This window comes from Kribbella sp. NPDC059898, assembly GCF_042730855.1.
Classification (GTDB): Bacteria; Actinomycetota; Actinomycetes; order Propionibacteriales; family Kribbellaceae; genus Kribbella.
In genome coordinates, this window is sequence record NZ_JBHWKR010000002.1 from 527,972 (window position 1) to 582,885 (window position 54,914).

Annotated in this window: 55 protein-coding genes (2 of these 55 running past the window's edge); 13 read left to right on the forward strand and 42 right to left on the reverse strand. The window is 69.3% G+C overall.

The annotated features are described in order from the left end of the window. The 3 genes in view from ACFV9C_RS08100 to ACFV9C_RS08110 are tightly spaced (at most 16 nt apart) and all read right to left on the reverse strand, a layout consistent with a single transcriptional unit that may run on beyond the window. Positions 1–600, reverse strand: partial view of a pentapeptide repeat-containing protein gene (locus ACFV9C_RS08100; protein WP_380191608.1) — the 5' portion only. 153 nt of this gene lie to the left of the window's left edge; only the first 600 of its 753 coding nucleotides appear in the window; its start codon is at positions 598–600; its stop codon lies beyond the left edge, outside the window. Then, positions 584–1,705: a peptide chain release factor 2 gene (gene prfB, locus ACFV9C_RS08105; RefSeq protein WP_380191610.1), complete on the reverse strand. Its 1,122-nt coding sequence runs from the start codon at positions 1,703–1,705 to the stop codon at positions 584–586. The genes ACFV9C_RS08100 and prfB overlap by 17 nt, the downstream gene beginning before the upstream one ends. 16 nt (positions 1,706–1,721) lie before the next feature. Next, on the reverse strand, positions 1,722–2,333 hold the full coding sequence (locus ACFV9C_RS08110; protein ID WP_380191611.1) for a TetR/AcrR family transcriptional regulator: 612 nt from the start codon (positions 2,331–2,333) through the stop codon (positions 1,722–1,724). A 70-nt stretch (positions 2,334–2,403) separates the two neighbouring features. Here ACFV9C_RS08110 and ACFV9C_RS08115 point away from each other — a divergent pair, with 70 nt between their 5' ends. After that, entirely contained in the window at positions 2,404–3,207 is an 804-nt protein-coding gene (locus ACFV9C_RS08115; RefSeq protein WP_380191613.1) for a hypothetical protein, read from the forward strand. On the opposite strand, the gene ACFV9C_RS08120 is transcribed toward ACFV9C_RS08115, so the two are convergent. The 8 genes from ACFV9C_RS08120 to ACFV9C_RS08155 are packed head-to-tail and all read right to left on the reverse strand — an operon-like array spanning position 3,197 to position 7,740. Next, entirely contained in the window at positions 3,197–3,628 is a 432-nt protein-coding gene (locus ACFV9C_RS08120; RefSeq protein ID WP_380191615.1) for a pilus assembly protein TadG-related protein, read from the reverse strand. The two genes, ACFV9C_RS08115 and ACFV9C_RS08120, sit on opposite strands and share 11 nt — an antisense overlap. After that, a complete protein-coding gene (locus ACFV9C_RS08125; protein WP_380191617.1) occupies positions 3,625–4,074 on the reverse strand; it encodes a TadE/TadG family type IV pilus assembly protein in 450 nt (149 codons plus the stop codon). The genes ACFV9C_RS08120 and ACFV9C_RS08125 overlap by 4 nt, the downstream gene beginning before the upstream one ends. Continuing rightward, positions 4,071–4,457 (reverse strand): TadE/TadG family type IV pilus assembly protein, encoded by a 387-nt coding sequence (locus ACFV9C_RS08130; RefSeq protein ID WP_380191619.1) that lies wholly within the window; start codon positions 4,455–4,457, stop codon positions 4,071–4,073. The genes ACFV9C_RS08125 and ACFV9C_RS08130 overlap by 4 nt, the downstream gene beginning before the upstream one ends. Beyond that, a complete protein-coding gene (locus ACFV9C_RS08135) occupies positions 4,457–4,654 on the reverse strand; it encodes a hypothetical protein (protein WP_380191621.1) in 198 nt (65 codons plus the stop codon). The genes ACFV9C_RS08130 and ACFV9C_RS08135 overlap by 1 nt, the downstream gene beginning before the upstream one ends. A gap of 14 nt (positions 4,655–4,668) precedes the next feature. After that, the gene (locus ACFV9C_RS08140; RefSeq protein ID WP_380191623.1) at positions 4,669–5,607 is read right to left on the reverse strand and encodes a type II secretion system F family protein; all 939 of its coding nucleotides are present in this window, start codon (positions 5,605–5,607) and stop codon (positions 4,669–4,671) included. Continuing rightward, on the reverse strand, positions 5,604–6,287 hold the full coding sequence (locus tag ACFV9C_RS08145; protein ID WP_380191625.1) for a type II secretion system F family protein: 684 nt from the start codon (positions 6,285–6,287) through the stop codon (positions 5,604–5,606). The genes ACFV9C_RS08140 and ACFV9C_RS08145 overlap by 4 nt, the downstream gene beginning before the upstream one ends. Before the next feature lie 26 nt (positions 6,288–6,313). Next, positions 6,314–6,463, reverse strand: coding sequence for a hypothetical protein (locus ACFV9C_RS08150; RefSeq protein WP_380191627.1), 150 nt, complete (start codon positions 6,461–6,463; stop codon positions 6,314–6,316). Next, positions 6,463–7,740: a CpaF family protein gene (locus ACFV9C_RS08155; RefSeq protein ID WP_380191629.1), complete on the reverse strand. Its 1,278-nt coding sequence runs from the start codon at positions 7,738–7,740 to the stop codon at positions 6,463–6,465. Before ACFV9C_RS08155 ends, ACFV9C_RS08150 begins: the two co-directional genes overlap by 1 nt. Before the next feature lie 249 nt (positions 7,741–7,989). On the opposite strand from ACFV9C_RS08155, the gene ACFV9C_RS08160 reads away from it, so the two are divergent. Together ACFV9C_RS08160 and ACFV9C_RS08165 are read left to right on the forward strand one after the other, a co-directional pair. Beyond that, positions 7,990–8,499: a SigE family RNA polymerase sigma factor gene (locus ACFV9C_RS08160; RefSeq protein WP_380191631.1), complete on the forward strand. Its 510-nt coding sequence runs from the start codon at positions 7,990–7,992 to the stop codon at positions 8,497–8,499. Next, positions 8,496–9,242, forward strand: a complete 747-nt coding sequence (locus ACFV9C_RS08165; RefSeq protein ID WP_380191633.1) for a hypothetical protein — start codon at positions 8,496–8,498, stop codon at positions 9,240–9,242. Before ACFV9C_RS08160 ends, ACFV9C_RS08165 begins: the two co-directional genes overlap by 4 nt. A 1-nt stretch (position 9,243) precedes the next feature. Here ACFV9C_RS08165 and ACFV9C_RS08170 read toward each other — a convergent pair whose 3' ends face one another. After that, on the reverse strand, positions 9,244–9,987 hold the full coding sequence (locus ACFV9C_RS08170) for a GntR family transcriptional regulator (protein WP_380191635.1): 744 nt from the start codon (positions 9,985–9,987) through the stop codon (positions 9,244–9,246). Positions 9,988–10,234: 247 nt separating this feature from the next. Between ACFV9C_RS08170 and ACFV9C_RS08175 the strand changes: the two genes are divergently transcribed. Further along, positions 10,235–11,236 carry a Gfo/Idh/MocA family protein gene (locus tag ACFV9C_RS08175; protein ID WP_380191637.1) on the forward strand — a complete coding sequence of 334 codons (1,002 nt, stop codon included), beginning with the start codon at positions 10,235–10,237 and terminating at the stop codon, positions 11,234–11,236. On the opposite strand, the gene ACFV9C_RS08180 is transcribed toward ACFV9C_RS08175, so the two are convergent. Continuing rightward, the gene (locus ACFV9C_RS08180) at positions 11,191–11,925 is read right to left on the reverse strand and encodes a hypothetical protein (RefSeq protein WP_380191639.1); all 735 of its coding nucleotides are present in this window, start codon (positions 11,923–11,925) and stop codon (positions 11,191–11,193) included. The two genes, ACFV9C_RS08175 and ACFV9C_RS08180, sit on opposite strands and share 46 nt — an antisense overlap. A 76-nt stretch (positions 11,926–12,001) precedes the next feature. Here ACFV9C_RS08180 and ACFV9C_RS08185 point away from each other — a divergent pair, with 76 nt between their 5' ends. Further along, the gene (locus ACFV9C_RS08185) at positions 12,002–12,874 is read left to right on the forward strand and encodes a LysR family transcriptional regulator (protein ID WP_380191640.1); all 873 of its coding nucleotides are present in this window, start codon (positions 12,002–12,004) and stop codon (positions 12,872–12,874) included. On the opposite strand, the gene ACFV9C_RS08190 is transcribed toward ACFV9C_RS08185, so the two are convergent. The 13 genes from ACFV9C_RS08190 to ACFV9C_RS08250 all read right to left on the reverse strand — a co-directional run bounded on the left by ACFV9C_RS08190 (position 12,863) and on the right by ACFV9C_RS08250 (position 30,005). After that, the gene (locus ACFV9C_RS08190; RefSeq protein ID WP_380191642.1) at positions 12,863–14,008 is read right to left on the reverse strand and encodes a hypothetical protein; all 1,146 of its coding nucleotides are present in this window, start codon (positions 14,006–14,008) and stop codon (positions 12,863–12,865) included. The genes ACFV9C_RS08185 and ACFV9C_RS08190 overlap by 12 nt on opposite strands. 155 nt (positions 14,009–14,163) lie before the next feature. Next, positions 14,164–15,666 carry a CoA-acylating methylmalonate-semialdehyde dehydrogenase gene (locus tag ACFV9C_RS08195; protein ID WP_380191644.1) on the reverse strand — a complete coding sequence of 501 codons (1,503 nt, stop codon included), beginning with the start codon at positions 15,664–15,666 and terminating at the stop codon, positions 14,164–14,166. 23 nt (positions 15,667–15,689) lie between these two features. Further along, positions 15,690–16,763, reverse strand: a complete 1,074-nt coding sequence (locus ACFV9C_RS08200) for a Gfo/Idh/MocA family protein (RefSeq protein ID WP_380191645.1) — start codon at positions 16,761–16,763, stop codon at positions 15,690–15,692. Continuing rightward, positions 16,756–17,613 (reverse strand): ATP-binding cassette domain-containing protein, encoded by an 858-nt coding sequence (locus ACFV9C_RS08205; protein ID WP_380191647.1) that lies wholly within the window; start codon positions 17,611–17,613, stop codon positions 16,756–16,758. Before ACFV9C_RS08205 ends, ACFV9C_RS08200 begins: the two co-directional genes overlap by 8 nt. Then, positions 17,610–18,656, reverse strand: coding sequence for an ABC transporter permease (locus ACFV9C_RS08210; protein WP_380191649.1), 1,047 nt, complete (start codon positions 18,654–18,656; stop codon positions 17,610–17,612). Before ACFV9C_RS08210 ends, ACFV9C_RS08205 begins: the two co-directional genes overlap by 4 nt. A 9-nt stretch (positions 18,657–18,665) precedes the next feature. Beyond that, entirely contained in the window at positions 18,666–19,661 is a 996-nt protein-coding gene (locus ACFV9C_RS08215; protein WP_380191651.1) for a sugar ABC transporter substrate-binding protein, read from the reverse strand. A gap of 70 nt (positions 19,662–19,731) precedes the next feature. Continuing rightward, complete coding sequence (locus tag ACFV9C_RS08220; protein ID WP_380191653.1) at positions 19,732–20,619, reverse strand: TIM barrel protein; 888 nt, start codon at positions 20,617–20,619, stop codon at positions 19,732–19,734. After that, on the reverse strand, positions 20,619–22,526 hold the full coding sequence (gene iolD / locus ACFV9C_RS08225) for a 3D-(3,5/4)-trihydroxycyclohexane-1,2-dione acylhydrolase (decyclizing) (protein ID WP_380191654.1): 1,908 nt from the start codon (positions 22,524–22,526) through the stop codon (positions 20,619–20,621). Before iolD ends, ACFV9C_RS08220 begins: the two co-directional genes overlap by 1 nt. Next, positions 22,523–23,416, reverse strand: coding sequence for a 5-deoxy-glucuronate isomerase (iolB, locus tag ACFV9C_RS08230; RefSeq protein WP_380191655.1), 894 nt, complete (start codon positions 23,414–23,416; stop codon positions 22,523–22,525). Before iolB ends, iolD begins: the two co-directional genes overlap by 4 nt. A gap of 43 nt (positions 23,417–23,459) precedes the next feature. Next, positions 23,460–24,338: a deoxyribose-phosphate aldolase gene (locus tag ACFV9C_RS08235; protein ID WP_380191657.1), complete on the reverse strand. Its 879-nt coding sequence runs from the start codon at positions 24,336–24,338 to the stop codon at positions 23,460–23,462. Positions 24,339–27,115: 2,777 nt separating this feature from the next. Continuing rightward, positions 27,116–28,069 carry a 5-dehydro-2-deoxygluconokinase gene (iolC, locus tag ACFV9C_RS08240; RefSeq protein WP_380192305.1) on the reverse strand — a complete coding sequence of 318 codons (954 nt, stop codon included), beginning with the start codon at positions 28,067–28,069 and terminating at the stop codon, positions 27,116–27,118. Positions 28,070–28,127: 58 nt separating this feature from the next. Then, positions 28,128–29,006 carry a sugar phosphate isomerase/epimerase family protein gene (locus tag ACFV9C_RS08245; RefSeq protein ID WP_380191658.1) on the reverse strand — a complete coding sequence of 293 codons (879 nt, stop codon included), beginning with the start codon at positions 29,004–29,006 and terminating at the stop codon, positions 28,128–28,130. A gap of 12 nt (positions 29,007–29,018) precedes the next feature. Further along, positions 29,019–30,005: a Gfo/Idh/MocA family oxidoreductase gene (locus tag ACFV9C_RS08250; RefSeq protein WP_380191660.1), complete on the reverse strand. Its 987-nt coding sequence runs from the start codon at positions 30,003–30,005 to the stop codon at positions 29,019–29,021. A gap of 132 nt (positions 30,006–30,137) precedes the next feature. Here ACFV9C_RS08250 and ACFV9C_RS08255 point away from each other — a divergent pair, with 132 nt between their 5' ends. After that, on the forward strand, positions 30,138–30,875 hold the full coding sequence (locus tag ACFV9C_RS08255) for a GntR family transcriptional regulator (RefSeq protein WP_380191662.1): 738 nt from the start codon (positions 30,138–30,140) through the stop codon (positions 30,873–30,875). Here ACFV9C_RS08255 and ACFV9C_RS08260 read toward each other — a convergent pair. From ACFV9C_RS08260 to ACFV9C_RS08280, 5 genes are all read right to left on the reverse strand, one after another. After that, entirely contained in the window at positions 30,872–35,734 is a 4,863-nt protein-coding gene (locus ACFV9C_RS08260) for an NAD-glutamate dehydrogenase (protein WP_380191663.1), read from the reverse strand. The two genes, ACFV9C_RS08255 and ACFV9C_RS08260, sit on opposite strands and share 4 nt — an antisense overlap. Positions 35,735–35,850: 116 nt before the next feature. Then, positions 35,851–36,048 carry a ferredoxin gene (locus ACFV9C_RS08265; RefSeq protein ID WP_380191665.1) on the reverse strand — a complete coding sequence of 66 codons (198 nt, stop codon included), beginning with the start codon at positions 36,046–36,048 and terminating at the stop codon, positions 35,851–35,853. Beyond that, positions 36,045–37,244 carry an NADH-ubiquinone oxidoreductase-F iron-sulfur binding region domain-containing protein gene (locus ACFV9C_RS08270; RefSeq protein ID WP_380191667.1) on the reverse strand — a complete coding sequence of 400 codons (1,200 nt, stop codon included), beginning with the start codon at positions 37,242–37,244 and terminating at the stop codon, positions 36,045–36,047. Before ACFV9C_RS08270 ends, ACFV9C_RS08265 begins: the two co-directional genes overlap by 4 nt. After that, positions 37,241–37,786: a hypothetical protein gene (locus ACFV9C_RS08275; protein WP_380191669.1), complete on the reverse strand. Its 546-nt coding sequence runs from the start codon at positions 37,784–37,786 to the stop codon at positions 37,241–37,243. Before ACFV9C_RS08275 ends, ACFV9C_RS08270 begins: the two co-directional genes overlap by 4 nt. Further along, positions 37,786–38,694, reverse strand: a complete 909-nt coding sequence (locus tag ACFV9C_RS08280; protein WP_380191670.1) for an FAD:protein FMN transferase — start codon at positions 38,692–38,694, stop codon at positions 37,786–37,788. Before ACFV9C_RS08280 ends, ACFV9C_RS08275 begins: the two co-directional genes overlap by 1 nt. A gap of 30 nt (positions 38,695–38,724) precedes the next feature. Here ACFV9C_RS08280 and ACFV9C_RS08285 point away from each other — a divergent pair, with 30 nt between their 5' ends. Then, positions 38,725–39,054, forward strand: coding sequence for a hypothetical protein (locus tag ACFV9C_RS08285; RefSeq protein ID WP_380191672.1), 330 nt, complete (start codon positions 38,725–38,727; stop codon positions 39,052–39,054). 9 nt (positions 39,055–39,063) lie between these two features. On the opposite strand, the gene ACFV9C_RS08290 is transcribed toward ACFV9C_RS08285, so the two are convergent. Next, positions 39,064–39,543 carry a MarR family winged helix-turn-helix transcriptional regulator gene (locus ACFV9C_RS08290; RefSeq protein WP_380191673.1) on the reverse strand — a complete coding sequence of 160 codons (480 nt, stop codon included), beginning with the start codon at positions 39,541–39,543 and terminating at the stop codon, positions 39,064–39,066. 88 nt (positions 39,544–39,631) lie between these two features. On the opposite strand from ACFV9C_RS08290, the gene ACFV9C_RS08295 reads away from it, so the two are divergent. After that, on the forward strand, positions 39,632–40,600 hold the full coding sequence (locus ACFV9C_RS08295; RefSeq protein WP_380191674.1) for an NmrA/HSCARG family protein: 969 nt from the start codon (positions 39,632–39,634) through the stop codon (positions 40,598–40,600). 2 nt (positions 40,601–40,602) lie between these two features. Here ACFV9C_RS08295 and ACFV9C_RS08300 read toward each other — a convergent pair whose 3' ends face one another. The 4 genes from ACFV9C_RS08300 to ACFV9C_RS08315 all read right to left on the reverse strand — a co-directional run bounded on the left by ACFV9C_RS08300 (position 40,603) and on the right by ACFV9C_RS08315 (position 43,948). Continuing rightward, positions 40,603–42,189 carry an amidase gene (locus tag ACFV9C_RS08300; RefSeq protein ID WP_380191676.1) on the reverse strand — a complete coding sequence of 529 codons (1,587 nt, stop codon included), beginning with the start codon at positions 42,187–42,189 and terminating at the stop codon, positions 40,603–40,605. Continuing rightward, positions 42,186–42,428, reverse strand: coding sequence for a hypothetical protein (locus ACFV9C_RS08305; protein ID WP_380191678.1), 243 nt, complete (start codon positions 42,426–42,428; stop codon positions 42,186–42,188). Before ACFV9C_RS08305 ends, ACFV9C_RS08300 begins: the two co-directional genes overlap by 4 nt. Before the next feature lie 152 nt (positions 42,429–42,580). Next, the gene (locus tag ACFV9C_RS08310; protein ID WP_380191680.1) at positions 42,581–43,201 is read right to left on the reverse strand and encodes an NADPH-dependent F420 reductase; all 621 of its coding nucleotides are present in this window, start codon (positions 43,199–43,201) and stop codon (positions 42,581–42,583) included. A 12-nt stretch (positions 43,202–43,213) separates the two neighbouring features. After that, entirely contained in the window at positions 43,214–43,948 is a 735-nt protein-coding gene (locus ACFV9C_RS08315) for an SDR family NAD(P)-dependent oxidoreductase (RefSeq protein WP_380191682.1), read from the reverse strand. Positions 43,949–44,075: 127 nt separating this feature from the next. On the opposite strand from ACFV9C_RS08315, the gene ACFV9C_RS08320 reads away from it, so the two are divergent. After that, a complete protein-coding gene (locus ACFV9C_RS08320; RefSeq protein WP_380192306.1) occupies positions 44,076–44,678 on the forward strand; it encodes a TetR/AcrR family transcriptional regulator in 603 nt (200 codons plus the stop codon). Here ACFV9C_RS08320 and ACFV9C_RS08325 read toward each other — a convergent pair. Together ACFV9C_RS08325 and ACFV9C_RS08330 are read right to left on the reverse strand one after the other, a co-directional pair. Further along, positions 44,664–44,990, reverse strand: a complete 327-nt coding sequence (locus tag ACFV9C_RS08325) for an NIPSNAP family protein (protein ID WP_380191684.1) — start codon at positions 44,988–44,990, stop codon at positions 44,664–44,666. The genes ACFV9C_RS08320 and ACFV9C_RS08325 overlap by 15 nt on opposite strands. Positions 44,991–45,015: 25 nt before the next feature. Next, the gene (locus tag ACFV9C_RS08330) at positions 45,016–45,366 is read right to left on the reverse strand and encodes a GNAT family N-acetyltransferase (RefSeq protein WP_380191686.1); all 351 of its coding nucleotides are present in this window, start codon (positions 45,364–45,366) and stop codon (positions 45,016–45,018) included. Here ACFV9C_RS08330 and ACFV9C_RS08335 point away from each other — a divergent pair. Then, positions 45,365–46,039: a class I SAM-dependent methyltransferase gene (locus ACFV9C_RS08335; protein WP_380191688.1), complete on the forward strand. Its 675-nt coding sequence runs from the start codon at positions 45,365–45,367 to the stop codon at positions 46,037–46,039. The two genes, ACFV9C_RS08330 and ACFV9C_RS08335, sit on opposite strands and share 2 nt — an antisense overlap. Positions 46,040–46,051: 12 nt before the next feature. Here the strand turns inward: ACFV9C_RS08335 and ACFV9C_RS08340 are convergent, their stop codons facing one another. Continuing rightward, on the reverse strand, positions 46,052–46,609 hold the full coding sequence (locus tag ACFV9C_RS08340) for a dihydrofolate reductase family protein (protein ID WP_380191690.1): 558 nt from the start codon (positions 46,607–46,609) through the stop codon (positions 46,052–46,054). 108 nt (positions 46,610–46,717) lie between these two features. Between ACFV9C_RS08340 and ACFV9C_RS08345 the strand changes: the two genes are divergently transcribed. Then, a complete protein-coding gene (locus ACFV9C_RS08345; protein ID WP_380191691.1) occupies positions 46,718–47,338 on the forward strand; it encodes a TetR/AcrR family transcriptional regulator in 621 nt (206 codons plus the stop codon). Positions 47,339–47,340: 2 nt separating this feature from the next. Here the strand turns inward: ACFV9C_RS08345 and ACFV9C_RS08350 are convergent, their stop codons facing one another. Both ACFV9C_RS08350 and ACFV9C_RS08355 read right to left on the reverse strand, forming a co-directional pair. Then, entirely contained in the window at positions 47,341–50,589 is a 3,249-nt protein-coding gene (locus tag ACFV9C_RS08350) for a discoidin domain-containing protein (protein ID WP_380191693.1), read from the reverse strand. A 97-nt stretch (positions 50,590–50,686) separates the two neighbouring features. After that, positions 50,687–51,607: an NADP-dependent oxidoreductase gene (locus ACFV9C_RS08355; RefSeq protein ID WP_380191695.1), complete on the reverse strand. Its 921-nt coding sequence runs from the start codon at positions 51,605–51,607 to the stop codon at positions 50,687–50,689. A gap of 94 nt (positions 51,608–51,701) precedes the next feature. Here ACFV9C_RS08355 and ACFV9C_RS08360 point away from each other — a divergent pair, with 94 nt between their 5' ends. Further along, positions 51,702–52,085 (forward strand): winged helix-turn-helix transcriptional regulator, encoded by a 384-nt coding sequence (locus ACFV9C_RS08360; RefSeq protein WP_380191697.1) that lies wholly within the window; start codon positions 51,702–51,704, stop codon positions 52,083–52,085. Positions 52,086–52,123: 38 nt separating this feature from the next. Here the strand turns inward: ACFV9C_RS08360 and ACFV9C_RS08365 are convergent, their stop codons facing one another. Continuing rightward, entirely contained in the window at positions 52,124–54,238 is a 2,115-nt protein-coding gene (locus ACFV9C_RS08365) for a hypothetical protein (protein ID WP_380191699.1), read from the reverse strand. 224 nt (positions 54,239–54,462) lie between these two features. Between ACFV9C_RS08365 and ACFV9C_RS08370 the strand changes: the two genes are divergently transcribed. Beyond that, a protein-coding gene (locus ACFV9C_RS08370) for a DUF222 domain-containing protein (RefSeq protein WP_380191701.1) crosses the window boundary here: on the forward strand, positions 54,463–54,914 show its start. Its footprint extends 1,471 nt past the window's final position; 452 of the gene's 1,923 nt are visible here — the first part of the coding sequence; it begins with the start codon at positions 54,463–54,465; its stop codon lies off the right edge, out of view.

The window sequence follows — 54,914 nt, forward strand, 5'->3', positions numbered from 1 at the left end:
GCCGATCAGGTCCGCCCGCCGGAGGTCGGCCTGGCGGAGGTCGGCACCGATCAGGTAGGCGCCGCGGAGGTTCGCCTTCGACAGGTCGGCCCCGCGCAGCCGCGCACCGATCAGATCGGCGCCGCGGCGTTCCTTCTTCTTCGGCTGCCTGCCGCGGACGGTCCGGCTGGTCTCCAGCAGGATCTCGTTGACCGCGGCCCGCTCGGCGACCACGTCGACGTCCGCGAGGTTCGGCGTACGGCTGACGCGTTCTACTCGGTCGATCGCCGGTTGCGCGTCGGCGTTGTGTTCAAGGGCTTCCGTCAGGTACCAGAGCAGCTCGTGCAGCTGGCGCAGGATCGGGAGCGCGGCGAACATCTCCGGCCCGCGCTTCGAGAGCTCCTGGCCGGCGCCGAAGCAGTCGTACACCGTGCAGCCCGGGAAGCCCTTCGTTCGTAGCCGGCTGTGGATCGTGCAGCGGTGGTCGTCGCTCAGGTTCGGGCAGGGCTCACCCGCGGGTTTGTCGATCGCGAAATCCGCCGACTTCGCGAACGTCAGGACGACGCAGCAGAGGCCGACGCACCTGCTGCAGTCGGCCTGCAGGTCAGTTCTGGTCGGCAACCGTCTGGCCGGTCCGGCGCCAGCGGACGCCGGCCTCGATGAACTCGTCGATCTCGCCGTCGAAGACCCCGGAGGTGTTACCGGACTCGAACTGCGTCCGCAGGTCCTTCACCATCTGGTACGGGTGCAGGACGTACGAGCGCATCTGGTCGCCCCACGAACCGGCCACGTCACCGCGCAGCGCGTCCAGCTGGGCCCGCTCCTCGGCCTTCTTCAGCGCGAGCAGCTTCGCCTTCAGGATGACCATCGCGCTGGCCTTGTTCTGCAGCTGGGACTTCTCGTTCTGGCAGGAGACCACGGTGCCGGTCGGGAGATGCGTGATCCGGACCGCGGAGTCGGTGGTGTTGACGCTCTGCCCACCCGGACCCGACGACCGGTACACGTCGATCCGCAGCTCTTCTTCCGGTACGTCGATCTCGTCGGTCTGCTCGAGCACCGGGACCACCTCGACGGCGGCGAACGACGTCTGCCGGCGGCCCTGGTTGTCGAACGGCGAGATCCGCACCAGCCGGTGCGTCCCGGACTCGACACTCAGCGTGCCGTACGCGTACGGCGCCTTGACCCCGAACGTGGTCGACTTGAGCCCGGCCTCTTCGGCGTAGGACGTGTCGTAGACCTCCGTCGGGTACCCGTGCCGCTCGGCCCAGCGCAGGTACATCCGCTGCAGCATCTCGGCGAAGTCCGCGGCGTCCACACCGCCCGCGCCGGAGCGGATCGTGACCAGCGCCTCGCGCTCGTCGTACTCGCCGGACAGCAGCGTGCGGACCTCCAGCGACTGGATCGCCTTGGCCACCGGGCCGAGATCCTTCTCCGCCTCGGCGAGGGTGTCGGCGTCGTTCGCCTCGCGGCCGAGCTCGACCAGCGCACCGAGGTCGTCAAGCCGGCCGCGCAGCGCGGTCACCCGCTCCACGTCCGACTGCAGGCTGGACAGTCGCGACGTCACCTTCTGCGCGTTCGCCTGGTCGTCCCAGAGGTCGGGCGCGGCGACCTGCTCGCCGAGCTCGTCGATCTCCTTGCGCAGCGCAGGGAGATCGAGCACTTTCTCGATCGAGGTCATCGTCACGTCGAGCTGCTTCAGCTCCGCGTCAAAATCCAGTCCAGCCACAACCAAGCAGCTTAGCTCAGCCGAGACCGCGACGAAGAACGGCGAAGACCTCGGCGACGGCCTGCTCCAGCTCCCGTTGGGCCTGGTCGAGCTCCGCGGGTGACGCATCGTCGGGCAGGACCGTCATCAAACGCTCCTCGAGCACCTTCTGCGCGGCGGCGTACAGCGCTGCTGTCAGCCGGTTCTTGAGCGGATCCGGGGATCGCTCGTCGAGCGCCTCGGTGAGCGACCGCTCCAGTTCCTCGGCGGTGCGGCGACGCCTCGCCAGCAGTGCGGGACTGCCCTCGATCGTGCGGACGAACTGCTTCCAGGTCGCCAGATGCCCGACCTCCAGCCGGTCCCGCGTCTCCTGCAGGTACTGCGTTTCCAGGACGCTGACCGGGTCCGCGTCCGCCGGTGCCGCGCGGATCGCCCGCGCCGGCCCGGTCCACCAGCCCTTCTCGTCGAAGAACAGGTCCTCCTTGGCCGGGAAGTGGTTGAACACCGTCTGTACGGCCACGTCCGCGGCCCGCGCCACCTCCGCCACCGTCACCGCGTCGAAGCCGCGCTCGAGGAACAGACCGGTGGCCACGTCCGAGATGGCCTGCCTGGTCTGCTGCTTCTTGCGTTCCCGCCGCCCCAGCTCCATTGCGCTCACTGTAGTGGATCTGTTTTACTGAATCCATTGTTGTAGTCACTACATCTTTGGAGCACATCCAATGACGATTCTCGTCACCGGCGGCCGCGGCGCGATCGCCCGCGCCGTCACCGCCTCGCTGACCGAGGCCGGCCAGGACGTCCGCGTCGCCAGCCGCGAACCGGACGCCGTACCCTCAGCCGTCGCGTACGACGCCGCCGACCCGGCACCCGCCCTCGACGGCATCACCCAGGTCTTCCTGTACTCCGACCCGTCGACAGCGCCCGCCTTCGTGGCCGCGGCCGAGGCGGCCGGGGTCAAACAGGTCGTGCTGCTCTCGTCGCTGTCGTCGCTCGGCGGCCCCGAGGACCCGCACGCGAAGACCGAGCAAGTGATCGCCTCCGGTTCGTACGCGACCACCCGGCTGCAGCCCGGCGCGTTCATGAGCAACGCGAAGTACTGGGCGCACCAGGTCCGCGCGACTGGCCAGATCCGGCTGCCGTACCTGGACGCAGAGGAGGCCCCGATCCACGGGCGCGACATCGCCGACGCCGCGGTCCGGGTGCTGCTCGACGGTCCGGGCACCGCGCACGACGGCCGCGGGTACCCGATGACCGGCCCGGAGTCGATGACCCGCCGGCACCAGATCGAGCTCGTCACGGCCGTGACCGGCGTACCGATCGAGGCCGTCGACCTTACCCCGGACGAGGCCCGCGCCGAGATGGGCATGCGCGACGAGGGCCAACGTGAAACCCTGCTCGCCTACTGGGCGTCCCGCGTCGGCACCCCGGCCACGATCGAGCCCGGCGTCGAACTCCTCACCGGCCACACCGCCCGGCCCTTCACCACCTGGCTCACCGACAACCCGGGCCTGTTCAACGGATAGGGACGATCGCGGCCGACTCCGAGGAGACGTCGGCCGAGCCGGGAAAGCCCGGCGGGCGGAACGGGAGCTCCGTGGTGGAGGTGAGCCGGACCGTCACCGTCGTACCCTCGACGTCCACCGACCAGTCGAGGTTGCCGAACCTGTTGCTTGCGGCAACATCGTCGAGGTAGTCCGCGGTCAGCCGGCGGGCCTGGTCCGGGTCGATCGCGGCGTTCCCGCCCGCACCCGGCTGCGCGTAGACCGCGGCCAGCCCGTTCGCGGCGGCGAGGACGGCGCCGTCGGCGGTGGCGTCCAGGTCGCGGCGGACCAGGAACGCCTTGGAGATGTCGGTGACCACCACGACCATCAGCAGGATCACCACGGCGAACCCGACGATCAGCATCGTCATCTGCCCGTCCTCGCCGCGCTTGCGGCGGGTCATCCGTCGCCCTTGGCTTCGCGGTAGTCGCCGAACGCCTCGGTGTGCGAGGCACTGATCCGGATCGCCGGCGGCTCACCGCCGAGCGCGTCCGGGATCAGCGGCAGCCGGACCTTCGTCTCCAGCGTGACGGTCACGGTCGAGCCCGGCTGCAGACAGGCCGGGTCGCAGCTGATCCGGAGCTCGTCGGCCGACAGCTCCATCCCCTGGTCCCGCATCGCCAGCTGCGCGGCCGCGAACGCGCGGGCCCGCGCCTCGTCCTCGGACATCCCGTCCGGCACGATCACGAACGCCCGCCCGGCGGCCCGGGTCGCCGCGGTCGCGCCGTACGACGCCCGCTGGACGTCGAACACGCCGAGCATCATGTAGACCAGCGGCACCATCAGCAGGATCGCCAGCCAGGAGAACTCCACGACCGCGCTGCCCCGCTCGTCCCGGCGGCGCTTCACTCGCCGGTCTCCTTCACCGCATGTCCCTGGACGGAGAACGAGATCCCGGGTCCCCACAACCCGAGCGGCGGCATGTGGGCACGCACCGACACCACGACGCCGGGCTGCCCGTCGATGTCGGTCGCGTCCCCGGACACCGAGTCGATCAGGTTGTCCGTCACCACGCCGTTGATCAGCTCGCGGGTCCGCGTCGCACCGTCGGCCGGTGCCCGGTTGAGCACGGCCGCGTAGTGCGCGCCCTCGGAGGCGGCAGCGGTCACGGTGTTGCGGACGTACAGGAACAGGCCGACCTGGAGGATGCCGAGGAACAACGGCACCAGGATCGTCGACACCAGCACGAAGTCGACGACCGCCGATCCCCGCTCGTCGCGGGTCCCGCGCATTATTTGTTGGCGACCGACGACAGCGCAGACCTGAGCATTTCGACCAGTTGGTCCTTGGCGAGCGTCCAGATCGCGACGACCAGGCCGGCCGTCATCACGGTGATCAGCACCCAGCCCGGCACGTCACCGCGTTCCTTCGCCGCAGGACGTGGCTTCAGCAGCAACGTCAGGTACAGCCTCGTCAGGTACAGGGACATGACCTCTCCTCAGTTCATCCGGCGATCAGCCGGATTCCGACAGCGCCCGGGTAGAAGGCGAAGGCGATGGTCACCGGCAGGACCAGGAAGATCACCGGCACCATCATGGCGATTTCGCGGCGCGCGCCGGACTCGATCAGCTCGCGGCGCCCGGCTTCCCGGATGTCGCCGGCCTGCGCCCGCAGCACGTCGGCCAGCGGGGTGCCGCGCTCGAGCGCCACCGCCAGCCCGTCCGCGAAGCGCGACAGCGCCAGCAACCCGGTGCGGTCCGCGAGCGCGTCGAGTGCGCGGACCAGTGACTCTCCCGCCCTGGTCTCCGCCAGAACGCGTTTCAGTTCGTTCGCCAGCTCGCCGCGGGACGACCGCGCCACCCGGTCGAGCGCGGCGGCCGGCCCTTCACCGGCGGCGACCGACAACGCCAGCAGCTCGGCCACGGTCGGCAGCTCCGCCAGCAGCCGCCGCTCCCGGCGCCGCACCTGGGTGGTCAGGTACGTGTCGCGCCCGAGCACCGCGACGATCCCGAGCACCAGACAGAACACCAGCAGCCCGACCGGGTCCCCGAATCCGACCGCGACCGCGACGATCGAGATCACCAGCCCGGCCCCGAACGCGATCGCGCCCCAGAGCAGCTGCTCGATCCGGAACTCCTCGACCGTCCGCTCCAGCCCGGCCCGCTCCAGCCTCCGGCGGATCGTGTTCGCGCCGCCGAGGATCCGCTCCAGCCGCCGCGCCGCGGACCGCAGCGACGGACCGAACAGCCGCAGGATCGCGTAGAACGGCGACCGCGAGTCGATCACCCCGACGAACACGTCGGGCGCCCCGAGATCCCGCAGGTACGGCGAGATCCGCTCGTCCACGGTGGGTTTCCGCAGGAACGGCAACCGCAGTACGACGATCAGCAGCCCGGCGCCGAGCACCGCGCCGAGGAAGCCGCCGAGCAGGAACGGGCTCATCGCAGCACCCGCTCGGGCTCGGGCAGCCGGCCGATCCGCAGCATCACCCGGTACGCGATCACGCAGATGCCGGCGCCGGCCGCGATGATCGCGGCACCGACGGGCGAGTTGTACCGCTGGATGACGTCGCCCTGGAAGGACAGCAGCAGCAACACCAGCCACGGTGCCGCGACCGCGACGCGCGCACCGTTGACCGACCACGACTGCCGGGACTCGAGCTCGGACCGGGTGCGGGCGTCCTCGCGCAGGAACGACGACAGCGACCGCAGCAGCCGGCCGAGGTCGCCGCCGCCGACCTCCCGCGCGATCCGCAGCGCCTCCACCACCCGGTCGCCGACCGGGTCGGCGAGCCGCGCCTTCAACCGGTCCAGCGACTCGGCGAACCGCCCGGTGGAGGCGTAGTCCGCGCCGAACCGCCGGAACGGCTCCCGCAACTGCACCGGCCCGCGCTCGCCGACCTGGGCCAGTGCCTCCGACAACGACAGCCCGGCCCGCACCGCCGACGCGACGTTGTCGACGACATCGGGCCACAGCTCGCGGAACTCGGCCAGCCGCTTCCGGGCCCGCGATCGCAACAGCGCGATCGGCAGCCAGCCGGCCATCAACGCGAACACCAGCGCGACCGGGAGCGTCTTGGACACCACGAACATCAGCAGGAACGCGACCAGTGCCAGGATCACGCACGCGCCGATGAACGCCCCCGGCGTCAGGCCCTCGATCCCGCGCTCGCGAGCAGGTCCCGGCTCCGGGAGCGCAACCGCCCGTCAGTCCCCGGCACCGCCTCGGCCGGAGCCACGAACGCCGCGATGATCAGCAGCAGCCCGACCCCGAAGAACAGCCCGATCAGCAGCCCCATCAGCCCCCACCTCGCGGCAGCTCGGTGAGCAGCCCGGCCACGTTGTACCCGGCCTGCTGGAACCGCTCCAGGTGCGGCAACTGGCCCTCGGCGCGACGCAGATACCCGTCGTAGGTCTGGAAGAGGGTCTCGGTCTCGATCGCCTGCTCCTCGAGCCGCCCGGTGACCGCGACGATCTCCCGCACCCGCCGGCGTCCGTCGGCCGCGATCCCGAGGTGGACGACGAGGTCGACGCAGCCCGCCACCGTCGGCAGCACGAACCTCGAGCCGATGTTCTCCCCGGCCAGCAACGGCAGCGTGCACATCTTGGTCAGCGCCTCCCGCGCCGAGTTCGCGTGGATCGTGCACATCCCGGGGAGGCCGCTGTTCAGCGCGAGCAGCAGGTCGAGGCACTCCTCGCCGCGCACCTCGCCGACGATCACCCGGGACGGCCGCATCCGCAGCGACTCCTTCACCAGGTCGCGCAGCCGCACCTCGCCGGTGCCCTCCAGCCCGGCCTGCCTGGTCTGCATCGACACCCAGTCGGGGATCGGCAGCTTGATCTCGAAGACCTCCTCGCAGCTGATCACCCGCTCGCTGCCGGGGATCGAACCGGCCAGCGCGTTCAGCATCGTGGTCTTGCCGGCCTGCGTGCCGCCGGAGACCAGCACATTGAGGCCGACGGCAACGGAAGCCTCGAGCACGGCGGCCGCGTGCGGCGTCAACGACCCGAGCTGGACCATGTCGGTCAGCCGGGTGGCCCGGACGGTGAACTTGCGGATGTTGATCGCGGCGTACCGCTGGGTGATGCCGCCGAGCACGATGTGCACCCGGCTGCCGTCCGGGAGCCGGGCGTCGGTGAACGGCTGCGAGACGTCGATCCGGCGGCCGGTGGTCTTCAGCATCCGCTCGACCAGGTCGCCGACCTCTTCCTCGGTCAGCACGGTGGTGGTCAGCTCGTGTCGGCCCTCGCGGGCGATGAACACCCGGCTCGGCTCGTTGATCCAGATCTCCTCGACCGTCGGGTCGTCCAGGTAGCGCTGCAGCGGCCCGAAGCCGGCGACCCGGTCGTGCACCTCCCGGCTGACCGCCTCCAGGTCGCCAATCGGCGGCACCACGCCGGTCAGACTGCGCTCGTCGTACTCGCGCACGACGGTCGCGACGATGTGGTTCACCGCGCCCGGGTCGCGGAGCGGGTCGATGCCCTCGCGCCGGACCAGGTCGCGCACCTGGGCGTCGATCAGCTCAACGGCGCCGTTCCAGCCGGAGCGGTGCGCGTCGAGCCTGTCCGCTGTCATCGATCTCCCCGTGTGAGTCCCGTCCGGCGACCACTCTCGGTCACCATGCGGGCCATCCTTTCAACTTCTGCGGACCGGGCGCCACTCGCGGCCGCACTGCCTGTGGATAACCGTGACACGCCGGTGGCTCACTCACCGTATCGACGGGCTCACCCCAGGTCCAGAATTCTGCAGCTTGTTGCAATCGGTGGGTAACAGAATCGCGACTCGCGGCGTCGAACCGGGTGACAGGGACCTCGGGAGGGTGCTTTGACACGGTCGACAGAGGATTTCGAGGAGTTCGCCAGAGCGCGGACCCCACAGCTGTACCGGTCGGCGTGGCTGCTGGCCGGTGAGCACCATCTGGCCGAGGACCTGGTCCAGGAGACGCTCGCCAAGCTGTACCGGGCCTGGCGGCGGGTGGAGCAGACCGACAACCCGGCGGCGTACGCGCAGACCGTCCTGGCACGCACGTACATCTCCCAACGCCGTCGCAAAAGCTCGACGGAGCGACCTGTTGAACGCACACCGGACCGCCCGGACCGCAGTGGGGACCACGAGCTTCGTCTTTCGTTGCTCCAGGCACTGGCCGAGCTGTCGCCGATGGACAGAGCAGTGCTGGTACTGCGGTACTTCGAGGATCGCAGCGCGGAGCAGGTCGCGTACGACCTCGGTAAGAACACCGGTGCGATCAGAACGCGCACCTCTCGCGCGCTAGGTCGGCTGCGGACGGTCCTCGGCGACGAAGCCGTCTACCTGGCCTGGGAGCCCTGCCAATGAACGACTACCTCCCCGACCTGATGCGCCGGGCCACCGAGGACCTCCAACCGGACACACAGGACCTTGTTGCTCGCGGCATCCGTCGCGGCAGGGTGCTACGCCGTCGCCGTACAGCGTTGGCTGTTCTGTCCGGTGCGGCTGCGGTGCTGGTTACGGTCGGTATCGTTTTCGGGGTCGCCAACACCCGTGCGGCCGAGGTACCACCGGCCACGACACCTACGGTCCCAGCACCGCACAAGACCGTGCGGCCCTCACAGCCCGTGACACCTGCGCAGACGCTGGCGACGTTGACCGGTCTGCTGCCGGCAGGGCTCACACCGATGAACTCGACGACGTCCGGCGGCTACGGGCTCGGTACCAACGAGGCCACGGTCCTGCTGGACGACGGTGCCGGGCCTTCGCTGCTGACATTGAGCATCACCACCGCGGACACGATCACCGACTGCAATCCGTTCCCGCCAGGCTCCTGCACCATCCACGCGGACCACAGCGTGCATGTGCTGTACGACAACGAGCCTTTGTACCGGGATGGACCCAACCCAGGCGGTGTCAGGGAGACCACGGTCGAGCTGTTCCGTCCGGACGGGACACAGATCAGTCTGACCAACTACAACGCGCGGAGCGAGAAGAGCGAGCACAGTCGCCGGGCTCCGCTCCTGACAGCCACACAGCTCGCGCGGATCGCTGCCAGCACCCAGTGGGTGTTCCCACCGCGTCAGGCGGCCAACTTCCAGGCCAAATGAGTCAGCGGTGGACGAGCGTGTGCTCGAACGAGTAGCGGCTCGCGCGGTACAGGTGGGAGCCGTACTCGACCGGCTGGCCGTGGTCGTCGTACGTGATCCTTGTCGTCGCCAGGAGCGGTGCGCCCGGTTCCTCCGACAGCAGTCGCGCCTGCTCGATCGTTGCGGGAATGGCCGAGATCGTCTGGTGTGCCACCTTCAGCCGGACGCCCTCGGCACGCAGCAGTTCGTACAGCCCTCGCTCGGCCAGCGTGGCCGGGTCCGTCTCCAGGATCTCGGGCGGCAGCCAGTTGCGCATCAGCGCGAGCGGTTCGCCGTCAGCACGCCGGAGCCGCTCCAGCCGGAGTACACGGTCGTCCTGCTCGCACTGCAACGCCGCGGCGACCTCTGGCGTCGCGGGCGAGATCCCGAAGCGCAGTACGTCGGTCTGCGGTTTGCGGTGCGCCGCGGCCAGGTCGTCGTACAGGCTGGTCAGTTCGAGCGAACGGCGTACCTGTCCGGAGCTGCCGACCACCTGGGTGCCGACGCCCCGCTTGCGGACCAGCAGACCCTGGTCGACCAGCCGGGCGATCGCCTGCCGCACGGTCGGGCGGCTCAGCCCGTACGCCTCCGCCAGGTCGACCTCGTTGCTCAGCCGGGAGCCGACGGGCAGTTCGCCATCCTGGATGGCCGCCTCCAGCTGCTGCGCCAGCTGCACGTGCAACGGCGTACGGCTGTTCCGATCGACCTGGACCTGGACGGTACTCATGGGCTCATCCTGAGGGCTGGACCGGGTTCCGTCGAGCCGCCGAGGGGATTTGATCAGACATGCTCAGCGGTGAACGTTCGGTGAACCGAGTCCGGATCCCGGGCAGCCGGTGTCCCGGGACCGCGCCCGTCAGGCAGGATGGCGCGTTCGCTGCCGGGGCAGGGGACTACCCTTACCGGCGGAACACGCCCCTTGGACGAACCGCCGTACCGGATCTCCGGTACGGCCGACCCTCGAAGGAGAAGGCATGGAACCGCTGCGGATCGGCATCCTCGGTGCCGCCCGGATCGCCGGCCGGGCCATCGTCGAGCCGGCCAAGCTGACCGGAGCCCGGCTGGTCGCGGTCGCTGCGCGCGACGCCGACCGGGCCGCGGCGTTCGCGACCGAACACGGGGTCGAACGGGTCCATGCGTCGTACCAGGAACTGCTCGACGATCCCGAGATCGAAGCGATCTACAACCCGTTGGCCAACGGTCTGCACGGCCCGTGGAACCTGCGGGCGCTGGCAGCCGGCAAGCACGTACTGACCGAGAAGCCGTCCGCCAGCAACGCCGCAGAGGCGCTGCAGGTGCAAGAGGCTGTGCACTCGTCCGGCCTGGTCTTCATGGAGGCCTTCCACTACGCGTACCACCCGGTGATGCGGCGGCTGCTGGAGCTGGTCACCAAGGGTGAGCTGGGCGAGCTGCAGCAGGTCGAGGCGACCATGGTGATGCCGCCGCCGGCTGACGACGACCCGCGGTGGTCGCTGCCCCTCGCAGGCGGTGTCGTGATGGATGTCGGCTGCTACGCGCTGCACGCGCAGCGCATGTTCGCTTCTTGTGCGGGTGGCGCGCCGAAGGTGCTCAACGCCCGCGCGGGCGAGCGGAAGCGGATGCCTGGCGTCGACGAGTGGCTGAACGCGGACCTGGAGTTCCCGAGCGGTGCGACCGGTACGGTCCGGACCAGCATGGCGGCCGAGTCGCTCGAGTTCAGCCTCAAGGTCGTCGGCAGCCGCGGTGAGGCATTCGCCCCGTTCTACGTCCTGCCACAGAACGACGACCGCGTGATCGTCACAACCAAGGAAGACACCTGGGTCGAACACCTCGGCACCCGTATGTCGTACACGTACCAGCTGGAGGCCTTCGCCGGCGCGATCCGCAACGGCGCCCCGCTGCTCACGGACGCGGACGACGCGCTGGCCACGATGCGGCTGATCGACGAGTGCTACGTCGCGGCCGGGATGACGCCGCGGCCGTCCTCGTCGAGCTGATCGTTGCGGCCGGCAACGGCATGCGCGAACGCCTGCACGAACGGGTGCGGACGCGTGCCGTCGCCGGCCAGCTCCGGCTGGAACAGCGTCGCCAGGTAGAACGGGTGCCCGGGCAGCTCGGCGATCCGCGGTTCGCCCGCGTCGTCGTACCCGCTGAACACCATCCCGTTCTCCCGCAGGAGGTCGAGCCTGCTGCTGTCGAGCCCGTACGAACAGTGGTACCGCTCCGTGGACCGCTCTACGCCCAGTAGCTCGGCCGCACGCGTGCCCGGCGCCACCTGTACGGCGCCCTCGTGGCCGTCGAGCGAACACTGTAGCGGGACGATCAGCAGGTCGTCCGCGTCCGGCGTACTCTCCCCGTGCTGTACGCCGGTCGCACCGCAGACGTTGCGCGCGTACTCGAGCATGGCGTGCTGGAAACCACCGCAAGTCCCCAGGAACGGGATGCCCCGCTCGCGGGCCGTCCGTACCGCCTGGATCGCGCCCGTCTCGCTCTTGTACGGGCTGCCCGGCAGCAGCCAGACCCCGTCGAACCCGTCGACCGGCTGGTCGGTGGGGACCCAGTAGACGTCGAGGTCCAGGTGGTCGCGTTCTTCGAGCTGCCGGAGCAGCCCGGGGATCCGGGCGTGCGAGCGAACGTGCGGCGAGCGGTCACCGACCAGGGCGAGGCGTCCGGAGTAGGCGTTCATGGCTTCATCCTGGGCGCTCGACATGGATCAGCGCCAACGATGATCTCTGCACGGTCGATCAGAGATACTGATACTCGTGGATCCTCACCTGCTGCGGACATTCGTCACGGTCGCCTCGTGCGGCTCGTTCTCCGCGGCGGCGTCGCAGCTCGGCTACACCCAGTCCGCTGTCTCCCAACACATCGCCGCCTTGGAGGGCGACCTCGGTACGCCGCTCCTCCGCCGGCGTCCCGTCGTACCGACCCCGGCCGGCGAACGGCTGCTCGAACATGCCGGCCCGTTGCTGCTACGCCTGGAGGCCGCGCGGGCCGACGTACGCCGGACGATCGGGGTCCCGCCGGGCACGCTCACGCTGGCCGCGTCGCCGTTGTCCGCCGTGTCGCTCCCGGCCGCGCTCCGGGAGGTACGCCATACCCATCCAGGCACCGAGATCACCCTGACCGTCTGCGGCCGCGCGCAGGTCATGGAGGGCGTAGCCGCCGGTACTTTCACGCTTGGCCTCACCGACGGCGTAGCCGCTCCCACTGACCCGCTTCACCTCTCGAGCGCCGTACAACTCCACACAACTCCGATTGCCCATACCGAGCTGGTCGTGGCCCTACCTCACCACCATCCCTTGGCCGGTGGCGGCCTGACGCTCGCTGGGCTCGTCGACGCGCGCTGGATCGACGCCCCCGACCTCGCCGCACCGCTCCCGGCCCTCCGTGCCGCTGCAGGCTCAGACGCGCTCCGTCCCGCCTTCACCTACAACGGCACCGACCTTCACACCCTCCTGACGTTGATTGCAGCCGGCCACGGCCTAGCGGTACTCCCCCTTACGGCAACCACTCAGGTCGTAGCCACGGCTCCACTCACCAGCCCCCGCCTGGTTCACCGCACCGAGCTCCTCCACGGCCACCTCCCCCACCCAGCCGCCGAGGCCCTGGCCGCCGTGCTCTCAAACCAGTAGCTGCTCAAGGCCTTTACACGTCATCGGCCGGTCCAGCACCCCGACCGCCTCCCGCTCGGCAAACACCGCGCTGTCGGCGGTTTCCGGATCGATCGCCTCACAGAACGCGTTGTACGCCCAGTTGAGCCACCCCGAGATCGCCACTGCGAAGGCCCCCATGTCCAGCCGCGGCCACTCCCGCACACCGCCGTAGCCGTCCTGGAATGCCTGGAGTGCCTTGACATTCAGGTCCGGCCGCAGCACCCATTGCGTGAGTGCCGCCCCAAGCTCCAGCTCCGGCGTCAACGACCCGGCGAAGTCCCACTCCATCGCCACGAACTCACCGTCACGTCCCTGCCGGACATGCGTCGGGATCAGGTTCCGATTGCAGAGCATCAACCGGCTGGGCGTCTCCAGCTCGATCTCCCGCAATTCGTCGACCGTCGGCAGGAACGCCTCGAGCCGTTCTGCCCAGGGCTTGTCCGCAGCACGCGCCCGTCCGAGCAGCTCCTGCCACTCGTCGGGTGAGCGCCGGTGCGTCAGGTACCACTGGATCGGCTCCTCGCTCGGAATCGCGAGCCCGTGCAGCGTCCCGAACACCGCGCCGGCACGACGGGCCAGGTCCGTCGACACCGGCAGCACCGGCGACGGCCCGACCTCCAGCCACTCGTGCACCCGCCAGTTCTCGCCACGCACACTCTCGACCAACCGCCCGTACGGACTCCTCGCAGGCACAGGCGCCGCCAGCCCAGCCGCTGTCGCCGCATCCCGCAGCCGAGCACCGACCTCCGCCTGCTCGTTGGTGATCCAGTGGTAGACCGTGACCGCAAGCCACCGCCCGCGGTCGGTCGTGATGTCCCAGCAGCGCCCCATTGCCGTGAACGTCACCGGTCGCGCCGGTGCGGTCACCTTCCCGAGCCCGAACACGGCGGCCAGTTCCTCAGCCAGCCCTGCCGGTGCGGTGGGCGTATCACCGGCCCGCCGCTCCACCTCGGCCTTCAACGCAGGCCAGTCACGCTCGCCGTACTCCCCGGCCAGCACCCGCTGCGCCTCCGCAAGCGACGTACCGGGCGTGGACTCCCGCAGCACAGCCAGCAGATCCTTGGCTTCCTTGCGCAGGAACTCGATACTCGGTCGATCCGGCAGCAGTCTCACAACGCGTCCTCTCGCGCCCGGACTCGCACGGGCCTCAAGAGAGCGTCGACAATCCGCCTCAATGATCGGATTGAGGTGGCTTCCAGCCTTCCGGCGAGTCTCGACGCGCCCTCACGCGCCCTTCGAAGCTACCCAACAAGCGCGCTGGCGGTCAATCAGTCGTGCGTCGGGAACCCGAGGTTGATTCCGCCGTGCGACGGATCGAGCCAGCGGGACGTGACGACCTTGCCGCGGGTGAAGAAGTGCACGCCCTCGGTGCCGTGCGCGTGCGTGTCGCCGAACAGCGAGTTCTTCCAGCCGCCGAACGAGTAGTACGCCATCGGTACCGGGATCGGCACGTTGATCCCGACCATCCCGACCTCGACCTCGTTCTGGAACCGTCGCGCCGCGCCGCCGTCGTTGGTGAAGATCGCCGTCCCGTTCCCGTACGGGTTCGAGTTCACCAGCTCGAGCGCCGCGTCGTACGACGTCGTCCGCACGACCGACAGCACCGGCCCGAAGATCTCGTCGGTGTAGATCGACATCTCCGGCGTGACCTTGTCGAACAGCGTCGGCCCCAGCCAGAACCCGTCGTCGCCGCCGTCGAAGTCGCCCTCGCGGCCGTCGACCACCAGCTCCGCGCCGGACTCGACTCCGGCCGCGACGTAGCCGGCGACCTTGTCCCGGTGCTCGCCGGTGACCAGCGGACCCATGTCGCACCCGCGGGTCCCGTCTCCGGTCTTCAGCTTGCCCATCCGCTCCTTGATCTTGCCGATCAGCTCGTCCGCGATCGGCTCGACCGCGACGAGTGCGGAGATCGCCATGCAGCGCTCACCGGCCGAACCGAAGCCGGCGTTCACGGCCGCGTCCGCCGCCAGGTCGAGGTCCGCGTCCGGCAGCACGATCATGTGGTTCTTCGCGCCGCCGAGCGCCTGCACGCGCTTGCCGTTCCGGGTGGCGTTCTCGTAGACGTACTTCGCGATCGGCGTCGAGCCGACGAACGACACCGACTTCACGTCGGGGTGCTCGAGCAGCCGGTCGACGGACTCCTTGTCGCCGTGCACGACGTTCACCACACCGTCCGGCAGCCCGGCCTCCTTCCACAGCTCGGCCATCGCGTTCGCCGCCGACGGGTCCTTCTCGGACGGCTTGATCACCACACTGTTGCCGCAGGCAACCGCGATCGGGACGAACCACATCGGCACCATCGCCGGGAAGTTGAACGGCGAGATCACCGCGCAGACGCCGAGCGGCTGGCGGATCGAGTACACGTCGACGTTGGTCGAGACGCCCTCGCTGTACCCGCCCTTGAGCAGGTGCGGGATGCCGCAGGCGAACTCGATCACCTCGAGCCCGCGGGTCACCTCGCCGAGCGCGTCGGACAGCACCTTGCCGTGCTCGGCGGTGATCAGCGCGGCGATGCGTTCCTTGTTCCGGCTGACGAGCTCGCGGTAGCCGAACAGGATCTGGGCGCGCTTCGTGAGGGAGGTCCGCGCCCACGCCTTCGAGGCGTCATGAGCGACCTTGACGACCTCGTCGACGGTCGCCGCCGAGGCCAGGTCCAGCTCGCCGGTGACCTCGCCGGTCGCCGGGTTGTAGACCTTGCTGGTCCGCTCGGCCACGCCGGTCCACGGGCTGCCGCCGACGAGGTGGGTGATGCGCTTGCTCTCAGTACTCACGATGCTTCCTCATCTTTCCTGTGTCATCCGAGGACCTTGCCGCGGTCGGCCAGCGCGACGTCGACCGGTGCGCCGCCGCGCAACGACTCGAGCCCGGCCTCGCAGACGGCCGCCGCGGCGTACCCGTCCCAGGCGCCCGGCCCGTCGATCTCGCCACGCCGGGTGGCGTCGACCCAGCGCTGTACTTCGATGTCGTACGCCTGCTCGAACCGGATCCGGAAGTCGGCCGGCATCGCGCCGCCCCAGTGCTCGCCCGCGCGGGTGAAGACACCGGAGCCGAGCCCGATCGTCGCGCTGCCCCGCTCGGCGACCGCCTCGCACCGGACTTCGTACCCGACCTGGAAGTTCACGAACACCTCGACGTCGGCGATCGCGCCGTTCGCCAGCTCGAACACGGCCAGCTGCGGATCCCGGACGCCCTCGGCGACCAGGCTGGTCGGCTTCGGGGTGTGCACGGTGATCCGGGTGATCTCCGCGCCGAACAGCCAGCGCGCGACGTCCACCTCGTGCACCATCGAGTCCCGGACGATCATCTCGCTCCGGAACGACGGCGCGGCGGTCTTGTTCCGGTGCACGTTGTGCAGCAGCAACGTCCGCCCGAGGTCGCCCGAGTCGAGCAGCTGCTTCAGGGCGGCGTACTCCGGATCGAACCGGCGCATGAACCCGACCTGGATCAGTGGCCGGCCGAGTTTGTGTTCGGCCTCGACCACCTGCAGCGACGAGGCCGCGTCCATCGTCAGCGGCTTCTCGCAGAGCACCGGCTTCCCGTGGTCCAGGCAGGCGAACAGCTGCTCGGCGTGCACGGATCCGGGCGACGCGAGGATCACCGCGTCGATGTCGTCGGCGCCGATCAGCTCCAGCGGATCCTCCACCACCCGGACGGCGTCGCCGTACGCCGTGCCGCCCGCGTGCCGCGCCGTACTCCCGGCCTCCCCGCCCAGGCCCTCCGTCAGCCGGGCGGCCAGCGCCTCGGCCCGGCCCTGATCCGCGTCGGACACCGCCACCAGCCGGGCGCCCGACGTCTTCCGCGCGACGCGCTCGGCATGGTCGGCGCCCATCACGCCGACACCGACGATGCCGACCCGCAGGTCACTCATCATCCCTCCCCTGTGGTTCGTCCACGACCACTCCAGGATCGATCTCCCGCAGCTCGTGGCTCAAGGCCTCCAGCTCGGAACCGCCGGCCATCTCGGTGGTCAGCTGCTCCAGGGTGATTTCCGGCCGGTGCGTGTCCAGCGCCACCCGGCCGAGCTTCAGGACGACGAAGTGGTTGCCGACCAGGTACGCGTGGTGCGGGTTGTGGGTGATGAAGATGACCCCGATCCCCGCGTCGCGGGCCTTCACGACGTACTTCAGCACCACGCCGGACTGGTTCACCCCGAGCGCCGCGGTCGGCTCGTCGAGGATCAGTACCTTGGCGCCGAAGTGGATCGCCCGCGCGATCGCGACGCACTGCCGCTGACCGCCGGAGAGCTTCCCGACCGGCTGCTCGAGGTTCGGGATCGAGATGCCCATCTTGGTCAGCTCGTCCTGCGCGATCCGCTTCATCTTCGCCACGTCGAGCTGCCGGAACGGGCCTTTGGTGATCTCGTTGCCGAGGAAGAAGTTCCGCCAGACCGACATCAGCGGCGCCAGTGCGAGGTCCTGGTAGACGGTCGCGATCCCGCTGTCCAGCGACTCGCGCGGCGAGGAGAAGTGCCGCTCCTCGCCGTTCACCGACATCCGCCCGGAGGTGTAGTCGTGCAAGCCGGCGATGATCTTGATCAGTGTCGACTTGCCCGCGCCGTTGTCGCCCAGCACGCAGGTGATCTCGCCCTGCCGGACCGCCAGCGACACCCCGCGCAGCGCGTTGATGTTGCCGTAGCTCTTGCCGACGTCCTCGAGCATCACGATCGGCGTGTTCGGGCTGGTCGCCGCGTCGTCCGCGAACGGTTCCGTGGTGGTCATCGCGCCTCCGCCCGGTTCTTCACGACCAGGTTCACGATCGTTGCCAGCAACAACATCACGCCGAGGAACGCCTTGAACCAGTCCGGGTTCCAGCCGGCGTACACCACCCCGAGCTGAACCATGGCAAAGATCAGTGCGCCGATCGCCCCGCCGACGACCGAACCGTAGCCACCGGTCAGCAGGCAGCCGCCGACCACCGCCGCGATGATGTACAGGAACTCCTTGCCGACACCTTCACCGGACTGCACCACGCCGCTCTGCACGAACAGCAGGTGCATGCCGGAGAACCAGCCGAAGAACCCGACCGCCATGAACAGGCCGATCTTCACCTTCTTCACCGGTACGCCGACCGCCCGCGCGGCCGCCGCGTCACCGCCCGCCGCGAAGATCCAGTTGCCGATCTGCGTCTTGAGCAGCACCCAGGCCGCGATCGCGACGAACGCGATCCACCAGACGACCAGGATCTTGATCGTGATGCCGCCGAGCCTGAACTCCGACGCGAACACGGCCTTCGCCGCGCCGAACCCGTCCATGTCGCTGATCGAGTTCGACGCGACGGCCCCGGAGGTGATCCGGGTGACCGCGATGTTCAGGCCTTGCAGGATGAAGAAGGTGCCCAGCGACACCAGGAAACTGGGCAGTCCGGTCCGCATCAGCAGCCAGCCGTTGAACGCACCGATCGCCAGCGACAACACCAGCCCGACGAAGACGCCGACCCAGACGTTCAGGCTGAACTGGTACGAGAGGATCCCCGCGGTCAGGCCGGACGTCGTCACCGCGACCCCGGCGGACAGGTCGAACTCGCCGCCGATCATCAGCAGCGAGACCGGCACCGCCATCACCCCGATCAGCGCGGCCTGGTACAGGATCGTGCCGGTGTTGTCGATGTTGCGGAACGGCGGCGCCGCGATCAGGAAGAACACCAGGATCAGGGCCGCGCCGACGAGTGATCCGATCTCCGGCCGGCTGAGCAGCCGGGCGCCCAGGGACCGGGCGGAGACGCGGTCGTCCGCCGAGGTGGGTGAGGTGATGGTCGATGCCATGGCGCTGCCTCAGCGGGTCCCGGCTTCGGCGTACTTCTGGACCGCCGCGATGTTCGACTTGTCGATGAACGCCGGACCGGTCAGGGTCGCCTGCCCGCCACCGATGGTGTCGCCGTTGTTCTTGTACAGCCAGATCGCGTCGATCGCGAGGTAGCCCTGCAGGTACGGCTGCTGGTCGACGGCGAACTGCACGGTGCCGTCCTGGACCGCCTTGGCCATCTCCTTGCTCATGTCGAAGCTGCCGACCTTCGCCGACGAGCCGGCGTCCTTGACCGCCTGGACCGCGGTCAGCGCGATACCGGCGTTCAGCGCGACCACGTAGTCGACGGCCTTGTCGGCCTGCAGCTTCGAGGTCAGCGTCGCCTGCGTACCGGGCTGGTCGGTGCCGTTGACGTTCACGTTCTCGACGTTGCCGAACTTGTCCTTGATGCCCTGGCAGCGCGCCTCCAGGCTGACGTTGCCCTGCTCGTGGATGACGCAGAGCACCTTCTTCGCGCCGAGCTCCTTGAGCTTCTCACCGGTCGCCTGGCCGGCGATCCGCTCGTCCTGGCCGAAGTACCCGAGCGCGCCGGTGGTCTTCCACTGGTCGAGCCCGCCGTTCAGGATCGTCACCGGGATGCCGGCCGCGATCGCCTTCTTGACGTTCGGGATCACCGCGTCGGGCTTGTTCAGCGTGACCGCGATGCCGTCGACCTTCGAGTCGATCGCGGTCTGCACCAGGTTCGCCTGGGCCGCGCCGTCCGGGTCGGCGGAGTACTGCAGCTCGATGTTGTCCTTCTTCGCGGCCGCCTCGGCGCCGCGCCGGACGATGTCCCAGAAGGTGTCGCCAGGTCCCGAATGGGTGATCAGGGCAACCTTCATCCGTGGTGTGTCCGCGACGTTCCCGCTGCTGCCGCCGGAGCTCTGCTCCTTCTGCTTGCCGCCGGACGAGCTGCACGCGGCCAGCGCCGCGGCGAGTGCGACGGCCGCGACCGTGGCCACCGCCTTCTTCTGCCACCGAACCATGAGTTGGTACCAGCCTTTCGGGTGTTCCTGGACTTTCTTGGGACCCGAGAGTGTCACACTCCCGCGGCCGTCAACTCGATACGCCACCCCCATGCGACGTGAGATAGGTGAGGGTCCGCCGCGCGATCGGCAGCGGTACGTCGGGGGCGCAGGGATACATGTCCTGCTCGACGATCGCGAACACGTCGGCGTCCAGCCCGGCAAGCGCTTCCAGCACCGGCGGCAGCTCCGGTACGCCGTCCGGCGGCTCGCGGAACACGCCCCGCCGTACCGCCTCGTCGACGCTCAGGCCCTCGGCCTCCACCTCGGCGAGGACCGTCGGATCGACCTGCTTGAGGTGGACGTAGCCGATCCGGTCCGGGTACTTCCGGATCAGCTCGAGGTTGTCGCCGCCGCAGTAGCTGATGTGCCCGGTGTCGAGGCACAGGTTCACGTACGCGCTGTCGGTCTCCGCGAGGAAGCGCTCGACCGTGTCCTGGGTGTCGATGTGGCCGTCGGCGTGCGGGTGGTACTGCGTCTGCAGGCCGAACTCCTCCTTCAGGCGCCGGCCGAGCTCTGTCACCGCCTGCCCGTGCCTGGCCTGTCCCTCGTGATCCAGCCGCTCCTCGACGATCTCGCCGTTGTCGCCGCGCCACATCGACGGCATCACGACCAGATGCCGCGCGCCCATCGCCGCGGTCAGCTCGGCCGTCCTCGCGACGTCCCGCCAGGTCGTCTCCCACCCGTCCGGGCGGTGCAGTTGCTCGAACGTCGTCCCCGCGGTCATCGTCAGGCCGCGCCGGTCGAGCTCGTCCTTCAGCCGCACCGGGTCGGTCGGGAGATACCCGTACGGACCGAGCTCGATCCGGGTGTACCCGGCCGCGACCACCTCGTCGAGGAACCGCGTCCACGACGTCTGCTGCGGGTCATCGGCGAACCAGACTCCCCACGAGTCCGGCGCCGTACCGAGACCGATCATCAGCTGTCCCCCTCGACCGGGGCGAGGTACGGACGCTGCGCCTTCTTGCTCTCCTCGTACGACGCCGAGGCGGCCTGCGTGCTCCGCAGTTCCGAGACCTCGCTGACCGGGACGTCCCACCAGGAGTCGCTGTCCGGCCCGCCGATCAACGGATCCGTGGTGACGTGGATCGCGATCGGGCCGGTGGCCGCCTTCGCGGTCCGGATCGCCTGCTCCAGGTCGGTCCGGGTGTGCACGTCGATCACGTCGACGCCGAAGCTGCGCACGTTCGCCGCCAGGTCCACCGGCAGGTAGTCGCCGTCCAGCCGGCCGTCGCCGGTGCGCTTGCGGTACGCCGTACCGAACCGCTGCGAGCCGAGCGACTCCGACAGCGCGCCGATCGACGCGAACCCGTGGTTCTGCACCAGGACCACGATGATCTTGATGTTCTCCTGGACCGCGGTGGCCAGTTCACTGGACATCATCAGGTACGACCCGTCGCCGACCAGCACGAACACGTCGCGGTCCGGGGCGCCGAGCCGGACGCCGAGTCCGCCGGCGATCTCGTATCCCATGCAGGAGTAGCCATATTCGACGTGGTATCCCTTCGGATCGCGCGTCCGCCACAGTTTGTGGAGGTCGCCCGGCATCGAGCCGGCCGCGCAGACAACCACATCAGACGCCGCCGACAATTCGTTGACGGTGCCGATCACCTCGCCCTGGGTGAGCAGTCCGTCGGCCGCGGTCCGGTCGGCGGAGGGCCGGAAAACTGCGTCAACAGTTCCGTTCCAGTTCCTGGTGAGTTCCTGGGCCGCCGCGGTGTACTTGGCGTCAACAGACCACTCGCCGAGCGCGGATCCCAACGAAACAAGGGCTTCCCGCGCATCGGCCACCACCGGGAGGCCGGCATGCTTAGTGCTGTCGAAACGCGCCACGTTGATGTTCAGGAACTTGACCTGCGGGTGCTGGAACGCCGTCCGCGACGCCGACGTGAAGTCGCTGTAGCGGGTGCCGATCCCGATCACCAGGTCGGCGTCCCGCGCCAGCGCGTTGGCTGCCGTGGTCCCGGTCGACCCCACCGCGCCCACCGACTGCGGGTGATCGTAGCTCAGCGATCCCTTACCGGCTTGGGTTTCCGACACCGGGATCCCGGTCCGCTCGGCGAACTCACGCAGTGCGTCCTCGGCCCCCGAGTAGTGCACGCCGCCGCCGGCCACGATCAGCGGACGCCGCGCGGACCGAAGGAGATCTACCGCCTTGTCGACAATTGATGCCTCCGGCAAGGGGCGCGCGACGTACCAGGTGCGCTCCGCGAAGAGCTCGTCCGGCCAGTCGTAGGCCTCCGCCTGCACGTCCTGCGGCAGCGCCAGCGTCACCGCTCCGGTCTCGACCGGATCGGTGAGCACGCGCATCGCGTTCATCAGTGCCGACGGCAACTGCTCCGGCCGCCAGACCCGGTCGAAGTACTTCGACACCGGGCGGAACGCGTCGTTGACCGACACGTCACCGGCGCCGAAACTCTCCAGCTCCTGCAGCACGGGTGTCGCCACCCGCGTCGCGAACACGTCCGAAGGGAGGATCAGCACCGGCAGCCGGTTGATCGTCGCCAGGGCCGCACCGGTCACCATGTTGGTCGAGCCCGGACCGACGCTTGCCGTGCAGGCGTAGGTCTGGAGCCGGTCACGGGTCCGGGCGAAGGCCGCCGCCGTATGCACCATCGCCTGCTCGTTGCGAGCCAGGATGTACGGCAACGCCTTCGGGTCCGCGAGCTCGGACTGCAGCAACGCCTGGCCGACGCCGGCCACGTTGCCGTGGCCGAAGATGCCCAGGCTCCCGGCGATCAGCCGCTGCCGTACCCCGTCCCGCTCCGAGTACTGGACGCTCAGGAATCGCACCAGGGCCTGCGCGACCGTGAGACGCACCGTCATGAGTCTTCCCCTCCAAAAGGCAACCGAGGATCGATATGTTGCGAACTCCACAACTCACGGACCCAGGCATGCCGCGGGTCGTCGGTGATCAGCCACTGGCGTTCGGTGCCGGGGCCCGCCATCACGTTCAGGTAGTACATGTCGTAGCCGGGCGGCGCCATCGCCGGACCGTGCCAGCCGTGCGGGACCAGGACGACGTCACCGCTGCGCACCTCGGCGAGCACGTCGATCGGGCGCTCCTCGGTGCCGTACACCCGCTGGTAGCCGATCGGATCGTTGCCCTTGACACCTTCCGGTACGTCGTCGGACAGCTGCAGCTCGAAGTAGTAGATCTCCTCGAGCTCACTCTCCTTCCCCGGCCGGTGCTCGTCGTGCTTGTGCGGCGGGTACGACGACCAGTTGCCGGCCGGCGTGATCACCTCGCAGGCGATGATCGAGTCCGCGTCGAGCACCCCCGGCGTACCGAAGTTCCGGACCTGCCGCGAGGCGACACCGGCACCGCGCAGTTCGGTCTCCACCTCGTCGGCGGCGACCCGGCGGAACGGGTGGTCCGCGGCCGCCCTCGCATGCGGGAACGCGATCCGCGCACCACCGGCGCTGACCACCGCGAACGTCGAGTTGCGCGGTACGTACGCGAGATCCGTCGTACCGGCGAACACGTCCGCCCGCCCGCCGAGCGGGACCGACTCGCCGTCCACGATCACCTCCGCCGAACCGCTCAGCGGAAGGACGATGTACTCACAGTCGCCGGTGTCGATCTCCACCGACTGACCGGGCCGCAACGTGCGGACCAACAGGCCGCTGTGATGCCAGTCCGGCTCACCAGGCCGCACCGCCACCTCGTATCCGTCGCCCGCCGCCGAACCGGCGGGCCGAACCCATTCAGTCATCCCAATCGCCGTTCGTCAGAAACCACGAGCGCCCGGGGGCCGGTCATGTGTTGCTGCCGTGCACCAGCGTCGCCGCATGGTCGACCGCCGCGGCCACATCGCCGTCCGGCGGGAACAGCAAGGCCCGCCCCACCACGAGTCCACGGACCGACGGCAGCTCGAGCGCCTTGCCCCACGACGCGTACGTCGCCTCCGGGGCCGCGGTCGGGTCGCCGCCGAGCAGCAACGTCGGCAAGGTCGTTGCCTCCATCACCCGATCGAGTTCGTCGACGACCGGCAGCTTGAGCCAGGTGTACGCACTCGTCGCACCGAGACCGGACGCGATCTGGATCGACTTGATCACCGAGTCCGGGTCGAGCAGGTTCGTCACCCGCCCGTCCTCGCCACGCGGCGACCAGAACGGCTCGACCATCGCCATCAACTTGTGCTCGGCCAGTCCGGTCACCGCCGCGGCGCTGCTCTCCAACGTCGCCACGGTCCCGGCGTCCGCGAGATCGATCCGGGTCAGCATCTTCCCACCGTCGAGCCGCCGCGCCGCGATCTCCTCGGCACTCCGGTACGCCGTGAACCGGTCGTCCAGCTCGAACGCCGACCCCTGCAGCCCGCCCCGGTTCATCGACCCGATGACGACCTTGCCCTCCAACGCCCCGAGCAGCAACAGATCCTCGAGCACATCCGGCGTAGCCAGCACCCCGTCCACCCCCGGCCGCTGCAACGCCACCACCAACCGGGACACCAACTCCACCCGGCTCCCCATCGCCATCCGCTCCCCACGAACCCCCAACGCCCCCCGCGCCGGATGATCCGCGGCAACAATCAGCAGCCGCCCATCCTCCCCCACCAACGCCCGAGTCCGCCGCCGCAGCCATCCCTCAGCCACCCGCCCCGGCTCCCGAACCCGAATCTCCGTCAACTCCCCCACCCGCCCAGCAACCTCAACCCACGCGGCCCCCCGCCGAACTCCCGCACGCTCTACCTCCGCGCCCGTCGCCTCCGCACTGACAAGCTCTGCGCCCGAGGTTCCCGCTCCAACAGGCTCCGCACTCCCGCGGCCTAGACCCTCGACCCCCGCAACCGCCACCTCAGCCGAGTCACCACCAACAGCCCCGGCAACACCCGGCTCACCATCCAGAGAGCTCGCGCCCGTCGGCCCAACGTCCGACAACCCCGCAACTGCAGACTCTGCGCTCGCACGCTCTGCACTCGCGGGTTCCGCACTCGCTGCCTCGGCGCCTACAGACTCACCATCCGCAGACCCGGCCCCCTCACCATCCGCAGACGCAGCCCTCGGCGAACCACCAGCAGGAGTCCGATCCGCGCCAACCACACCAGCTCCGGCGACCGCCGCACCAGCAGCCACGACGCCCGCAACCACAGCACCTGCAGCGGCTGCGGCAGCTCCGCTCACGGCCCCCGAACCAACACCAGCAGCCGCTCCCCCGACAGCACCAGCAGCAGTCGTACCCACGGACGTGCCGGCCGCTGCCGCTCCCGACGTACCCACAGCAGCTGTGCCCTCACCCCCACCGGACTCTCGCGAGTCACCGCGCGCATTCACATCACCCGCAGTACGTGCACCGTCTCCCTCACGCCCGCGGCCCCCGCCCGCCTGTGCCTTAACCTCGTCACCCGAACGCTCGTCAGCTACCCGCACCTCTGCACGGTCACCTGTCACGCCAGCGCTCTCGACACTCGCCACATCCTCCCGCTCATCAACCACCGCTGACCGCTCAACCCGAGCAGTCTCCCCGTGCCGCGGCCCGTCCTGAACCGCCCCGACAGAAGGAGTCCCAGCATCAACCTGCCCGTCTTGAGCCCGCCCTGCCTGACCCTGCTCGGCCTGCAACTGCTCGTCCTGAACCCGATCACCACGGGCCGGATCGCCCTGCAATCGTTGGGCTTGGGGCTGCTCGGCCACGGGTTTGCCCGTCGTGGGCTGGTCTTCACTCGAGGGCTGGTCTGCCTGGGGTTGCCTGGCTTGCGTCGGTCGGCGCGTGGACAGAGTTGCTTGCTGAGGACCACGCACGGTCTGCCCGCTCAACTGATGCCCGAGCGGAGCACCCGACGTACCCGACGATTCATCGCTCGCAGACGACGCGCCATCAGCCGACCGCACACCACCCACCGACTGCTCACGGCCCGGCTGCGCCGCACGGGACGGGCGCGTGGCAACCGCGTCGACAGGCAGGTTCAGGTTCCCGATCACGGTCGTTTGACCGTCGGGCGTCGCACTCATCAGCACCGTCGCGTCGTTCGGTCCCGGAACATCGGTACGGCGTACTCCGACGACCGGGTCGCTCGCACCACCGCTCGCGGACGTCGGCTCGCTCGCACCGCGGTTCGCGGACGTCGGATCGTTCACGCCGAGGTTCACGGCGGTCGCGGCGTTCGCACCGCCGTTCCCGGAGGTCGGGTCGCTCGCACCGCGGTTCGCGGAGGTCGAGTCGTACGCACCGCCGTTCCCGGAGGTCGGGTCGTTCACACCGCGGTTCGCGGCGGTCGGGTCGTTCCGTCGGAGGTCCGGGTCGGTCGGGTCCGAGATCACCGTGGGGTCGTCAGGTCCCGGTACGACAGGGGTGTCCGAACGGGGCACGATCATGGTCGGCTCGTTCGGCCCGGCGTATGCCGCCGCACTCAGATCGTGCGGCCGCCGCGTCACCACCGTCGGATCATTGGCCCCGGCCCCACGCACACCCTGCTCATCCGACCAAGCTTCTCCCCACACACCGGGATCGCCAGGCCGGGCACCACGAGCCACATCATCCCGCGCCGCACCACGCGCACCCGCGTCGCTCAGCCCGGCACCGCGCGCCACATCACTCCGCTCCACACCGCGCACCGCCGGATCGGTCATCCCAACACCAGGAGCGTCGGTCCGCACCCCGCCACGCACACCCGCAGCGCCCTGCCCGGTGCCATGAGCTTCAGCAGCACGCACGACCCCAAACTCGGCCGGGTCGCTCGGCCGGGTGCCGGGAGTCTCATCCCGGGACATGCCTCGCGCATCGGGAACGCCCTGCTCGGTGTCATGGGCTTCATCAGCCCGTACGGCGCGGCGACCAGACGGATCACCTTGCTGGGCGCCAGGAGCGGCCTCATCGCGGGGCGCGCCGGGCATACCCGCTTCGCTCTGGACGGTGCCGTGAGCACCGTCGTTCCGTGTTGCGTCACGCGTACCTGCAGGGCCTTGGTTGGTGCTGCCGGGTCGTGGGGTGGTGGGGGGAGCTGCGTGGGTTGGGGCTGGTGGCTGGGTGGGGTATTGGGGGTAGTCGGTTGGGGCTACCCACCAGGTTCCTTGGGACGCGGGTGGGGTGATCACGGTGGGGTCGTCGGGGGCGGGGGTGCGGGGGGTCAGGACAGTGGGGTCGTTGGTGGTCGGGGTGAGGATGGTCGCGTCTTGGTCTTCGGTGGGGGTTGGGATGGTGGCGTCCGGGTGTTCGGTGGGGCGGCGGATGGGGATCGGGCGGGCGTCTTCGGAGTACTGGTCCTCGGAGTATGGGTCTTCGGCGCGGTTGTTCGCGGAGTGTTGAGGGGTGGAGCGTTGGTCTTCGGACCAGTGGTTGCCGGGACGGCGGCCTTCGGAACGCTCGCCGTCAGTGGGTTGCCGGTCCTCGGCGTACGGGGTTCCCGATCGCTGGTCCCTCGAGTGCTGCTCGGTGGGGCGTTCGGGGTTGGAGGGGGTGTTTTCGTCGGTGGGGGTCATGCTTCGGGTCCCAGGTGGGAGAGGACTTCCGCGGTTGTGGGCATGGCGGTGGAGCATTCGAGGCGGGAGGCTACGAGGGCACCGGCGGTGTTGGCGAAGCGGATGATCTTCTCCAGGGGCCAGCCGGACAGCAGGCCGTGGCAGAGCGCACCGCCGAATCCGTCGCCGGCGCCGAGGCCGTTGACGACCTCGACCGGGTACGGCGGGACCTCGACGCGTTCGTCGCGGGTACGGGCGAGCGTGCCGCGGGGGCCCTGCTTGACGACGGCGAGTTCGAGGCCGCGGTCGAGGAGGGCCTGGGCGGCCTTGTCCGGGTCGGTCTCGCCGACGGCGACCTCGCACTCCTCACGGTTGCCGACAGCAACCGTGCAGTACTCCAGCGCCCGCGACACCTGCTGGTGCGCCTCCGAAGGATCCGCCCAGAACATCGGCCGGTAGTCCAGGTCCAGCACGGTGATCGGTTTCCGGCCACGGGCTTCCCAGGCGGTGAAGTGGGCGGAGCGGGAGGGTTCGGCGGAGAGGCCGGTGACGGTGGACCAGTAGATGCGGGCGTTGCGGATCGCGTCCAGGTCCAGTTCGGAGGGGTTGATGACGAGGTCGGGGGCCTTCGGGAAGCGGTAGAAGTACAGCGGGAAGTTGTCCGGCGGGAAGATCTCGCAGAACGTGATCGGGGTCGGCAGGCCGTCGACGGGGGTGACGAAGCGGTCGTCGACGCCGAGTTCGCCGAGGGTGCGGTGGATGAAGGTGCCGAACGGGTCGTTGCCGGTGCGGCTGATCACCGCCGACCTCCGGCCGTGCCGCGCCGCGGCGACCGCCACGTTCGTCGCGCTCCCGCCGAGGAACTTCCCGAACGAGGTGACATCCTCCAGGTGCGTCCCGAGCTGCAGCGGGTAGAGGTCGACCCCGATCCGCCCGATCGTCAGTACGTCCAGCTGTACGTCGTCCACCATCAGACCTTCCCATCCCGCCGGTCCGTCGGTACCCCGCATACCGAAGAACCACGCAGTGTCATCGGATCGTCGCGGCGATCTCGTGCAGGTGGGCGATGCTCGCCCGTACGTCGGCCACCGGGCCCTCGGTGGTCGGCCGGTCCGGCAGGATCGTGTCCTGTTCGAGGACGTACCAGCCGTCGTACCCGGACGTCTCGAGCGTGGACACGATCGTGGTGATGTCGATGTCGCCCGAGCCCAACGGCCGATACATACCGGCACGTACGGCGTCCGTGTACGTGACCTCGCCCGACTGCACCCGCGCGGCCCACGCGGCGTCCACGTCCTTCAGATGCGTGTGCCGGATCCGCGCAGCGTTCTCGACGGCCAGCGCCACCGGGTCGACACCGCCGATCAGCAGGTGCCCCGTGTCCAGCGTCAATCCGATCGACGACCCGTCGAGCACCCGCGCGACGTCGTCCGCGTTCTCGACCATCGTCCCGACGTGCGGGTGGATCGTCGCCAGTACGCCGCGCGAGGCCGCGAGCTCGGACAACCTGTCCAGGTTCGACAGCAAGGTGCTCCAACCGGCAGCGTCCAGCACCGGCCGGTCGTCGTACCCCTCCTGCCCCGTCGCCGCGGCGAGCACCAGCGTGCCGGCACCGGCCGCCACGAACCCGTCCAACGCCCGCAGCACCTCGGCCGAGGGATCGCCTTCGTGCAGTACGACGGGAACGAACCCGCCGACCGCCCGCAGGCCCACGTCCGCGAGCGTCTTCGCCTTGTCGGACGGGTCGTCGGGCAGGAACCCGTCCGGGCCGAACTCGGTCGCGGCGAGCCCGACCTCGCGCATCTCGGCGAGGACGGTCGCGGCGTCGTACTGCCAACCCCACCCCGGGACCTCGCACACGCCCCACGAGATCGGGGCGCCGGCGATCCGGGTAGCAATTTCGGTCATGACGAGGGCTCCTCAGAGCGTGACGATGCGGTTTTCGTGGCGGGACAGTTCGCAGGCGTCGGCAATCCGGAACGCGGCGAGCGCGTCGCGGACCGTGCAGGGTACCTCGCGGGTACCGGCGACGACCTCGGTGAACGCGGTCAGCTCGGCGACGTACGCGGGCTGGAACCGGTCCATGAAGGTCAGGTGCGGCGGCCCCTCGGGGAACGTGACGCCGGGTTCGGCCGAACGCAGCGCGGTCTGCGAGTCGAGGCCGACGGCGAGCGAGCCGAGGCTGCCGTGCAGTTCCATCCGTACGTCGTGACCGGCGCCGTTGTACCGGGTCCCGCTGACCGCGACGAACGTGCTGTCGTCGAGGGTGAGCAGCGCCGCGGCCGAGTCGACGTCGCCGTACTCACCGAAGAAGGCCTCGCCGCGGTTCGCACCGGTCGCGTACACGCTGACCACCTCGCGGCCGGTGACGTACCGGATGATGTCGAAGTCGTGCACCGTGCAGTCGCGGAAGAAGCCGCCGCTGTTCGGGATGTAGTCCTGGTGCGGCGGGAACGCGTCGTTCGTGTTCGCCCGGATGTGGTGCACGAAGCCGAGCTCGCCGGACGCGACGGCCGCCCGCGCCGCCTGGTACCCGGCGTCGAACCGGCGCTGGAAACCGATGTGTACCGGCACCGTCGACGCCTCCACCAACTCCACCACCCGCGACGTCTCCGCCAGGTCCAGAGCGACCGGCTTCTCGCAGAACGTCGGTACGCCGGCCGCCAGCCCCGCCTCGATCAGCGACGCGTGCGCGGACGTGGCCGCGGCGATCACGAAGCCGTCCAGGCCGGACGCGAGCAACGCCGGTACGTCGGGAGCCGACGACACGCCCAGCTCCTTCGCGACCGCCTCGGCCCGGGCCGGGTCCGCGTCGGCGACGACCACCTGATCCACCGCCGGCAAGCCCTGCAGGGTCGCGGCGTGGAACGCCCCGATCCGCCCGACCCCGACCAACCCGATCCGCATCGGCACAGCCTCTCTCACAGACGAGCGCACCCCGGCGGCGCGCTGGCTGTCAGCCTTCCGGGACCGTGGCAGGGGTGTCAATACTTTGTTAACACATTCTCACGTACAGACATGACCAGGTAGCATCCGGCCATGAACGCCGTCCCGATCCAGCTCGATCGGAGCAGCCCGGTGCCGTTGTACCACCAGCTGGCCGAGCAGCTGACCGCCGCCATCACGGACGGGCGGCTGCGCCCAGGTGACCCGTTCGAGAACGAGATCGGCATGTCGGACCGGCTGAGCCTGTCCCGCCCGACGGTGCGCCGCGCGATCTCCGAGCTGGTCAACCAGGGCCTGCTGGTCCGCCGCCGCGGCATCGGCACCACGGTCGCGAACCAGATGGTGCACCGCAAGGCCGAGCTGACCAGCCTGTACGACGACCTCGCCCGCGAGGGCCGGACGCCGCACACCGAGGTACTCGCGCTGGACGCCAAGGCCCAGGACGACCGCGCCGCCGCCGTCCTCGAGCTCCCGCCCGGCACCCCGCTGGTCTCGATCGTCCGGCTCCGGTACGCCGACGACCTGCCGCTGGCGATCCTCCGCAACTGGTTGCCGCCGACCCTCGGAAACCTCACCCTCGAGGACCTCACCAACGACGGCCTGTACGCCGTACTCCGCGCCCGCGGCATCCGTCCGACGGTCGCCCGGCAACGCATCGGCGCCCGCAACGCCACCGCCGAGGAGCGCCGCACCCTGCACATGTCCAAGGCCGAGCCCCTGGTCACGATGACCCGGGCCGCCTACGCCGCCGACGGAACCCCGGTCGAATACGGCAGCCACTGCTACCGAGCCGACCAGTATTCCGTCGACGTCGTCGTCTCCGAACGCTAGGCCTGGTTGGCCAGCAGGGTTCGGACCAAACGCAGACCTACTGAGAGGTGGGCCAGTTCGGGGCCCTCGATTTCTACGATCTCCTCGAGCATGGTGGCGGCTCGGGAGAGGGCCGCGGCGTTGCGGTCCTGCCAGGTGATGACGCGGTCCTCGGGTTCGGCGGTGGCGTCGGTGGTGGCCAGGACCTGCCGGGTCAGGCGGGCGTGGACGGCGTGCAGGTCGTCGCGGAGGGCCGCGCGCGCCATCGTCTGCCAGCGGTCGGTGCGGGGCAGGCCGATGATGCGTTCGAGGAACCGGCCCAGCTGCAGGCGTTCGCCGAGGGCGAAGTGGACCTTGGCGACCTCGAGGATGTCGAGGTCGTCGCTGGACGCGGTCTCCACGATCCCGAGTCCGGCGTACGCCGGCGGCAGCACCGCGATCCGGGTCGCGAAGTCCTCCGAGACCCCCTTCTGTACAAGGGCTTCCCGGCGCTGCTCGAACAGCGCCAGCTCACGGCCACGCAGTACCTCGGGCAACGCAGCGGTCAGCTTCGCGATGCCGGGGCCGAAGAACTCGATCAGTTCCTCGATGTCCACCGGTGGCCGCCGGTTCGACACCAGCCAGCGGGTGGCGCGCTCGACCAGCGTGCGGGTCTCCAGCCGCATCCCGGTCTGCGTCTCGGCGTCGACCACGTTGTCCAGCTCGGCGTTCGCGGCCAGCAGCTCAGGCTGCGCGAAGATCCGGGACGCCGCGAGGTTCGCGCGGACCACGTCCTCCTCGTTGCCGCCGGTCTCCAGCGAGAGCCGGTGGTACGCCGTGATGCCGGACGTGTTCACGAACTCGTTCACGACCTGCGTGGTGATGATCTCGCGGCGCAGCTGGTGGCTCTGGATCTGGTCCGCGAACCGTTCCTGGATCGCCTTCGGGAAGTAGCTGGCGAGCTTGTGCTTCAGGAACGGGTCGTCCGGCAGCGACGTCTTGAGCAGCTCGGCTTCCATCACGATCTTGGTGTACGCCATCAGCACCGACAGCTCCGGCGAGGTCAGCCCGCGGCCCTCGGCCTTGCGGCGCTTGAATTCCGGGATGCTCGGCAGGAACTCCAGCTGCCGGTCGAGCAGCCCCTGGCGCTCCAGCCGCCGGACCCAGTCCTGGTGGACGTGCATCAGCGCCGGCGCCTGCGCGGTCGCGTTGGCGAGCGCGATGTTCTGCCGGTAGTTGCTCTTCAGCACCAGCGCGCCGACCTCGTCGGTCATCGACGCGATGATGTCGTTGCGCTGCTTCTCGGTCAGATCGCCGTCCGCGACCACCGTGTCCAGCAGGATCTTGATGTTCACCTCGTGGTCGGAGGTGTCCACGCCGGCCACGTTGTCGATGAAGTCGGTGTTGATCCGGCCGCCGTGCGCGGCGTACTCGATCCGGCCGAGCTGGGTGCAGCCGAGGTTGCCGCCCTCGCCGACGGCGCGGGCGCGCAGGTCGGCGCCGTTGACCCGGATCGCGTCGTTGGCCTTGTCGCCGACGTCGGCGTTCGACTCGTTCGACGACTTCACGTAGGTGCCGATGCCGCCGTTCCAGAACAGGTCGACCGGCGCCTTCAGGATCGCGTTCATCAGCTCGGCCGGCGTCAAGGTCGGCGAGCTGCTCTCGATCCCGAGCACGGAACGGACCTCGGCCGAGATCGGGATCGCCTTCTCGGTCCGCGGGTACACCCCGCCGCCGGCCGAGATCAGCGACGCGTCGTAGTCCGCCCAGGACGAGCGCGGCAGGTCGAACAGCCGCCGACGCTCAGCAAAAGAAACAGCAGCATCGGGCGCCGGGTCCAGGAAGATGTGCCGGTGGTCGAACGCCGCGACCAGCCGGATGTGCTCGGACAGCAGCATCCCGTTGCCGAACACGTCACCCGACATGTCGCCGACGCCGACGACGGTGAAGTCCTCGTTCTGGCAGTCGTGGCCCATCTCGCGGAAGTGCCGCTTGACCGACTCCCACGCGCCGCGGGCGGTGATGCCCATCGCCTTGTGGTCGTAGCCGACCGAGCCACCGGACGCGAACGCGTCGCCCAGCCAGAACCCGTACTCCTTCGCGACCCCGTTCGCGATGTCGGAGAACGTCGCCGTGCCCTTGTCCGCGGCGACCACCAGGTACGCGTCGTCACCGTCGTACCGCACCACCGAAGAGGGCGGAACGATGTCACCGGCAACGATGTTGTCGGTGATGTCCAGCAGCCCGGAGATGAACGTCTTGTACGACGCGATGCCCTCGGCCAGCCAGGCGTCCCGGTCGACCGACGGGTCCGGCAGCTGCTTGGCGTAGAACCCGCCCTTCGCGCCGACCGGCACGATCACCGAGTTCTTCACCATCTGCGCCTTGACCAGGCCGAGCACCTCGGTGCGGAAGTCCTCGCGCCGGTCCGACCAGCGCAGCCCACCACGCGCGACCGCGCCGAACCGCAGGTGCACACCTTCGACCTGCGGCGAGTAGACGAAGATCTCGTACGCAGGCCGCGGCTGCGGCAGGTCCGGGATCGCCTTCGGCTCGAGCTTCAGCGAGATATACGACCGCGGCTGCCCGTCCGGACCCGGCTGGAAATAGTTCGTTCGCAGGGTCGCCTTCATCACGGTCAGGTACGACCGCAGGATCCGGTCCTCGTCCAGGCTCTGCACGGTGTCCAGTGCGGCCAGGATCTCCTTCTCCAGCTGGTCCGTCCGCATCGTCCGGTCCGGGTCGTCGGCTTCGCCGCGCGCCGGGTCGAAGCTGGTCTCGAACAGCTGCACCAGCAGGCCTGCCACGTCCACGTGGTTCAGGAAGGTGTTCTCGATGTAGTCCTGGCTGAACGGCGTACCGCCCTGGCGCATGTAGCGCTGGTACGCGCGCAGGATCGACACCTGCCGCCAGCTGAGGCTGCCACGCAGTACGAGCGCGTTCAGCCGGTCGGACTCGGCCCGGCCTTCCCAGACCGCCTGGAACGTGTCGGAGAACAGTGCGCGCAGCTCCTCGCGCTCCTCGCTGTCCTCCGGCGCCCGCAGCCCGAAGTCGTAGATGTAGGCCATGCTGCCGTCGGCACGGCGGATCTCGTACGGGCGTTCGTCCACAACCTCCACGCCCATCGCGCTGAGGTGCGGCAGTACGTGCGACAGCGACAGCGCCGACCCGGTGCGGAACACCTTGAAGCGACGCTCGCCCTCCCACTCCTCGTCGATCGGACTGTACAGCGACATGGCCAGCCCGTTCTCCGCGGGCAGTCCGTCGAGCACATGGACGTCGTTGACCGCGACGCGGGCGTCGAAGTCCTCCTTGTACGCCTCCGGGAACGCGTCGGCGTACCGCCGGAACAGCTTGGTGACCGCGCCGTCGCCGCCCTGCGCGTGCAGCGCCGCGGTGAAGTCGTCCTCCCAGGCGCGGGTCGCCTCGACGACCTGCTGCTCCAGGGTGTCCGCGTCGTACTCGCCCACGGTCTCGCCCTGCTTCATCCGGACGACGAAGTGCACCCGGGCCAGCACGGACTCGGTGACGTACGCCGCGTACGTGACCGACTCGGCGCCGATGGCGTCCTTGAGGATCTGCTGCATGCGCAGCCGGACCGCCGTGGTGTACCGGTCGCGCGGCAGGTACACCAGGCAGGACAGGTAGCGGTTGTAGACGTCACGGCGTACGAACAGCTTGACCGCGCGGCGCTCTTGCAGGTGCAGGACGGACTGCACGATCGGGAGCAGGTCCTCCACCGGCGCCTGCAGCAGCTCGTCGCGCGGGTAGGTCTCGAGGACGTCCAGCAGGCCCTTGCCGCTGTGGCTGTTCGGGTCGAAGCCGGTCAGCCGGAACAGCTCCAGCGCCTTCCGCCGCAGCACCGGCACCTGCATGACGCTCTCGGTGTACGCCGTCGACGACAGCAGCCCGATGAACCGGCACTCGCGGACCGGGTCGCCGTTCGCGTCGAACTGCTTGATGCCGACGTAGTCCAGGTAGGTCGAGCGGTGCACCGTGGAGCGGGAGTTCGCCTTGGTGAGGATCATCAGCTTGCGCTCGCGCGCCTTCGCGCTCACCTCCGGCGGCAGCTTCCCGGAGCCCGTCTTCGGGTCCGGCCGGAGGATGCCCAGCCCGGTCCCGGGGGTGCCGCGCAGGATGCCCTGGTCGCCCTCCATGGTGAAGTCGTACTCGCGGTAGCCGAGGAAGGTGAAGTGCTCGTCGGCCAGCCACTCCAGCAGCTCGCGGGCCTCCTCCACCTCGCTCTCCGGCACCGGCAGGTCCTCGGCCCGCAGCGCGGCCGCGATGCTGACCGCCTTCTCGTGCATCTTCGGCCAGTCCTCGACGGCCTCGCGGACGTCGTTCAGCACCTTGAGCAGCTCCCGCTCGAGCGCGCGGTGCTCCGCGACGTCGGCGATCCGCTCGATCTCCAGGTGCATCCAGCTCTCCCGGACGAGGTCGTGCTCGTCCGAGGCGGCGGTGTCGTCCAGGACCTCCTGCAGCGTGCCGGCGACGTCCCGCCGGACCACGAACTGCGGGTGGATCAGCAGCTGCAGCTCCAGGTTCCGGTCGGTGATCACCATCGACGCGGTGTCGACCAGGAACGGCATGTCGTCGACCACGATCTCGACCACGGTCCGGCCGGCCGCGGACCAGCCGTACTCCTCCGGGGTCGGCGTGAACACGTGCACCTTCGCGGTGCCCTGCGGCCGGGACATGGCCGACTTGTAATGGTGCCGCGCGGCCCCCAGGCAGTCGTTCGGCTGGCGCTCGGCGACGTCCTCGGCGGCGACGTGCCGGTAGTACTGCTCGAGAAAGGTCTTCAGCTTGACCGGGTCGACCACTTTGTCGTGCCCATGGGTTCCTGTGGCCACCGCCTTCGCGATCACATCGGCCTTCAGGACGTCCAGCTTGCTCTGCATTCCCCACCGTCTCCACACGTGACGTCGGCGTCGGCTAGCGCCGGACCGCACGACATTGTGCGGTCACTCAGAGATTAGTCCACCTTTGTCACTGGTGTGGTGTCGGGACGGGCCTGTCATCGTTTGGTGAGACGCAGTGCGAGAGCCGGGCAGGCGAGGACTGCGCGGCGCGCGTCCGGGAGCTCACCGGCGGTGATCTCGCGCCCCCTCAGCACCGGGAATCCCCACTCGTCGAGAGCGACGTCGTCGGGCAACAGCCCAGCACACAAGCCGTGTCCGTCGCAGCGGGTCCAGTCGATCTCGAGCCTGCTCATCGGGCCACCCCGAGCACCCCGAGCACGGGCCGGCCGCACCCCTGATGGTTGAGATGCCGGCGTACGTCGTCCTCGAAGACCTCGAGCGCCGATGTGAGGAACCTCGCAGTCCCGTCCGGGTGCGCGCAGGCTCCCCGGCCCGGAACCAGCCCGAGATGCCGCTGGGCGTCGTACCAGCCGTCCGGGTCGCCGACGGTGATCCGGGCGAAGTCGTCGACCAGTGCGCCGAGGCCGAACACGCACGGGCCGCACTGCCCGGCCGACTGACCTCTCAGCCACTCGGCGACCCGGGTGACCTCTCCCAGCGGACAGGTGCCGGTGCCGAGCGCCAGGACGATGCCCGCGGACACCTCCGGCCGCTGGAGCGTCACGCCGTCGGTGTGCGGCAGCCAGCGCCCGTGGTACCCACCCAGCAGGACGGGGCCTGATTCCGCACCGGCGTACTGCAGGACCGTGTCTAACGGAACACCGTTCGGTGTCTCGAGTACGTCGGGATGCTGGACGGCCCCGCCGATCGTCAGGAGCTGCGTACCGGGCTCCGTACTGACCCCGGTCCGGCTGTACTCGCGGGACCCGAGCCGCGCCAGTACGGCGAGCTGGGCGAACGTCTCCACGTTGGACAGGAACGTGGGCCGCCGGTGGTAGCCCTTACGCGTCGGCAGCACCCGACGACCCGGTGGTACGGCTGTACCGCCCTCCAGCACGCTCAACACCGCACGGGCCTCCCCCGCGACGAACCGGCCCGGTGCCTCGCGTACTTCGATCGCCAACCGGTCATCGCGCTCCATCAGCGCCTCTCGGAGCGACATGGCCGCCTCACGGTCGTGTACGGCGATCAGCACGTGCGGCGCACGCAGTGCATGCGCCAGACCGACCGCACCGTCAAGGACGAGGTGGGGCGCACGAGTGAGGAGCAGACGGTCCTTACGGCTCGCCGGCTCGCTTTCGGAACCGTTGACGACAACGGCTTCCACACCACGCTTCGGGAGGTCCTGGAGCTTCAGAGCGACCGGAAACGCCGCGCCACCGCGCCCTCGGAGCCCTACCGCTTCACACAGCCGCACGTACTCGTCACGGGTCAGCTCAGGCTGTTGTCCGTGCGTCAACAGGTGCCGCTGGGCGTCCAGACGTCCTTGGTCGAGTCCTGCGAGGACTCTGGCCTCGCCGATCACTCTGACGTCGTCAACGGTGATCACTGGGTCCTCCAAACTCTTGTAGGTAGTGCGTTGAGCCGGTAAGCGCCAGCAGTCGCCACCGCGGCGAGACAGCCGAGCGTGATGCCGAGCATCCACGGCGTACTGCGGTCTGTACCGGCCAGCAGTGCGTGTCCGATCGACAAGAGCCATCCCACCGACGCAGCGATGTGCAGCTTGCGCCAGACCTTGGTGAACTTCTCCGACACCGCCAGCCGGCCACGGGCCGCTCCGACGAGTGACGCCAGTACCAGGCTGTAAAGAGCGAGCGCGCCGACGGCCATGGCGAACGGCCGGTAGCTGGAGCCGAACGGCCACACCAGGACGGTCAGCCCGATGCTCACGTAGCTGTCGGCGATCACCGCGACCACGTGCGTCGCCAGCAGCACAAGACCGGTCACGGCCGCCGAACGGTGCACGTACTGCAGCCAGAACCGCCGTTCAGCCGACTTCACTCGCGGCATCACCATGCCGAGTACGGCGGACAGCGTGAACATGACCATCGTCGCGACGCCGGCCGCACGAGCCAGGTACCAGAGCGTCATCAGGCGGCCCTGCTCGCTGTCGGCCAGCCTGACAACTCGGTGACCTCACCGTCCGCGTCGATCAACCGCGCCGGGTGCCCAGCCAGCTTCAACCTTCCCAGCGCAGCATCGCCCGTCGCCACCAGCGCAGTACTGAAGGTGTTCGCCCGTACGGCGGTCGGCGCCCACACCGACGCGGTGCGGTAGCGGCCCTCCGCCGGCCGGCCGGTGCGCGGGTCGATGACGTGATGCCCGTAGCCAGTCGGCGTCTGCCAGCGACGTACCGTCCGAGTCGAGGTGGTCAGGCCGCCGTGCGCCAGTGTCACGAGGACACCGATCTCGCCGGCGCGTTCGGCGACAGTGATCACCCACGGCTTCTTCGGTACGCCGGCCGCGCGCAGGTCCCCGCCGATCTCGACGAGCACCGCGCACCCGTAGCGCTTGCTGAGGACGTTCGCGGCCCGGTCCGCGGTCCAGGCCTTCGCGGTGGCGCCCAGGTCGAGCGCGCAGCCCTTCGGTACGCCGAGCATCGCCAGCTTGCGGTTCAGCTGGACGTGCTGCCAGCCGGTCACCGGCTGCGGCTCGCCCGGATCCTGCGGGAAGCGCCGCCGCACCGTCTCGATGTCGGCGTCGTACCCGGCCGCGATCACCGCCTGGCCGACGGTCGGGTCGACCGCGCCGCCGCTCACCTGCGCCGCGACCAGGCCGACGTCGACCAGGTCGACCAGCAGCCGCGACACCGGGACGAGCGCACCGGCGCGGCTGTTGACGATCGACAACTCGGAGTCCGGGCGGAACCGGCTCGCGGCTTTGTCGACCCGGTCCATCAGCGCCTCGAGCTCAGCGCAGGCTGCGCCCAGTACGGCGGGGTCGTCGACGGTCAGGCGGACCGTGCAACTCCACGCGGACCAGGTACGCGACGCGGTCATGATCCGTTGCTCCCACCCTGCGAGCTCGAATTGGAGCTCGTCGACCCCAGACCGCTGGAGCTGGACCCGCTGCTGCTCGAACTCGATGAGCTGCTGCTGTCGCCGGAGCTGCTCGACGTCGTGGTACCTGAGGTGCTGGTGCTCGAATGCTTCGCCGAGACGACCGCGACCGAGACCCCGGTCGCGCCGACACCGAGCACGGCGGTGGCGATCGCGGCGGCCGACGCGCGCCGCAACCAGCGCGGACGGTTGGGCTGGGATTCATCTGTTCTGACCATGCCCCAAGCCTCGGCCGGGGCGTTTCAGCCGCGCTCCAAGAGAAGCTCAAGCCACCGTCAAGTTCTCCTGAAAGGTCTCTGAGAACAGCTCTCAGGAGCCGAGCGCGCAGTCGGTCTCACAGTGCTTGCCGACCGCCGCGACAACCTCGTCCGCGGCCTCGCCGAGCATCGCGAACCGCTCCGGACCGAACACGTCGACGAAGAACTCCCGCACCCGCGCCGCGTGCGCCGGCGCACACGCCTTGATCGCCGCCAGCCCGTCGGTGGTGATGACGATCTCCGGGTACCGCGACTCGCAGGCCTCCTTGCGGATCAGGCCGCGCTTCTCCATCCGGGACAGGTGGTGCGACAGCCGGCTCTTCTCCCACTGCGTCGACCGGCCGAGCTCGAACGCGCGCATCCGGCCGTGCTCGGACTCGGACAGGTTGACCAGGATCTCGAAGTCGGACTTGGACAGCCCGAAGTCCCGCTGCAGGTGCCGTTCCAGATGCGTCTCCAGCGTCCGTTGCATCAGCAGGTAGCTGCGCCACGCCTTCTGCTCGTCGTCGTCGAGCCACGGTCCCTTGCTCATGCCGTCCATCCTACCCGATGGGTTGACACATCAACCCGAAGCGCTAGGGTTGACACATCAACCTAACTCTTCTGGGGAGTGAACGGATATGAGCACGAAGCTGATCGCCGTCGTCGGAGCGACCGGGGCACAGGGCGGCGCGGTGGCGCGGGCGATCCTGGCGGACCGGTCCGGCGAGTACGCCGTACGGGCGCTGACCCGGAACCCGGAGTCCGCGAAGGCCCGGGAGCTCGCGGCGGCCGGTGCCGAGGTGGTGGCGGCGGACCTCGACGACGAAGCGAGCGTGCGGGCCGCCTTCGAGGGCGCGTACGGCGCCTACGTCGTGACGAACTACTGGGCTCCGCTGACCCCGGAGCAGGAGGCCGCGCGGACCCGGGCCGAGATGGAGCTCGAGCAGGCCGAGATCGCGGCGCGGGCCGCCCGGGACGCCGGCGTACAGCACCTGGTCTGGTCGACACTCGAGGACACGCGCCCGTTCTTCGCCGGGCGGGACGACGTACCGAGCCTGGACGACGGGCGGTACAAGGTCCCGCACTTCGACGCGAAGGGCGAGGCGGACGCGCTGTTCACGAAGTACGGCGTACCGACGACGTTCCTGCGGACCACGTTCTACTTCGACGCGTTCGTGAACGGCATGCCGCCGGCCCGGAACGCCGACGGCACGCTGACGATCTCGTTCCCGATGGGCGACCAGCGGCTGTCCGGGGTGGCGTCCGACGACATCGGCCGGACCGCGTTCGCGATCCTGAAGCGTCCCGATCTCGTTGGTGCGACCATCAGCATCGCGGGCGACCACCTCACCGGCACGCAGTACGCCGAAGCCTTGTCCGAGGCGCTCGGTGAGAAGGTCGTGTACCACGCACCGACCGTCGAGGAGTACCGCGAGTACCCGTTCCCGATGGCCGTCGAGATGGCCAACATGTTCCAGTTCTACAAGGAGAACCACGACGAGTTCACCGGCAACCGCGACCTCGCCAAGGTCCGCGAACTGAACCCCGAACTGCAGTCCTTCGCGACGTGGCTCGCCAACCACCGCGACGAGCTCACAGCGAACTGAAGTTACTGCATCAGGTCGGGGACCTCTTCGGCCAGGATGCGGCCGCGGCTGGTGCGCGCTGTGGTGCGGGCCGCGGGTACGACCGGGTCGGCGGGACGGCGGTGGTGCCAGTCGGTGCCGGCTTGGTACGCGGCGGCGACGGCGAGCAGACGGTCCTCGCCGTACGGCTTGCCGCCGAGGATCGTGCCGATCGGCAGCCCGCCGGTGGTGAAGCCGATCGGTAGCGCCAGTTCGGGAAGACCGAGTGCGTCGAACGGTGTCGGGGAGGTCTGTACGACCACGTCGCACTGACCGAACAGATCGTCGAGAACCCGCTCGAGCAGCCGGAGCTTGGCGCGCTGCCCGATCAGGTACTCGTTCGCCCCGAGCAACGCGCCCTGCAGCCACCCGGTCACGGACACGCCGAAGCCACGCAGGTCCGAGCGCAGCATCGGCAGGAAGGGTTCGCTGCGCTCGGGCAGCCGGACGTTGTTGAAGGCCGCGTTGGTGAGCAGGTCCCACTCGTCCGGCATGGTCACGTCGACGACCGACAGACCCTCGATCCCCGCGAGTACATCGAGCGCGGCGATCCGAGCGGCGGCGGTTTCCGACGTACCGGCGGTGTACCCCGGGATGACGCCGACCCGGGTCCGCCAGCGGGACCGGACGCGGCCCGCCCGGACGATCGGCGTGGCGGCGGTCACCAGATCGGGCACCGGCGGAAGCCCTTGTGTTCTTGGGTCTTCCGGGTCCTCCCCGGCCATCGCCGTCATCATGATCGCCGCGTCCATCGCGTCCCGCGCGAGCGTGCCCGGGTGGTCGCGGGTGTAGCTGAGCGGCACGATGCCGTGCAGCGAGACCCGGCCCATCGTCGGCTTCAGCCCGGTCAGGTTCTGCGCGTTCGACGGCGCCGTGATCGATCCGCCGGTCTGCGTCCCGACACTCGACGTCGCCATCCGCGCCGCGACCGCGGTCGCCGATCCGGACGACGAGCCGCCGGGATCCGTACCCGGGTCCGCCGGCGTCCACGCGTTCACCGTGGTGATCCGGCCGTCCGGCGTGGTCGCCCGGGTCGTTGCCAACGGCCCCATCTGCGTCTTGCCCAGGACGATGCCCCCGGCCGCGGTGAGTCGCCGTACGGCGGTCGCGTCGTACGGCGGCACGAAGTTCTCGAACAGATACGAGTTCGCGGTCGTGGTGACGCCGGCGGTGTAGTAGTTGTCCTTGATCGCCAGCGGGATGCCGTGCAGTGCGCCACCGCGGCTCCTCGCGAGCACTCGCGCCCGGGCCAGCGCCTCGTCGGCCAGCACCCGATTGAACGCCAGGTACGTCGAGTCGTACGCCTTGATCCGGTCCAGATACGCTTGAACCAGCTCCTCGGGTCGCAGCCGCCCCTTGCGGATCAGCGTCGCGGCCTCGGCGATGGTCAGTTCGCTGACGTCGACCGATCGAGCAGGTACGTCGACGAGCGTCGCGGGAGCCGTTGCCGCGGGCGCCGCATGGGCGATCGACGGCAGCGCGACCGAGCCGACGGTCGTCGCCGCGGCCAGGGCGCCGGCGCGGTGGAGGAACGAGCGCCGGTCGACCTGGTCGTCCTGCGGCGCACTCATCGTGCTTCCCGAACGACGTCGATGGACGGATACAACGACGGCGGCGCGACCTGCTGCCCGAGCGCGGCGTCCGCGGCGAACGCGTACGAGCTCAGCGGCAGCACGGTCGTCCGCATGAACCCCCGCAGACTCGCGAGTGCCGAGTCCCGTCCCGGACTCCCGGTCTGCGGATCCGGCGTACTCCCCGGCGGCAACTGGTCGAGATCGATGCCGATCGACGCCAGACGCGCCCTGATCATCGTGTCCAACTCGGCATCCGTCGGCTGACTGAGACCCATCCGAGTCCCCTCCCGGTCGTGGCGGCAACCTGTCGGACCCAGTTATGTCATCCCCGTTCGCACCTGACATTTCCCCGAGATCACGACGACGTTGCGGCCATCACGGGCGCTGCTCAGAATTCGGTGACGCCGAGGGCGAACTCCCAGTGCCGGACGCCGTCGCGGGCGAGGCCCATCGTGAGCAGGCCCGCTCCCTCCAGCCAGTGCGCCATGTCAAGACCGCCGACGTCCAGCGGGCGCAGCCCGATGCTCTCGACGAACGCCGACACGGCCGCCTTGGCCGACGCGTCGTCGCCGGCGAGGAAGACGTCCGGCCTGTTGCCCTTCTCCAGGACGTGGCCGAAGACCGTATTGAAGGCCTTCACCACGCTCGCGCCGGCCGGGGCCACCTTCGCGGCCTCCTGTGCGATCGAGGTCTCGCCGGTGTAGGACAGTCCGTCTGCCTTGGGATTGAAAGGATTGCTGATGTCGACGATGACCTTGCCCGCGAGCGCGTCCGCGTACTGCGCGACGACAGCGACGACGTCGCCGGACAACAAGGCCACGATGACGATGTCCCCGGCCGGTACGGCGCCCCAATCGCCCGCCGTGGCTCCGTCACCGAGGGCCTTCGCGAGGTCGGCGGCCTTGGACCGATCGCGGCCCACGATCTCGACGGTATTGCCGCCGGCCATGGCCAGGGTGCCGAGGATGCGGGCCATGTTGCCGGTGCCGATAATGGTGATGCTGCTCATGAAAGTCCGTCCTCAGATCGCAGTGGTGCCGCCGTCGGCTGCCAGTTCCATGCCGTTCACGTAGCTCGAGTCGTCCGAGGCGAGGAACAGCGCGACCGTCGCGATCTCCTCGGGGCGGCCCATCTGTCCCCGCGGGATCAGCGACTCGAACTGCCGCTTCGTCGCCTCGTCGAACAGTTCCTCCTGCTTCGCGGTGGCCACCTGGCCCGGCGTCAGCACGTTCACCCGGATCCGCCGTTCGCGTAACTCGTTCAGCCACACGCGGGCGAAGGCCTGCTGCACGGCTTTGCTCCCCGCGTACACACTCCAGCCGGGGTAGCCCCGGAGCGAGGCGCTCGACCCGGTCATGAAGATCGAGCCGCCGTCGTTGAACAGCGGCAGCGCCTTCTGCACGGTGAACAGCGTTCCGCGCGCATTCAGCGCGAACGTCGCGTCGAACTGCGCCTCGGCGATCTCCCCGAGGCTGCTTTCCACGCCCATCCCGGCGCTCGCCCAGAGCACGTCGATCGCGCCCTTCTCGCGCTTGACCGTGTCGTACAGGCGGTCCAGATCGCCGAGGTCGGCCGCGTCGCCCCGCACCGCGGTCACGTTCCGGCCGATCAGCTCGACGGCTTCGTCGAGTGCCTCCTGCCGCCGGCCCAGCAGGTAGACGTAGGCCCCTTCGTCCACGAACAGTTTGGCGCCGGCCAGCGCCAGGCCGGTCGATCCGCCGGTGACCACGGCCACCTTGCCGTCGAGCTTTCCCATGATCGCCCCAATGCGAGAACAGTTATGTACACCAATCAGTGTGCTTAACCTAGGCGACGTTCGGCCGGGCCGCAAGTTATGTACACCGATCGGTACCCAATCGGGCTATCCTGGGCGAGTGGAAGACATGACCGAGTTGGAGAAGGGCCCGCAGGGCCGGCGCCGCGGCCGGGGTGCCCGCGAACGCATCCTCGGCGCGTCCCAGCAACTGTTCCGCGAGCAAGGCATCAACCGCACCGGCATGGACCAGCTCTGCGCGGTGGCCGAGGTCTCGAAGCGCACCGCCTACCAGCACTTCAACGGCAAGGACGAACTGGTCACGGAGTACCTGCGCCGCTTCGATCCCGGCGTCATGGCCGCGGTGTTCGACCGCACCGACCTGACGCCGCGCGAACGGCTGCTCGCCGCGTTCGAGCTACCTACCCGCGGCAGGCAGGAGCCCACGCCGCTCTGCCCCTATATCGAGGCGGCCGTCGAGATCCATGACCCGGAACACCCGGCGTCCCAGGTCGCACGCGACTACAAGCTGGCCCTCGCCGCACGCCTCACCGACACCGCGCGCGAAGCCGGCGCCACCAACCCCGAAGAGCTCGGCGAACAACTGGCCCTCCTCCTCGACGGCGCCTCGGCCCGCACCCGGGTACTCAACCGCGAGTCCTTCCCCACCGCCGCCGCCATCGCCACCGTCCTCATCGACAACGCGATCCCGGCGACCTCACCTGGGCATTAGGGGCGTGGTCGTCGGGTCGAGCACGATGGTGTGCATCGACTCGATCCGCGAGACGATCGCTTCCCGTGGGCCGGTGCGCCAGGCGTCGCTGGTGTAGAACGCCGTCTCCTGTTCGTCCCGTTGGGCGAGCGAGTCGAACGTGCGGATCAGGTAGGCATCCTCCGCTCCGTCCTCATCCACCAGCGAGGCACCGCACCCCGCCACCTGGATCCCCGCCGCCGCGAGCAGCGGGAGGCTGTCCTCACGCATGACGCGGACGAACTCGTCCCGGGTGCCCGGCTTCAGTCTGTAGGTACGCACTTCGACGATCACCCGGGGAAGGTATCGCCGAACACCGTCAGACCATGTCAGGTTTTCGCGTCTGCCAGCGTGCGGCGCTGATCACGAACCGCCTGTAGTAGCTCGGCGCGCCGAGGAAGTCCTCGTCTTCTCCTTTCGCGGTCTCGACCATGCCGATCGCCCGCAGGATCCGCACCGAGGCCCGGTTCGCATCCACGGCCTCGGCCTCGATCTCGCGGAGTCCCAGCTCCCCGAATCCGTAGGCGAGCCCGAGCCGCGCCGCTGCCGCGCCGAGCCGAGCCCAGCGGGCAGACGGACCGATCGCATAGCCGAGTTCACGGCGGTCCGGCTCCTCGCCGGCGAGGTCGACGTACCCGACCACTTGGCCGTCGGCCAGAATGCCCGGCATGGTGTTGCGGCGATGGGCGAGGACGTTCGCGAACGGAAGCGTGGCCGTGCAGCTGGAGAAGGTGAACGCGCGGCATCCGTGGAGCCACAACGATCACTTCCACGGCTGGATCCTCGCGAACCTTCCCGAGCAGCGGCATTCGGCGCTCGACGTCGGGTGCGGGCGTGGTGAGTTGCTGACCGCGCTGGCACCGCATTTCACCGACGTGAACGGCGTCGACGTCGACGCGGCCATGCGCGAGCAGGCAACGCGGCGGTGCGCCGGCTTCGGCAACGTCGTCGTCTGGGGCGGCGCGTGGAACGACGGTCCAGGCCCGTACGACCTGATCACGATGATCGCCGTACTGCACCACCTGGACGTGGCCGAAGCCTTGCACGACGTACGCCGGCTCCTCGCGCCCGGAGGACGTTTCCTCGCGGTCGGGCTCGCCGTACCACGAAGCGTCCGCGACCACGCCTGGGACCTCGCGTCCGTCGTCACCAACCCGATCATCGGCTACGTCAAGCACCCGTGGCCGAACCCGAACGGCAAGCAACCCGCCCCGTTCCCGGTGCAGGACCCGACCAAGACCTTTGACGAACTGCGCGATGTCGTCGTCCGCGTCCTGCCGGGCGCGGAGATGCGGCACCAGCTCGGCTTCCGGCACACCATCGCCTGGACGAAACCAAACTGACGGCCGGTCAGGTCAGCGAGTTCGGTAGCGGGTATAGGTCACGCCCGAGGCGAACGAGCGGTGGTCGAGCAGGTCGAGCTCAAGACGAATGCCCGGCGGGAAGAACGGCGTGCCGCCACCGACGACGGTCGTGGTGGTGAACAGGTGGTACTCGTCGACCAGGCCGGCCTTGATCGCCTGGGCCGCGAGGTTCGGGCCGTCGATGCTGAGGTCGTGGTCCGACTCCTTCTTGAGTCTGCGCACCGCGTCCGGGTCGAAGGTCCGCTCGATCCGGGTCTTCGCGCTCGACGCCGACGCCAGGGTCGTGGAGTACACGATCTTCTCCGCGGCCCGCCAGTCGTCGGCGTACTGCCGGATGTACGGCGGCAGGTCGGGCTGGGTGTGCGCGGTCTCCCAGAAGAGCATCGTCTCGTACATCCGGCGGCCGTAGAGGAACGTGGCCACCGGCCGGAACAGGTCGCCGACGAAGCTGTGCACCTCCTCGTCCTCCGGCCCCCACCCGAGGTCGCCATCGGTCGCCTCGGTGCAGCCATCGAGCGAGGTGATCATCGAATAGATCAGCTTGGCCATGGTCCGCCCCCATCGCTTGAGGTGAGCCGGTCGACTCACCATTGCCTGGACGGTAGCCGCGACCCCTGAGGTGAGTCAAGCGACTCACCTCTCTGACATACTGGCCGCATGCCCCGCGAGCTCTCCGCGTACCACCGCCAGGTCGCCGCGACCAACCGCACGGCGATCCTCGACGCCGCCACGGACCTGTTCCTCGAGGCCGGGTACGACAGCACCTCGCTGGCGCGCGTCGCCGAGCGCGCCGGGGTGTCCAGGGCGACCCTGTTCAAGCAGTTCCCGACGAAGGCGGAGCTCTTCGAGGCGACGCTGCTCGCGACCGGCGGCGCGCCCGGCGGCGAACTCGCGGACCCGCCGGCCGGCGACTTCTTCGCGGGCCTGGTGACCCTCGGCCTCGCGTACGTCGAACTGCTGAACCGTCCCCGCATGGAGGACCTGATCCGCACCCTGATCGGTGAGGCCCACAGATTCCCGGAGTTGCGGGCCCGGACCTTCGACCTCGGCACGCTCCCGGTGATGACCGCGCTCGGCCGCTACCTCCGTGCCGCGAAGGCCGCCGGGACCGCGACGGTCGACGACCCGGACACCGCCGCCGCGCAGTTCCTCGGCATGATCTCGACCATCGTCTTCTGGCCCCGGCTCATCCACGGCGGCTACGTACTCACCGACGAGCAGACACGCGACGTGGTGCGGGAAGCAGCCCGCACCATCGTCGCGCGCTACGGCAGCTGACGCTACGAGTTCCAGACCTGGAACTCCGAGATCTGACCGGCGGGCCAGGTGTCGTTGGCGGTGAGGTTGAGGCGGTAGTAGCGCTGGCTGGTGGGAGTGAACGTGATGGTGACCGTGTTGTTGTTGCCGGGGGCAAAGGAGTAGCCGGCCGGCCCGGCGAGAGTGCTGAAGGTCGTGCCGTTGGTACTGCCGAGGACCGAGAGGGTCTCGGTGCGGGCGCCCCAGCCGGCGGGGAGTTGCAGGACGATCCGGCCGGCGGTTGTCGCCGTACCGAGATCGACCTGGACCCATTGCGGGAAGGCGTTGTTCGCACTCTCCCAGTACGACGACTGGCTGCCGTCCGTAACGTTGCTGGAGGCATAGATGTCGTTGTGAGTGGACTCGCTGGTGGGCTTACCCGCAGCGACGTTGGTGTTCGTACTGCCGCCACCTTGACTGACTGGGCTGTAGACCTCGAACTCCGACACCTGGCCGGCCGGCCACCCGGTGTTGGCGGTGACGTTGACACGCACGTAGCGGGCGGTCGTCGTCGGTACGGCGATGTTCACGACGTTGGCGGGAGACGTGAACGTGTACGGCGCGGACGCTACCGCTGTCGTGAAGGTGGAGCCGTCGGTGCTCGTCTGAACAGACAGTGTTTGCGTGCGGGTACCCCAGGCCGAGCTGGGAGGAAGCTTCAGGGTGACCTTGCCGATGCTGCGCGCGGTGCCCAGGTCGACCTGCAGCCATTGCGGGAACGCGTTGTTCGCACTTTCCCAGTACGTGTTCGCGTCGCCGTCGGTCGCCGTCGTGGCGGCCTGGGTGCCGTTGACCTGGCTACTGGCGGTGGCGGGCTTGTTGAGGGCGAGGTTGGTGTCGGCGCCGATTCCGTTGCCGGTCAGGGCGATCGAGGTCGGGCTGTTGTTGGCGTTGCTCGTCGCCGAGACATTGCCCGTCCGTGCTCCCGACGCGGTCGGCCGGAAGGTGACCGTGACCGTGCAGGATGCGCCGACTGCGACCGTTCCGCAGTTGTTCGTCTGGCTGAAGTCACCGGTCGCCGCGATCCCCGAGACGGTCGCGGACGCCGTACCGGAGTTCGTGAGCGTCACGGTCTGCGTCGCGGACGCGCTGCCCACCAGCGTGTCCGGGAAGGACAGGCTGCTCGGGTCGGTCGTCAGGATCGGCCCGGGCGCAACGCCCGTACCCGAGAGCGGGACGGTGTTCGTCACCCCGGAAGCGTTGACGGTCAGGTCTCCGGTCCGGCTGCCGGCGGCCGTGGGGCGGAACGTGACGTTCACCGTGCACGAGCCGCCGGCCGCGATGCTGCTGCCACAGTTGTTGCTCTGGGCAAAGTCCCCCGTGACCGCGACGGAGCTGACCGGCGCCGCGGCAGTACCGCTGTTCGTGACGGTGACGGCCTGCGCCGCACTCGTCGTACCGGTCGCGACCGACCCGAAGCCCACGGCGGTCGGGCTGATCGACAGCTGCGAACCGTTGTCGGGCAGGTACGGCGGGAACGCCGGCGCGGTGATGTTCTGGCACTGCGGAGCCCCGAAGATCCCCGAGTTGCCGCCGCCGTCGGTGAGCGTGAAACCGACGCCGCAGCTGTAGATCGGACCTGGCGCCTGCGTCCCGGTGGCGGTGCTGTTGGTGATCGTCGCCGACCCGCCGACCTGCTCCTGGACCACCCAGGTCCCGGTGTTCTGGATCGTCGCGTTGTTGATGTGCACATTGCTGATGTTCGAGCCCGAGACGAACTGGATCGCCTCGTACGGGCTCTGCTGGATCAGCAGGTTGTCGACGTTCGTCAGCCCGGACATCGCCCCGTCGCGCGCGTCGAACCACAGCGCGCCGACCCCGAACTGCCAGTTCGGATCCAGGCTGCCGGAGCGGATGATCGTGTTCCGCAGTACGTCGGTCCGCCCGAGCGCCGTCGAGTTGAACCGCTGTGCGACGTGGATTCCGCCGCCCTGGGTGAGGCCCGCGTCGATCACCCGGTTGTCGGTGACGAAGTTGTCGTGGCCGCCGTAGATCGCGATGCCGTTGGCAAGGATCGGGTACTGCACCGTGTTGTGGTCGAAGGAGTCGTTCGCGTCCGCGTTCTGGTCCGACCACGTCGCCAGGCCGTCGTCACCCAGGTTGCGCAGATCGCTGTTCGTCACCTTGGAGTTCGTGACGCCGTCGTGGAAGTTGATGCCGTCGGCGGTCACGTTGCGGATCCGCATGCCGTTGAAGACCAGGTTGGTGAACGGCCCGTCCATCCAGGCGCCGACCTTCTCGTGCTCGATCCACAGCCGGTCGACGGTCGAGTTGTTCAGCGCGCCGCCGACGCCGTTCACCTGCGCGCCGTCGTTGCGTTCCTGCACGTCGCCGAAGATCGCGAAGTCCGCGAGATGGACGCCGGTACTCGCGTTCGGCGCGTAGTTCCCGTAGAAACCGGGGGCCGCACCAACGATCGTCGAGTGCCACATCCCGGCGCCCTTGACGGTGATGTTGTTCAGGATCAGATGTCCCGGAATCTTGAACGTCCCCTCCGGGATCCACACGGTACCGCCGGAACCGGCCGCGGCCATCGCCGCGGTGAACGCGTTCGTGGAGTCCGCGGCGCCGGTCGGGTCCGCGCCCTGACTGGTCACCGACACCGATCCGGCCGGCTGCGTCAGCGCACCCGCGACGTTCTCGAAGTCGGCGAAGTCGATCGTGTACGACGCGGCCGTGTCCTCGGCGTCGACCTGCAACCGGAACTTCGTCCCGGCCGGGTACGTCGTCGGGAACAGCCGGTGCACCTCGTCGTAGAAGTGATGCGGGTTGCTGCCGGGCGTGTTCGTGAACGGGTAGCCGCCGTAGTACCAACTGTAGGCGTTGGTCAGCGTGAAGTTCGACTGCTTCGAACCGTTCACGTAGAACGACAGCTGCGGCGTGTAGACCGCGCCGGATCCGGTGTCCGGGATGCTGTAGCGGAACACGATCGAGTTCGTCGCCACCGGCGTGGTGAACTCGACGTACTTGCCGGTGCCCTGCAGCGTCACGGCCTTCCGGTACGACGCTTCGGCGGCCGGCGTGTTGTAGGCGGCGCTCGGACCGATGACGGTCCCGTTGGTGGACGAGTTCTCGGCCTGGACCTCGACGTACGGCAAGGTCGCGCCGACGCCGCCGGACGCGGCGGCCCAGGCAGAGGTGGGGGCGAGGACGGACAGGGTCGCGGCGACCAGGGCGCCGCAGGCGGCGAGCACGGCGGCGCGTGCCCTCCGGGGACTCGGTGAACGGAACATGCGCAGCTCACTCTCGATGGGGCGGTTAGCGACAGACCGTAATACCCCGGATACAGGTGCGCAATATCTCGATCGATCTTTGCAAGAAGTCGACTCGCTACGGAATGGTGACCGCGAGCTTGCCGACAGTGCCCGCCACGAAGTCGGTGATGCCCTGGGGCGCGTCGGGCAGGGCATATGCCTTGGCCAGCGGCACCCGCAGCCGGCCCTCGACCACCTCCGCCGCCAGGTGCGCCAACGTCTCCGCGCTGGGATCGGCCATGACGGCGGTCGCCTTCAGGTCCGGCCCGGCGGGCTGGAAGTGCAGTGTCGACGCGATCCGTCCACCCGGCGCGATCAGCCCCGCCACAGTGTCCCCGTCGCCGGCCAGGTGCAGCGCTGCCTGTACACCGGCCGGCGCGATCCGGCCGACCTGCTCGACCAACTCGGCCGGGTCGACCACCCACGCCGCACCGAGCGCGCGAACGAAGGCCGACTGCGCGCCGGGCTCGGCGGTGGCGACAACCGTTGTGCCGCGGGCGGCGGCCAACTGGACCGCGTACGCCCCGACTCCACCGGTCGCACCGGAGATCAGGACGAGGTCACCGGGTCCCGGATCGACCGCGTCGATCGCGTTCAGCGCCGCGGTACCGGCCAGGCCGAGCGCACCGGCGCGGACGTGATCGAGCTCGGCCGGCATCCGCGCCAGCCCGTAGCGCGAGTCGACCACGACGTACTCGGCGAAGCCGCCCTGGCCCAGCGCCGGCCGCATCACCACCCCGAACACGCGATCGCTGACGTCGACCGTCGTCACCTCGTCGCCGACCGCCGCGACCACACCCGCGAAGTCCTTGCCGAGTACCACCGGGAACTCGTACTCGTACACGCCCTTCAGGTATCCGCCGAGCACCCCGAGGTCGAACCCGTTCACCGACGAGGCCCGTACCTCGACAAGCACCTCCCCCGGACCAGGCTCTGGTACCGGCAGCTCCGTCACCACAGGCGGCGCACCGAATTCCGGGAATGCCACTGCACGCATCTGTTCCGCTCCTCACGCATCTTCTGTTCGCTGGTTACTTCTTGTGCGTACAGAAAGCGTGCGACAGACTGCCGGCATGGCGGAAGAAGGCACTTTGAACCGCGTAGCGAACACCGATGTGCGTGGGCGGATCGGCCACAGCCATCCGACCTGTCAACTGCGGGACGTCCTGGACCGGGTCGGCGACAAGTGGAGCGTCCTCGTCCTCGACCTGCTCGGCGACGGCCCCAGGCGGTACTCCGAACTCCAGCGAACCATCGAGGGCATCTCGCAGCGGATGCTCACGCTGACCCTGCGCAGCCTCGAACGCGACGGCCTGGTGACCCGCAGCGTCACGCCGACCTCACCGCCGCGCGTCGACTACGCGCTTACGCCGGTCGGCGAGACCCTGTCAGGCCAGGTCGCCGGGCTGATCACGTGGGCCGAGCACCATCGGCAGTACGTCGCCGACTCGCGCGCCCGGTACGACAAGGCCTGACGCCGGGGACGCCGCCGGCGCGGCGCCCCCGGCGGCCGTCACAGGGTGGTGCCGAGGGACGGGCCGCGGTTGCTGTTCGCGCCGATCGGGACGAGCTCGAACGTCCGGCCGTTGGTCAGGTCCACGGATTCGGCGAAGAACACGTCGCGGTGGACCCGGCCCAGCCAGCGGCCGTTCTGGAGTACGTCGTACGCCGCGGCGTCGGGCTGGAGGCGCCAGGCGAAGGTGAGGTGGCGGGTGGTGCCGGCACCGGGGCCGGCGTCGGCGACCGTGAAGGATCGCGGTCGGCCCGGGGCAACGTCGGCGGTCCGGGTGTCGGCGAGGAAGACCTTGCCGAGGTGGCCGGATCCGCTGGTACGCAAGGAGATCCGGGCGATGCGGTCGCCGGCGCGCGGGATCCGGCCGCGGTACTCGGTCCAACCGGCGGAGCGTCTCGCCGCGGTCAGCCGGGTCCACTCGATGTTGCCCGGTTTCGTACGACGGGTCACGCCGAGCTCAAGTGAGGACAGGCCTTGCGCGACGATGCGGACCTCGGTGGCGGCGCCTTGGGTGAGGTCGGTCTTGAACAGGTGCAGCACGCCGGTGCCCGACAACGCGAGGCTGTGCGCGCCTTCGTACGCCGTGCTCTCGTCGAGCGTCACCGTGACGCCGTCCGTCCAGTACTGCCAGGTCAGCGACCGATCCGCGCAGCCCTGGTTGTCCCAGCCGCCGTCGCGGACCTGCTTGCCGTCTAGGTAGAACGAACTGCCGGCACCGACGTTGAACGTCGTCACGATCGGCAGCGCGCCGTACGGCGACCGCTCGACGATGCCGTGCGCGATCCCGTCCCACTTCTTGTAGTTCAGGACATCCGTGCGGTACGGCGGTTTGCGCGGCTCGAGGCGGCCCGACGTCGCCGGGTTGCCGGTCGGGCCGGACCAGAATCGTTGTTCGAGATCGCGGTACTTCGCTCGTCCTTCCGGCGTCGTGGTGGCACCGGAGTTCGCGGCGGTGGCCCAGTACTGGTCCTCGACGAACAGCCCGACGGAGACCGGGCCCGGGTGGCCCGGGTACGCGTAGTCGGTGAAGCACTCCTCCGGGTTGAAGCCGCCCTGCTGGTGCTCGACGCCGGCGAACGCGACCGCCCGCGGGTCGAACCCGGCGTCGGCCGCGGTCTTCGCGCTGCCGCTGAGGTCCGGGTCGACGTACGGCCAGCCGTAGTTGATGAAGATCGAGTCGACGGCGCCGATCCACGGGACGTTCTTGGCGTTCAGCGTGTTCTGGTAGTCGAGGTCGCCGTTCGGCAGGTCGGCGTCGTAGTACTGCAGGTAGAAGCCCGGGTCGTGCGCCTTGATGTACAGGAACAGGTCGCGGAGCGTGGCCGCCTGGGCGGCGGTGATGGTGGCTTCCTGGTTGATGAACAGGCCGTCGAACCCGAAGTACCGGCGGATCTCGATCAGCTTGTCGCCGACCGGGAACGACCCGTCCGCGGCCTGCACCAGGAACTCGCCGAAGTCGACACCGGACCGCGGCCAGAACCAGCCGCCGATGGTCTTCACGCCGTTCTTGTGCGCGGCCTCGGTCCAGCCCGGGTTCGGGATGTCGATGACGCCGTACGTCCGGCCGGGCGCGCTTGGGTTCGCGACCACGTCGCTCGGCACCGACGGGAGCACCTGCCCGTGCCAGGTCCCCCAGACGTCGATGTACGGCCAGAAGCGTTGTGTATACGTATGCCCTTCGAGCCCGATGGGCTGGTTGCGGCCTTCGTAGACGGTGCCCGCGTCGTCCAGACTGAGCGTCGACAGCCGTACGCCGGGGTCGAGGTCCGGGTGTGCCTGGGTCGGCGCGAACGGCGCGATCCGCGGCGCCAGCGGGACCAGGCAGCGCAGGTGCCGCCCCCACGGATGCGTGGCCGGGTCGAAGTCGAGCAGGTCCGCCGGATCCCACCCGTACGTCGACGGCCCCGGCGGAATCCCACCCGACCCCGGCTTCGGCACGACGGCTCCGGCCGCCCCCGAGCCGCCAACCGCCGCCGCACCACCGACCCCGGCGGCACCGCCGACCCCGACCCCGGTCGCCTCCGCCGTACCACCGGCCCCGGCCAGCGCCGTCGCCAGCCCGGCGCCGCCGACCGTGATCAGAGTCCTCCGGGAGACCTTCACCGGATCTGACATCGCCTCACACTCCTTCAGATATACCGGTTTAGCTGAGCCAGCATCATAGGAGCGGGATCCCTGCGAGTGAAGGGCTGAACTGGTTTTGTCTCAGGTCGGCCGAGCCTGAGCCTGCATACCAGCTTCCAAGGATGCCGAGCAGGTGACATTTCCCCTTGTGGATAAGGAGATCCGCCATCCATTCGGCTTGGCAGCCTGGCGCCCCATGGCCTAGAATCGAACGCATGTTCGAGGACCCGGATGTGCTGTCGACGCGTGACCTGCTGGAGCGGGCGGCGAGCTGTCGCGCGATCGCGAACCGGTCCGATGCTCAGCTGCTCGAATGTGCCCAGATCTATGCCGACCGCTACCACCCCTCGTGCTGCCCGGTTCGGCCTGCCCGCCGTCGGTGTGACGGCCGTGAGCGGGCGGTGGTTCTGGGCGGTGACGGCTGTCCGGAGATCGCGGAGTTCGCTGTCGCCGAGTTCGCGGTCGTGATCGGGGTGTCTCCCGGCGTCGGCCGTGACCTGATCGCCGACGCGCTGGCTCTGCGGGATCGGTTCCCGTTGACCTGGGCGCGGATCCAGGCGGGTGAGGCGACCCCGTGGAAGGCCCGCCAGATCGTGCGTGCCTGCACCAAACTCGACCACGCGGCGGCGGGGTACGTCGACGGTCGGGTGGCCGCGATCATCGACAC

What these genes read in the sequence shown, in the direction of transcription:
- ACFV9C_RS08150 (WP_380191627.1), bottom strand. Translation starts at nt 6,463, where the DNA reads ATGGGGCTGCTGATCGGGCTGTTCTTCGGGGTCGGGCTGCTGCTGATC.
- ACFV9C_RS08340 (WP_380191690.1), bottom strand. Translation starts at nt 46,609, where the DNA reads ATGGCCAAGCTGATCTATTCGATGATCACCTCGCTCGATGGCTGCACC.
- ACFV9C_RS08275 (WP_380191669.1), bottom strand. Translation starts at nt 37,786, where the DNA reads ATGACGCTCTGGTACCTGGCTCGTGCGGCCGGCGTCGCGACGATGGTC.
- ACFV9C_RS08280 (WP_380191670.1), bottom strand. Translation starts at nt 38,694, where the DNA reads ATGACCGCGTCGCGTACCTGGTCCGCGTGGAGTTGCACGGTCCGCCTG.
- iolB (WP_380191655.1), bottom strand. Translation starts at nt 23,416, where the DNA reads ATGACTGAATGGGTTCGGCCCGCCGGTTCGGCGGCGGGCGACGGATAC.
- ACFV9C_RS08220 (WP_380191653.1), bottom strand. Translation starts at nt 20,619, where the DNA reads ATGATCGGTCTCGGTACGGCGCCGGACTCGTGGGGAGTCTGGTTCGCC.
- ACFV9C_RS08135 (WP_380191621.1), bottom strand. Translation starts at nt 4,654, where the DNA reads ATGTCCCTGTACCTGACGAGGCTGTACCTGACGTTGCTGCTGAAGCCA.
- ACFV9C_RS08355 (WP_380191695.1), bottom strand. Translation starts at nt 51,607, where the DNA reads ATGCGTGCAGTGGCATTCCCGGAATTCGGTGCGCCGCCTGTGGTGACG.
- ACFV9C_RS08130 (WP_380191619.1), bottom strand. Translation starts at nt 4,457, where the DNA reads ATGCGCGGGACCCGCGACGAGCGGGGATCGGCGGTCGTCGACTTCGTG.
- ACFV9C_RS08205 (WP_380191647.1), bottom strand. Translation starts at nt 17,613, where the DNA reads ATGACCACCACGGAACCGTTCGCGGACGACGCGGCGACCAGCCCGAAC.
- ACFV9C_RS08250 (WP_380191660.1), bottom strand. Translation starts at nt 30,005, where the DNA reads ATGCGGATCGGGTTGGTCGGGGTCGGGCGGATCGGGGCGTTCCACGCC.
- ACFV9C_RS08175 (WP_380191637.1), top strand. Translation starts at nt 10,235, where the DNA reads ATGGAACCGCTGCGGATCGGCATCCTCGGTGCCGCCCGGATCGCCGGC.
- ACFV9C_RS08265 (WP_380191665.1), bottom strand. Translation starts at nt 36,048, where the DNA reads ATGAGCAGGCTCGAGATCGACTGGACCCGCTGCGACGGACACGGCTTG.
- ACFV9C_RS08305 (WP_380191678.1), bottom strand. Translation starts at nt 42,428, where the DNA reads ATGATCAGGGCGCGTCTGGCGTCGATCGGCATCGATCTCGACCAGTTG.
- ACFV9C_RS08215 (WP_380191651.1), bottom strand. Translation starts at nt 19,661, where the DNA reads ATGGTTCGGTGGCAGAAGAAGGCGGTGGCCACGGTCGCGGCCGTCGCA.
- ACFV9C_RS08295 (WP_380191674.1), top strand. Translation starts at nt 39,632, where the DNA reads ATGAGCACGAAGCTGATCGCCGTCGTCGGAGCGACCGGGGCACAGGGC.
- ACFV9C_RS08245 (WP_380191658.1), bottom strand. Translation starts at nt 29,006, where the DNA reads ATGACCGAAATTGCTACCCGGATCGCCGGCGCCCCGATCTCGTGGGGC.
- ACFV9C_RS08180 (WP_380191639.1), bottom strand. Translation starts at nt 11,925, where the DNA reads ATGAACGCCTACTCCGGACGCCTCGCCCTGGTCGGTGACCGCTCGCCG.
- ACFV9C_RS08365 (WP_380191699.1), bottom strand. Translation starts at nt 54,238, where the DNA reads ATGTCAGATCCGGTGAAGGTCTCCCGGAGGACTCTGATCACGGTCGGC.
- ACFV9C_RS08255 (WP_380191662.1), top strand. Translation starts at nt 30,138, where the DNA reads ATGAACGCCGTCCCGATCCAGCTCGATCGGAGCAGCCCGGTGCCGTTG.
- ACFV9C_RS08110 (WP_380191611.1), bottom strand. Translation starts at nt 2,333, where the DNA reads ATGGAGCTGGGGCGGCGGGAACGCAAGAAGCAGCAGACCAGGCAGGCC.
- ACFV9C_RS08155 (WP_380191629.1), bottom strand. Translation starts at nt 7,740, where the DNA reads ATGACAGCGGACAGGCTCGACGCGCACCGCTCCGGCTGGAACGGCGCC.
- iolD (WP_380191654.1), bottom strand. Translation starts at nt 22,526, where the DNA reads ATGACGGTGCGTCTCACGGTCGCGCAGGCCCTGGTGCGATTCCTGAGC.
- ACFV9C_RS08290 (WP_380191673.1), bottom strand. Translation starts at nt 39,543, where the DNA reads ATGAGCAAGGGACCGTGGCTCGACGACGACGAGCAGAAGGCGTGGCGC.
- ACFV9C_RS08335 (WP_380191688.1), top strand. Translation starts at nt 45,365, where the DNA reads ATGGTGTTGCGGCGATGGGCGAGGACGTTCGCGAACGGAAGCGTGGCC.
- ACFV9C_RS08320 (WP_380192306.1), top strand. Translation starts at nt 44,076, where the DNA reads ATGACCGAGTTGGAGAAGGGCCCGCAGGGCCGGCGCCGCGGCCGGGGT.
- ACFV9C_RS08315 (WP_380191682.1), bottom strand. Translation starts at nt 43,948, where the DNA reads ATGGGAAAGCTCGACGGCAAGGTGGCCGTGGTCACCGGCGGATCGACC.
- ACFV9C_RS08165 (WP_380191633.1), top strand. Translation starts at nt 8,496, where the DNA reads ATGAACGACTACCTCCCCGACCTGATGCGCCGGGCCACCGAGGACCTC.
- ACFV9C_RS08200 (WP_380191645.1), bottom strand. Translation starts at nt 16,763, where the DNA reads ATGAGTGACCTGCGGGTCGGCATCGTCGGTGTCGGCGTGATGGGCGCC.
- ACFV9C_RS08115 (WP_380191613.1), top strand. Translation starts at nt 2,404, where the DNA reads ATGACGATTCTCGTCACCGGCGGCCGCGGCGCGATCGCCCGCGCCGTC.
- ACFV9C_RS08210 (WP_380191649.1), bottom strand. Translation starts at nt 18,656, where the DNA reads ATGGCATCGACCATCACCTCACCCACCTCGGCGGACGACCGCGTCTCC.
- ACFV9C_RS08120 (WP_380191615.1), bottom strand. Translation starts at nt 3,628, where the DNA reads ATGACCCGCCGCAAGCGCGGCGAGGACGGGCAGATGACGATGCTGATC.
- ACFV9C_RS08350 (WP_380191693.1), bottom strand. Translation starts at nt 50,589, where the DNA reads ATGTTCCGTTCACCGAGTCCCCGGAGGGCACGCGCCGCCGTGCTCGCC.
- ACFV9C_RS08345 (WP_380191691.1), top strand. Translation starts at nt 46,718, where the DNA reads ATGCCCCGCGAGCTCTCCGCGTACCACCGCCAGGTCGCCGCGACCAAC.
- iolC (WP_380192305.1), bottom strand. Translation starts at nt 28,069, where the DNA reads ATGGTGGACGACGTACAGCTGGACGTACTGACGATCGGGCGGATCGGG.
- ACFV9C_RS08300 (WP_380191676.1), bottom strand. Translation starts at nt 42,189, where the DNA reads ATGAGTGCGCCGCAGGACGACCAGGTCGACCGGCGCTCGTTCCTCCAC.
- ACFV9C_RS08140 (WP_380191623.1), bottom strand. Translation starts at nt 5,607, where the DNA reads ATGAGCCCGTTCCTGCTCGGCGGCTTCCTCGGCGCGGTGCTCGGCGCC.
- ACFV9C_RS08310 (WP_380191680.1), bottom strand. Translation starts at nt 43,201, where the DNA reads ATGAGCAGCATCACCATTATCGGCACCGGCAACATGGCCCGCATCCTC.
- ACFV9C_RS08170 (WP_380191635.1), bottom strand. Translation starts at nt 9,987, where the DNA reads ATGAGTACCGTCCAGGTCCAGGTCGATCGGAACAGCCGTACGCCGTTG.
- ACFV9C_RS08330 (WP_380191686.1), bottom strand. Translation starts at nt 45,366, where the DNA reads ATGCCGGGCATTCTGGCCGACGGCCAAGTGGTCGGGTACGTCGACCTC.
- ACFV9C_RS08260 (WP_380191663.1), bottom strand. Translation starts at nt 35,734, where the DNA reads ATGCAGAGCAAGCTGGACGTCCTGAAGGCCGATGTGATCGCGAAGGCG.